At 42.8% G+C, this 57,671-nt stretch carries 40 protein-coding genes (2 of these 40 only partly in view); 31 read left to right on the forward strand and 9 right to left on the reverse strand.

Annotated elements, in window-relative coordinates; all coding sequences use genetic code 11:
- Window positions 1-1,655, reverse strand: the 5' portion of a protein-coding gene (locus IRJ18_RS07275; RefSeq protein ID WP_194105532.1) for an outer membrane protein assembly factor BamB family protein. It extends 193 nt beyond the left edge of the window; only the first 1,655 of its 1,848 coding nucleotides appear in the window; its start codon is at window positions 1,653-1,655; the stop codon falls past the left edge of the window.
- Between the two features lie 222 nt (window positions 1,656-1,877).
- Between IRJ18_RS07275 and IRJ18_RS07280 the strand changes: the two genes are divergently transcribed.
- From IRJ18_RS07280 to IRJ18_RS07330, 11 genes are all read left to right on the forward strand, one after another.
- Window positions 1,878-3,488 carry a glycerol-3-phosphate dehydrogenase/oxidase gene (locus IRJ18_RS07280; protein WP_194105533.1) on the forward strand — a complete coding sequence of 537 codons (1,611 nt, stop codon included), beginning with the start codon at window positions 1,878-1,880 and terminating at the stop codon, window positions 3,486-3,488.
- Between the two features lie 132 nt (window positions 3,489-3,620).
- Window positions 3,621-6,959, forward strand: coding sequence for a SusC/RagA family TonB-linked outer membrane protein (locus IRJ18_RS07285; RefSeq protein ID WP_228072613.1), 3,339 nt, complete (start codon window positions 3,621-3,623; stop codon window positions 6,957-6,959).
- Between the two features lie 13 nt (window positions 6,960-6,972).
- Window positions 6,973-8,505 carry a SusD/RagB family nutrient-binding outer membrane lipoprotein gene (locus IRJ18_RS07290; protein ID WP_194105534.1) on the forward strand — a complete coding sequence of 511 codons (1,533 nt, stop codon included), beginning with the start codon at window positions 6,973-6,975 and terminating at the stop codon, window positions 8,503-8,505.
- Between the two features lie 37 nt (window positions 8,506-8,542).
- A complete protein-coding gene (locus IRJ18_RS07295) occupies window positions 8,543-10,075 on the forward strand; it encodes a DUF5689 domain-containing protein (protein WP_194105535.1) in 1,533 nt (510 codons plus the stop codon).
- A 221-nt stretch (window positions 10,076-10,296) separates the two neighbouring features.
- Window positions 10,297-11,481, forward strand: coding sequence for a hypothetical protein (locus IRJ18_RS07300; RefSeq protein ID WP_194105536.1), 1,185 nt, complete (start codon window positions 10,297-10,299; stop codon window positions 11,479-11,481).
- 111 nt (window positions 11,482-11,592) lie between these two features.
- On the forward strand, window positions 11,593-13,002 hold the full coding sequence (locus tag IRJ18_RS07305; protein WP_194105537.1) for a calcineurin-like phosphoesterase C-terminal domain-containing protein: 1,410 nt from the start codon (window positions 11,593-11,595) through the stop codon (window positions 13,000-13,002).
- A 41-nt stretch (window positions 13,003-13,043) separates the two neighbouring features.
- Complete coding sequence (locus IRJ18_RS07310) at window positions 13,044-14,450, forward strand: sulfatase family protein (protein WP_194105538.1); 1,407 nt, start codon at window positions 13,044-13,046, stop codon at window positions 14,448-14,450.
- A 17-nt stretch (window positions 14,451-14,467) separates the two neighbouring features.
- The gene (locus tag IRJ18_RS07315; protein ID WP_194105539.1) at window positions 14,468-15,370 is read left to right on the forward strand and encodes a glycerophosphodiester phosphodiesterase family protein; all 903 of its coding nucleotides are present in this window, start codon (window positions 14,468-14,470) and stop codon (window positions 15,368-15,370) included.
- A gap of 24 nt (window positions 15,371-15,394) precedes the next feature.
- On the forward strand, window positions 15,395-16,732 hold the full coding sequence (glpT, locus tag IRJ18_RS07320) for a glycerol-3-phosphate transporter (protein ID WP_194105540.1): 1,338 nt from the start codon (window positions 15,395-15,397) through the stop codon (window positions 16,730-16,732).
- A 4-nt stretch (window positions 16,733-16,736) separates the two neighbouring features.
- Window positions 16,737-17,453 (forward strand): GDSL-type esterase/lipase family protein, encoded by a 717-nt coding sequence (locus IRJ18_RS07325; RefSeq protein ID WP_228072615.1) that lies wholly within the window; start codon window positions 16,737-16,739, stop codon window positions 17,451-17,453.
- Window positions 17,453-19,657: an alpha-N-acetylglucosaminidase gene (locus IRJ18_RS07330; protein ID WP_228072618.1), complete on the forward strand. Its 2,205-nt coding sequence runs from the start codon at window positions 17,453-17,455 to the stop codon at window positions 19,655-19,657. Before IRJ18_RS07325 ends, IRJ18_RS07330 begins: the two co-directional genes overlap by 1 nt.
- 71 nt (window positions 19,658-19,728) lie before the next feature.
- Here the strand turns inward: IRJ18_RS07330 and IRJ18_RS07335 are convergent, their stop codons facing one another.
- A complete protein-coding gene (locus tag IRJ18_RS07335; protein ID WP_194105541.1) occupies window positions 19,729-20,460 on the reverse strand; it encodes an MIP/aquaporin family protein in 732 nt (243 codons plus the stop codon).
- Window positions 20,461-20,490: 30 nt separating this feature from the next.
- The gene (glpK, locus tag IRJ18_RS07340) at window positions 20,491-21,981 is read right to left on the reverse strand and encodes a glycerol kinase GlpK (RefSeq protein WP_194105542.1); all 1,491 of its coding nucleotides are present in this window, start codon (window positions 21,979-21,981) and stop codon (window positions 20,491-20,493) included.
- 186 nt (window positions 21,982-22,167) lie between these two features.
- Here glpK and IRJ18_RS07345 point away from each other — a divergent pair, with 186 nt between their 5' ends.
- The gene (locus tag IRJ18_RS07345) at window positions 22,168-22,932 is read left to right on the forward strand and encodes a DeoR/GlpR family DNA-binding transcription regulator (protein WP_194105543.1); all 765 of its coding nucleotides are present in this window, start codon (window positions 22,168-22,170) and stop codon (window positions 22,930-22,932) included.
- Window positions 22,933-22,950: 18 nt separating this feature from the next.
- Here the strand turns inward: IRJ18_RS07345 and IRJ18_RS07350 are convergent, their stop codons facing one another.
- Window positions 22,951-23,841 carry an AraC family transcriptional regulator gene (locus IRJ18_RS07350; RefSeq protein ID WP_194105544.1) on the reverse strand — a complete coding sequence of 297 codons (891 nt, stop codon included), beginning with the start codon at window positions 23,839-23,841 and terminating at the stop codon, window positions 22,951-22,953.
- 430 nt (window positions 23,842-24,271) lie between these two features.
- Here IRJ18_RS07350 and IRJ18_RS07355 point away from each other — a divergent pair, with 430 nt between their 5' ends.
- The 4 genes from IRJ18_RS07355 (at window position 24,272) to IRJ18_RS07370 (ending at window position 33,721) form a co-directional block, all read left to right on the forward strand.
- On the forward strand, window positions 24,272-25,750 hold the full coding sequence (locus IRJ18_RS07355) for a glycoside hydrolase family protein (RefSeq protein ID WP_194105545.1): 1,479 nt from the start codon (window positions 24,272-24,274) through the stop codon (window positions 25,748-25,750).
- Between the two features lie 150 nt (window positions 25,751-25,900).
- Complete coding sequence (locus tag IRJ18_RS07360; protein ID WP_194105546.1) at window positions 25,901-27,829, forward strand: FG-GAP-like repeat-containing protein; 1,929 nt, start codon at window positions 25,901-25,903, stop codon at window positions 27,827-27,829.
- A gap of 151 nt (window positions 27,830-27,980) precedes the next feature.
- Window positions 27,981-30,707, forward strand: a complete 2,727-nt coding sequence (locus IRJ18_RS07365) for a glycoside hydrolase family 78 protein (RefSeq protein WP_194105547.1) — start codon at window positions 27,981-27,983, stop codon at window positions 30,705-30,707.
- A gap of 8 nt (window positions 30,708-30,715) precedes the next feature.
- Window positions 30,716-33,721, forward strand: coding sequence for a glycosyl hydrolase (locus tag IRJ18_RS07370; protein WP_194105548.1), 3,006 nt, complete (start codon window positions 30,716-30,718; stop codon window positions 33,719-33,721).
- A gap of 123 nt (window positions 33,722-33,844) precedes the next feature.
- Here the strand turns inward: IRJ18_RS07370 and IRJ18_RS07375 are convergent, their stop codons facing one another.
- Window positions 33,845-34,732 (reverse strand): helix-turn-helix domain-containing protein, encoded by an 888-nt coding sequence (locus IRJ18_RS07375; RefSeq protein WP_194105549.1) that lies wholly within the window; start codon window positions 34,730-34,732, stop codon window positions 33,845-33,847.
- A gap of 134 nt (window positions 34,733-34,866) precedes the next feature.
- Between IRJ18_RS07375 and IRJ18_RS07380 the strand changes: the two genes are divergently transcribed.
- Together IRJ18_RS07380 and IRJ18_RS07385 are read left to right on the forward strand one after the other, a co-directional pair.
- Window positions 34,867-35,682 carry a phytanoyl-CoA dioxygenase family protein gene (locus IRJ18_RS07380; protein WP_194105550.1) on the forward strand — a complete coding sequence of 272 codons (816 nt, stop codon included), beginning with the start codon at window positions 34,867-34,869 and terminating at the stop codon, window positions 35,680-35,682.
- Window positions 35,683-35,687: 5 nt separating this feature from the next.
- Window positions 35,688-36,521, forward strand: a complete 834-nt coding sequence (locus IRJ18_RS07385) for a sugar phosphate isomerase/epimerase family protein (RefSeq protein ID WP_194105551.1) — start codon at window positions 35,688-35,690, stop codon at window positions 36,519-36,521.
- A 292-nt stretch (window positions 36,522-36,813) separates the two neighbouring features.
- On the opposite strand, the gene IRJ18_RS07390 is transcribed toward IRJ18_RS07385, so the two are convergent.
- A complete protein-coding gene (locus IRJ18_RS07390) occupies window positions 36,814-37,578 on the reverse strand; it encodes a DeoR/GlpR family DNA-binding transcription regulator (protein ID WP_194105552.1) in 765 nt (254 codons plus the stop codon).
- Between the two features lie 247 nt (window positions 37,579-37,825).
- On the opposite strand from IRJ18_RS07390, the gene IRJ18_RS07395 reads away from it, so the two are divergent.
- The 11 genes from IRJ18_RS07395 to IRJ18_RS07445 all read left to right on the forward strand — a co-directional run bounded on the left by IRJ18_RS07395 (window position 37,826) and on the right by IRJ18_RS07445 (window position 52,744).
- Window positions 37,826-39,118 carry an MFS transporter gene (locus IRJ18_RS07395; RefSeq protein ID WP_194105553.1) on the forward strand — a complete coding sequence of 431 codons (1,293 nt, stop codon included), beginning with the start codon at window positions 37,826-37,828 and terminating at the stop codon, window positions 39,116-39,118.
- A gap of 113 nt (window positions 39,119-39,231) precedes the next feature.
- Window positions 39,232-40,206, forward strand: coding sequence for a 2-hydroxyacid dehydrogenase (locus IRJ18_RS07400; RefSeq protein WP_194105554.1), 975 nt, complete (start codon window positions 39,232-39,234; stop codon window positions 40,204-40,206).
- A 2-nt stretch (window positions 40,207-40,208) separates the two neighbouring features.
- On the forward strand, window positions 40,209-41,657 hold the full coding sequence (locus IRJ18_RS07405; RefSeq protein ID WP_194105555.1) for an FGGY-family carbohydrate kinase: 1,449 nt from the start codon (window positions 40,209-40,211) through the stop codon (window positions 41,655-41,657).
- On the forward strand, window positions 41,657-43,111 hold the full coding sequence (locus IRJ18_RS07410) for an FGGY-family carbohydrate kinase (RefSeq protein WP_194105556.1): 1,455 nt from the start codon (window positions 41,657-41,659) through the stop codon (window positions 43,109-43,111). The genes IRJ18_RS07405 and IRJ18_RS07410 overlap by 1 nt, the downstream gene beginning before the upstream one ends.
- Window positions 43,104-43,694, forward strand: coding sequence for a histidine phosphatase family protein (locus tag IRJ18_RS07415; protein WP_194105557.1), 591 nt, complete (start codon window positions 43,104-43,106; stop codon window positions 43,692-43,694). Before IRJ18_RS07410 ends, IRJ18_RS07415 begins: the two co-directional genes overlap by 8 nt.
- A gap of 12 nt (window positions 43,695-43,706) precedes the next feature.
- Window positions 43,707-44,642, forward strand: a complete 936-nt coding sequence (locus IRJ18_RS07420; protein WP_194105558.1) for a glycerophosphodiester phosphodiesterase family protein — start codon at window positions 43,707-43,709, stop codon at window positions 44,640-44,642.
- Window positions 44,643-44,788: 146 nt separating this feature from the next.
- Entirely contained in the window at window positions 44,789-45,796 is a 1,008-nt protein-coding gene (locus IRJ18_RS07425) for a GntR family transcriptional regulator (protein ID WP_194105559.1), read from the forward strand.
- A 165-nt stretch (window positions 45,797-45,961) separates the two neighbouring features.
- Complete coding sequence (locus IRJ18_RS07430) at window positions 45,962-47,236, forward strand: Pycsar system effector family protein (RefSeq protein ID WP_194105560.1); 1,275 nt, start codon at window positions 45,962-45,964, stop codon at window positions 47,234-47,236.
- A 7-nt stretch (window positions 47,237-47,243) separates the two neighbouring features.
- Window positions 47,244-49,286 (forward strand): polyphosphate kinase 1, encoded by a 2,043-nt coding sequence (ppk1, locus tag IRJ18_RS07435; RefSeq protein WP_194105561.1) that lies wholly within the window; start codon window positions 47,244-47,246, stop codon window positions 49,284-49,286.
- Window positions 49,283-50,143 (forward strand): SdiA-regulated domain-containing protein, encoded by an 861-nt coding sequence (locus tag IRJ18_RS07440; RefSeq protein WP_194105562.1) that lies wholly within the window; start codon window positions 49,283-49,285, stop codon window positions 50,141-50,143. Before ppk1 ends, IRJ18_RS07440 begins: the two co-directional genes overlap by 4 nt.
- Before the next feature lie 6 nt (window positions 50,144-50,149).
- Window positions 50,150-52,744: a BamA/TamA family outer membrane protein gene (locus IRJ18_RS07445; protein WP_228072619.1), complete on the forward strand. Its 2,595-nt coding sequence runs from the start codon at window positions 50,150-50,152 to the stop codon at window positions 52,742-52,744.
- Here IRJ18_RS07445 and IRJ18_RS07450 read toward each other — a convergent pair.
- The 3 genes from IRJ18_RS07450 to IRJ18_RS07460 form a co-directional block, all read right to left on the reverse strand.
- Entirely contained in the window at window positions 52,717-55,098 is a 2,382-nt protein-coding gene (locus tag IRJ18_RS07450) for a GAF domain-containing protein (protein ID WP_194105563.1), read from the reverse strand. The two genes, IRJ18_RS07445 and IRJ18_RS07450, sit on opposite strands and share 28 nt — an antisense overlap.
- A gap of 174 nt (window positions 55,099-55,272) precedes the next feature.
- On the reverse strand, window positions 55,273-55,722 hold the full coding sequence (locus IRJ18_RS07455) for a phosphatidylglycerophosphatase A family protein (RefSeq protein ID WP_194105564.1): 450 nt from the start codon (window positions 55,720-55,722) through the stop codon (window positions 55,273-55,275).
- A 160-nt stretch (window positions 55,723-55,882) separates the two neighbouring features.
- A complete protein-coding gene (locus IRJ18_RS07460) occupies window positions 55,883-56,194 on the reverse strand; it encodes a hypothetical protein (protein ID WP_194105565.1) in 312 nt (103 codons plus the stop codon).
- A 174-nt stretch (window positions 56,195-56,368) separates the two neighbouring features.
- On the opposite strand from IRJ18_RS07460, the gene IRJ18_RS07465 reads away from it, so the two are divergent.
- Together IRJ18_RS07465 and IRJ18_RS07470 are read left to right on the forward strand one after the other, a co-directional pair.
- Complete coding sequence (locus IRJ18_RS07465; RefSeq protein ID WP_194105566.1) at window positions 56,369-57,121, forward strand: PI-PLC domain-containing protein; 753 nt, start codon at window positions 56,369-56,371, stop codon at window positions 57,119-57,121.
- Between the two features lie 168 nt (window positions 57,122-57,289).
- On the forward strand, window positions 57,290-57,671 hold the start of the coding sequence (locus IRJ18_RS07470) for a PepSY-like domain-containing protein (RefSeq protein ID WP_194105567.1). 560 nt of this gene lie beyond the right edge of the window; only the first 382 of its 942 coding nucleotides appear in the window; its start codon is at window positions 57,290-57,292; the stop codon falls past the right edge of the window.

Below are 57,671 nucleotides of genomic sequence, written 5' to 3' on the forward strand. Positions count from 1 at the left end.
AGCGTAGGCGAAATATCGTAACCCATGTTTTTGCTGCCCTGCCATTTTACGCTCATGCTATCGGCCTTGGTATCAAAACCAACAACATCGCCTTCCATTGTCTTGGCGTAAACCAAAGTACTGTCGGTTGATATACCCATTGATTCGCGCACGCGGATCTTAGGATCTTGCTTACGCCATAATTGTTTGCCCGTAATGGCATCAATGCAGGTCATGTACCTGTCCGGAGCCACAATAAACAGGCGGTTACCGGTAGCCACAGGCTCGCACGAGGCAGGGGAGAACATGCGGTTAGTTGACCCATTGGTCCAATCCCATAAAACTGCCCCTGTTTTTTGGTTAAGCGCATAAAAGTGATTGCCCCAACTGCCAAAATATACATTACCATTATATAGCAATGGCCGGGTTTCTACAAAGCCCTTCACAGCGGCAAAATCCCAATTTACTTTCCCTGTTTTTAAGTCGTAACATTTAAAATGCCCGTCAGAACTACCGCAAAATACGCGGCCGTCCTTTATTACCGGCGATGCCACAATAGGTTTACCTGATACTGCTTTCCAGTTAATGCGCCCGGTGTTTTTATCCAGGCAATACAGGTAATCATCAGTGCAGGCTACTACAATGAAATTGTCTGCGGCGCATGGCGTACTATAAATTTTCCCGCCTGCTTTGGTTGCCCATACTTGTTTACCTGTTGTTAATGCATAAGCTTTTATCCGGCCCGCGGTGTTAACTACAATAACCTTATCGCCTACTATGGTAGTACCCGCGCCAATATCGCTATCGTCTTGTATGCGCCATAGGGTCTGTACATTGTTGAACTGTTGGTTTACAGCATAGCCTGGTCGCTTATACTTGCTTTCGGGTTTAAAGTGATGATTATATAGACGGTCTTTGGTCCAAACAGGTTTAGTGGCGACACCCGGGGTACGCTCGTTATAATAAACAGAATCGGCAGCAATGGTTACAATGTTATAACCGCCAACAGGGTCCTTAGCGCGTAAATTAGACCGGCCCATAATCCCCGGGATACCCTCAAAATTAAGGTGATGGTTATTATGTCCGTGACCGCAGATCACTAATTGAATATTGTGTGTTTTAAGCCGGTCTACAATCTCATACCAGTTGTTCAGCGATGAATCCTGCGGGTAATGGTTCACAAATATAATTGGGGTTTCTTTTGGCGTGGCTTTTAGTACCGAATCCAGCCAAACCAGGTTTTCCCGTGGTACTTGTCCCGGGCTCATGCGCATATTTGGCCCGCAGTTGATTCCTATAAATAAATAGCCATGTTGCTTGGTAGCGAAAGTTTCGGAGCCAAATATTTTTTTAAAACTATTACCGCCATTTTCCGACCAGTTCATGTCGTGGTTGCCCGGAACAATATACCAGGGTTTATTCAGGCTGTCTAAAATATTTTTAGCCGTTCTTAATTCTTCGTCCGCGCCAAATTCGGTGATATCGCCAGAAATAACTGCAAACTGTATGTCCGGGTTGGCATTGATATCCCGCACTGTCCTTCTTAAGTCTTCAACTGAAGTTTCATTGCCGATGTGGGTGTCGGAAATATGCGCAAATTTCCATGATTTATCCTGCGCATATAATGCGGTGGAAAAAAGCATAAAAACTACCAAAAAGCGACAAGTGTTATACATACTATAAATTATTTGTTAAAAATTAATAATGCGGTTAAACTGATGTTATTTAACAAAACTAACAATATGATAAATAACATACACTTTTATTGAAAAATAACTAATGGTAAGCACCTTTTGGTAAAATGTATTAAATGTTCATTTTTTGTGGAGAAAAAAGTTTCGTTTTGTTTTTTTTATTTACAAAAAAAAGTGCAATAATTGTATACGAAACTAAACGGAATGAGATTTGAACGGGATAGCTTTTTGCAAGCTATAAAAAGTAATACAATTTGGGATGTGATTGTGATAGGCGGAGGGGCAACCGGTTTAGGTACCGCCCTTGATGCAGCCTTACGTGGATATAAAACCTTGTTAGTTGAACAAGCCGATTTTGCTAAAGGTACATCAAGCCGCAGCACTAAACTTGTTCATGGCGGGGTGCGATATTTAGCCCAGGGCGATATTGCTTTGGTTTACGAAGCTTTGCAAGAGCGGGGATTGCTTTTTAAAAATGCACCCCACCTGGTTAAAGAGCAGGAGTTCATCATCCCCTGTTATGGATACAAAGCAAAATTCATGTATTTAATAGGTCTGAAGTTTTACGATCTATTGGCCGGAAACAGGGGGTTCAACCATTCAGCATTTTTATCAAATAAAAAAGTCGCCTCGGCTATACCGCGCTTGCAAATGAAAAATTTGCTGGGCGGGGTGCGCTATAGTGACGGCCAGTTTGATGACGCCCGTTTGGCTATTAATCTTGCACAAACCTGTGCCGAAAATAACGGTGTGCTTATTAATTATATGAAAGTTACCGGCCTGCTAAAAACAGGGGACAAGGTAACCGGTATTAAAGCCCTGGATACGGAAAGCAATAATGAATACGCAATAAATGCGCGCGTGGTTATAAACGCCACCGGGGTTTTTGTTGATGATATATTGCAAATGGACACCCCGCTTACCAAGCCTATTGTAAGACCAAGCCAGGGTGTGCATGTGGTTTTAGATAAATCGTTTTTAGACGGCGAAAGCGCCCTGATGATACCAAAAACCGATGATGGGCGCGTTCTGTTTGCCGTACCATGGCATGGTAGTTTATTATTAGGCACAACAGATACACCCTTAAACCAGCATAGTTTAGAGCCGGTTGCTTTAGAGAAAGAGATCGACTTTATTTTAAATACAGCTTCACAATACCTGACAAAGAAACCTACCCGTGCCGATGTATTATCGGTATTTGCTGGTTTAAGGCCATTGGCGGCTACAGGCAAAGAAACAGGCACAACCAAGGAGATTTCAAGGAGCCATAAGTTAATTGTTAACGCATCGGGACTTATCACTATAACCGGCGGTAAGTGGACAACATATCGTAAAATGGCCGAAGATGTGATAGATAAAGCGATACAAGTGGCTGGTTTGCCGCATGTGAAATGCGCTTCGAAGAATGTTCATATACATGGCTATGTTACTAATATACAGCCAGGGCCATTAGCCAGTTACGGAGCAGATGCAGCGGGGATAAGAAAGCTGGCAGCGGAGGATGCCGGGTTGGCCGTAAAATTATTGGATGGTTACGATATTATAAAAGCTGAGGTATTATGGGTGGTACGGAATGAAATGGCTCGCACTATTGAAGACGTGTTAGCCAGAAGGTTACGCGTACTGTTTTTAGATGCCAAAGCGGCTATATTAATGGCACCCGAAGTAGCTGCTACTATCGCGGCCGAGCTGGGTCATGATAAAAACTGGGAGTTAAAACAAGTGAAAGAATTTACCGAATTGGCCAACCGTTATTTGTTACAGCCTTTTTATCCGGAGTTGATGGATATAAACAGTAACAAAATGGTGATATAGCCAATGTTAAGGGATGATAATATAAACTTAAAACTAAATTTACATACATGAAGCATCTTTGTGCCTTAAACATAAGGAAATGAAATTAACAAACCAAACCAATCAAAACCAATTGTAAAACCCTGAATTACTATGAAGAGAACATTTACTCAATGCTTTAACGTGTTTTTAAAGATGTCGGGCCAAGTGCCGAGGCATGTGAAAACACCGCAGGAAGCACTTACTTACCGGTGGCTTCATAAACGCCTGTATGTAAAAATTTTACCGTTAATGCTAATGGCATTGGTGGTAAGTCCGCATTTAGCGTCTGCGTCATCAAATTTCATTTTGTTTCAGCAACAGGAAACTGTTACTGTTAAAGGTGTGGTTGTTGATGATACCGACGGCAGTCCGTTACCGGGCGTAACTATTGCCGATGCGCAACGCAAAACCTATGGTTTAACCGATATTAATGGTGCGTTTACAGTAAAGGTACCTAAAGGAGTTGTTATACAGTTCAGCTTTTTAGGTTATACCGTACAAAAACAAGCCTTTAATAATAACCAGGAAAAAGTAAGCATCCGTTTAAAATCAACGTCAAGTGATTTGAACGAGGTGCAAGTTACTGCGTTGGGTATTAAAAGGGAAACCAAAGCCCTGGGTTATGCCACGACAGTTATTAAGAGTGAACAACTTAACGATGCACCTGCGGCTAATTGGACAGATGCTTTGTCGGGTAAAGTAGCGGGTTTAAACCTGGTGCGTTCAAATAGCGGCCCTACAGGATCGACCAAAATTATTTTACGTGGAGAAAACAACCTGACGGGCAGTAATGAGGCCCTGATTGTTGTTGATGGTGTGGTAACAAACCGAAGCAGCGGCAGGCGTATAGCTAACGGTGGCGAAGCTGTTTACGGTACCGGCAGCGATAATATGCCCGCAGATTATGGTAGCAGTATAAACGACATTAACCCTCAGGATATTGAGAGTGTAACTGTACTGAAAGGCCCTGCTGCCGCAGCATTATACGGTCAGGATGGCGCAAACGGTGCGGTTATTATTACTACAAAATCAGGTAATCCCAAAAAGAAAGGTGTGGGTATAAGTGTTAATTCAAACGCTAATATGGAGCAGGTTAACCGTTGGCCAGATTATCAGTGGGAATACGGTCAGGGTACTGCAGGCGCTAACTATTATTCGTTTGGCGCCAGCGCTGATGGTGGAAGTACAAGTGGTACCAGTTCTGCTTATGGACCTAAGTTTGACGGCCAGATGTTTTACCAGTTTGACCCGGTAACACAGGCACAGGGTAAAGTACGTACACCATGGGTACCTTATACCAATAAAATACACTCGTTCTTCAACACAGGTAAAACCCTGACAAATAACGTCAGCGTTGATGGGGGTACAGATAAAACGACCGCGAGGTTCAACGTATCTAACGTTACTAACAATTGGATTACGCCGAACACTGGTTATGGCCGAAATACCGTTTCAATGTCAGTTAACTCAAAAATCAATGATAAACTGACTATTGCTGCTAAAGTAAATTATCAAAACAAGTTTAGCGATAATATGCCGGGTGCTGGTTATGGTAACCAATCGTTAATGTATTGGTTTATTTTTTGGCAACCAAATGCTGATATAGATTGGTTGAAAAACTATTGGAAAATTGGGCAAACGGGTAGGGTGATTGAATATCCATATAGTACGTTTCCTGAAAACCCATATGCCATTACTTACGAATTTATAAACAAACAAAACCGTAACGCGGTAACCGGAAACGTACAGGCCACCTATAATATTACCAAAGGTTTAAGCCTGCAATTGCGTACTTCGTTGGACATGAGCTACGATCACCGCGAGCAGGACAGGCCTTATGATGCTGGTACTAAACTTCCAAAAGGATCGTTCCGTTATCAAAATATATACCAGCAGGAAACAAGCGCCGACTTCCTGTTAAGGTATACCAAGCAGATAAGGGATTTCAATATCACTGCTACAGCAGGTGGTAGCATGGTTAAAAATAACTATCGTGAAGATGAACTACGTGCCGACTCGTTAATATACCCTGAAGTTTATACTACGGCCAACAGTGCAGGTGTATTAATTGCGCTGCCAAATTCTACTAAATTTGCTATCAATAGCTTCTACGGTTTGTTATCAACAAGCTACAAAAACTATTTGTACCTGGATATCACCGGTCGCCAGGACTGGAACAGTACGCTGGCAACACCGGAACGTACCGATAAAGTGGGTTTCTTTTACCCGTCAGCAAGTTTAAGTTATGTAGCTTCAGATCATTTAAAACTGCCTGATTATGTAAGCTTTGCCAAACTAAGGTTCTCAGCTGCATCGGTAGGTAGCGGCTCTACTGTTCCTTACCGCACTGCATTTACTTACGAATCAGCCGGAAGTACTTATGCCGGTGGATTGAAAAATCCAAGTATCATTGCCGATCCTAACCTTGAGCCATTAAGAACTGTTACTTATGAGTTAGGTACTGATCTGCGTTTCTTTAAAAGCAGGGTAAATTTAGACTTGGCTGTGTACGAAGGAAACACAACAAATCAGATACTTAACCGTGTAATTGATAACTCTGCAGGCGCCCCCCGCGCGGTAGTAAACTTAGGTACTGTATTTAATAAGGGTATAGAAATTACAGCCGGTGGTACGCCAATTCAGAAGAAAAACTTTAAATGGATGGTGAACTACACTTTCTCGGCTAACCGAAATAAAATTACCGCTTTAGGCGACAGTACTGTAGTACTGCAAACAGGCCCGGTAGCACAAGGCCAGCTAGTAGCTAAAGTAGGCGGCAGTATGGGCGACCTGTATGGTACAGGTTATCAGCGTTCGCCCGACGGTCAGGTTGTTTTCAATGCCGACCCAGCCGTACAAGCCGTTGGTACAGCTTTGATTACACCAAATCCAATTTACCTGGGTAATACTCAGCCGAAATGGAAAATGGGTTTAAGTAATGATTTTACCTACAAAAATTTCCATTTAAGTGTTTTGTTTGACGGACAATACGGCGCGGTAGCCTATTCGTTAACGGCGTATAAATTAGCGGAACAAGGTAAAACAACCAATACTTTGCCAGGCCGCTATAATGGTATTATTGGTAACGGTGTAATAAGAAACGCAGATGGAACCTATCGTCCAAATGATATTATTGCATCCGATATCGATCAGTACTATCAGCATGCCTATGGTTCATACAATGCTGAAGGTGCTACTTATAGTACTAACTTTATTAAATTAAGGGAAGCAACACTTAACTATACATTACCTGCACGCCTAACCAGTAAAATAGGTGTACAACGTGCAACTATCGGTGTGTATGGCCGTGATTTGTTTATCTGGACAAAATGGCCCGGATTTGATCCTGAATTTGGTACCCTTGCAGGTGCTGACATAACACAGGGCTTTGAAATTGGTCAATTCCCATCTAGCAGGACTTTGGGTGTTAGTGTAGCTATAACCCTCTAATTATAAGATTACGATGAAAAGGAATATATATAAAATTATGGGTGCTATAATGCTGTTTGCTATAGCGCAACCATCTTGTAAAAAAGATTTCCAGCAAATTAATACCAACCCAAATACTTCGCCTACGGCATTGCCTCAGCAATTACTGGCGCCGGCATTGGTTAATACCATGACCGCCAATATGCTGAAAGCACGTACGTTTAGTAACGAGTTGGTACAGATAACAGTTGCAGAAACTGACGGTGAAGGTGCAGTGTTCAGATATGATATCAGGCCCAACCAGGCAGATTATATGTGGAATAACCTGTATCAGCAGCTTTCAAATTTTAAGGATGTTTATAGCACTGCCGCTGACCCGTTGGTGGCTAATAAAGGCTATCAGGGCATCTCATTAATTTGCCAGGCCTGGGTTTATTCTATTTTAACAGATACTTACGGCGATATACCTTACTTCCAGTCTAACATGGGCAGGGATGGTATATTTGAACCAGCATTTGATAAGCAAAAAGATATCTACCTGGATATTTTCAAGCAGTTAGAAAATGCTAATACTCTGTTAAATGGTGCACCAAATGTTGTAGCCGCCAGTGATCCTGTTTATGCAGGTAACTGCGCGCAATGGCGCAAGTTTGGTAACTCGTTATATTTAAGACTTTTACTAAGATTATCAGGTAAGGCGGAGGTAGCTAATGATGTAATAGCCAAAATACATGATATAGTTGATGTTAATAAGGCAAATTATCCAATTATGACCAGTAATACGGATGCCGCTGTTTTAAGATGGACAGGTGTGGGTTATTTAACATCACCATTTATTAACGGTGTACGCGAACAGGATTGGAGGGCGCCGGCTTTATCATCCTTTTTTATTAATAACTTAACAAAATGGCAGGACCCACGTTTGTATACGCTGTTTAATGGTGCACCAGGCGGTGTATGGTCTATTGCGCCATCAAGTGGTAACTTTGTGGGTGTGCCAAGCGGTTATGCAGCAGGTACAGCACCTACTACCAAATCATACTTTTATTCAACTGCCAATGGTCCGGGTGGCAAAAGTTATGAAAGCGAACCCCTTGGCGGTAATATTATGAACTATGGCGAGTTGCAATTTATTTTAGCAGAAGCTTCGTTAAAAGGATATATTACCACTGGTATACCAAAAACATATTATGATGCCGGCGTTCAAAATGCTATCACATTTTGGTTACCTACCTATTTTACAGCGCCGATTACTGTAGCATCATATGAGACCGCTGCGGATATTACCTGGAATGATGCATTATCATTGGATGATAAAATGGAGATAATCCATGTACAAAAGTATTATACCCTGTTCTGGACAGATTTCCAGGAGTGGTTTGAAAATCGCCGTACAGGCCATCCGGTTTTGCCTAAAGGCCCCGGCGTATTAAACAATAAGATTATGCCGGCACGATTAAATTATCCTGTATATGTACAATCGGCTAACCCTGCAAATTATACCGCAGCAGTTGCTAACCAGGGCCCGGATGTTATCAGCACACAAGTATGGTGGCAAAAACCATAAGGTTATTACTTTAAATTTATATCATATAAATTAAGACATGAAAAAGATATTATTCTATTCACTTCTCCTTATTGCATCAGCCGGTATTTGGTCTGGCTGTCAAAAGGGGAACAATTATCCGGATGGCGTACTTAGCCCGATAATTGCAATTACCGACCTTCGGCAAATTTATAAAGGCACAGATGTAACGCTTGATACTAAGAATATGGCTGGTGCCCATGAGATTATAGGCACTGTTGTGTCTGATTTTACAGGTGGTAATATGCGCCCCGGTTTATTAGTGATGCAAAATAACCGTCGCACAAGGTTAAGAGGGATCGCTATTAATTTAGGTGCCGATGCAGCAAAATATGCACCGGGCGACTCGTTAATGGTTGATGTGACAGGTGCAGTGCTTACCCGCTCAAGCGGCGTGTTGCAGCTTACCGGTTTATCAACCGCGAATATTACTAAAGTATCATCCGGAAACACAGTTATAGGTACACGGGCAACCAGCGCGGCTATCCTGGCAAATCCCGATAACTATGAAAGTACCTTAGTAGCAGTTGTTAAAGGTGGTTTCGATCCGTTGCCGGCACCAACAGAAACATTTTCTGGTGACAAGGTGATTAATGATGGGTTTGGGAATATTAATATGCATACCGAGGCTGCAGCTACATTTGCAAGTACTGTTTTACCGGTAAGTGCAAATTTTACAGGTATTATATATGGCACTACTGCCACAGATGGTACCATTGTCCCTCAGTTACGCATGCGTAGTGGTAGCGATGTGAAAATATTAAGTTCTGTAATATCTATAGCACCAATAATAATTTGCGGCTTTTATGCCGACCCTCCGGGCACTGATTATCCTTATGAATATGTGCAATTATTAGCTACGCGTGATATTAACTTCGCTACCGAGCCTTTTAGCGTAGTATTTACTAACAACGCAGGTGCATCAACCCCAACAGGTTTCCCTACCAAAGGCTGGGCCACCGGCGATTTGCGTACCTTTAAGTTTGAACTAAAAACAGGATCGGTTACCAAAGGTCAGTATTTTTATACCGGCGGCAGCGGTAAACGCATTGCGGGTTCTACCTCGGCAGATATATCTTCGTCAACATGGATAGGGGCGTTCAATTATCAAACAACCAACAGCCCTAACTTTTCTACAGCTACACCAGCTACATTTGGTACTAAAACTACCAACCTGCTGGCCAATAGCGGTAATGCAGCAGGGATAGCGGTTCTTCCCGGGTTAAATATTACACTGGCCAGTGTACCCGTTGATGTGATATTCTATGGTACGGGCGGTACATTGTTCGATCCGGTTGCTAACGTGGGTTATCCTATTACAAACACCGATTTATATGACCTTAAAGACGTGATCTCATTAACGCCTCAGCCTTACAACAGGCAGGGTAGTAATACCTTAGCTTATATCCTTCCGCTTGCAAATTCATGGGATATGTTAGGAGGGGTATATAATGTGAGTTTAGGCAAATGGGTAGCCGCACGATCCACAACTAATATTTTACCTGTTGCTTTAGCCGATATTGAAGGTGACGGAGCAACAAAGCTTAAATAAGCTTCGTAAAATATAACGTACGAAGGTGATTAAAGGAGGCAGGGTTACCCTGCCTCCTTATAACCATATAAGTAATTATTTTTTTCTAATCATTTATTTAATGTAGATTAAAGTAATTCTTTACAAATAATCCATAGGACGAGTCGATATAAATAACCTCCAAAGAAAACGATGTAGCCCTGCGATATTTAAAACTTATAATTCCATCTAACTTAATCACTATGAGGACCTTAAAGATCACAATAGTTATAATTTTATTTTTTGCGGCAAATTTTGCTTGCAAAAAAAATCAGTCAAAGGAGACAAGTGTGTCAGAAAAATTGACCGTAGTTGTTGCTGAAGCTTATTACAATTCTCTTGATACAAAGTATGGAAATTATGACACAATTAACATTGCTGGAAAGACCGAAAAAATCCTTAAGAAAGTAGACTTTTCAAAAGCTTATGTCGGTGAAAACAAAACATCATTTTTTGTTGAAGTTCCTATCACCTACACGCGACGTAGTATAATATTGAAAGGTGCTTCGGGTATAACTTCTGTACTCAAAGAGATGGCTGAAAACTCCTTTGACCGACTTGTGATTTATAAAGATAAAGTAAGCGGTATGGTTACTGAGAAAATCATGACAATCATGCCAACTGCGGAATATTTAACAAAAGGATATAAAGGTTTACATGACAATCATTTCCTAAATATGAGTAAGGACTTTAGTGGATATGTAACCTATAAAAGCTGGAAAGGGAAATTCTTATCTACACAATCATACAATTTGGGTGGAGTTAGCGATAATAACAGAGGTCTGATTATAAATAAATTAAAAATACAAACGACCGACTCATATGAGTCTTGCGTAGCAGGAGTATATTATTTTATGTACTGGAATTGCGATTATGATCAAAATGGCGACCCTGTCAATTGTGAACAAGTTGTAGAGGAAGTTCCGGCACAAATTTGCACGATAAATCCCCCTAATTTTTCTAATGGTGAATCTCCTATACCAACTACTACAAGTGATTTTTGGACTGGCTGGCCCGAACCCCAAGATACTACTACGGGAGAATGCCCCGGGGCTCGTTATCCTGAATCACCGATAATGTGGGCGGCTGCTTCTGGCTCTAACTTCTCCATGACATTATATCAAGCATGTACTTGCTATGGCTATTCCTGGGTTATATTTGAAGATACGACCACAGGCGATGAATATTCGGTGCCGATAAGTAATCAGCAGTTCCTTTTGGCCGGGTGTACTGTAGAATGGGAAACACATTTTCAAATTCCCACCACTATTCCGAATGGCCAATATTATGTTAAAGTGAATCTTGACGGGGATGTGTTCTACTTTCAATTACAGAGTTATACGGATGGAACTATTTTAAAACGGTATGTGGTTCCAATATCTCGCTAATTTGAATATAAGAGAGTAATATCCTAATGGTTTTACTTGTTCAAATGTTATAACGTGGAAGCAGGATACCCTGCTTCCACTATTTTGACTATAATTTATACGCTTATTGCAATGAAACGCAGATCATTTATTCAACAATCATTAATCACAGCCGGTGGTTTAGCGCTAACCTTTAAATCTAACTTCTTATACGCGCTTTCAAAAAACGATGCAATTGCCGGTAAGGTAACTGCGGGAGGCAAGCCCCTGGCCAATGTAATGGTAACTGATGGCTTTAGTGTTGTTAAGACGGATGCCAATGGTAATTATAAAATAAACCCGGCCGATAATGCCCAATTTGTTTATGTCAGTATCCCGGCCGGATATGAGATACCTCACGAAAAGAACCTGGCTAAGTTTTATTACGCCATAAAAAATAGTTCGTATTTCGATTTTGAATTAGTGCCGCTGAAGAAAAATGACGATAAGCACGCCTTCATTTTATGGGCTGATCCGCAGGTAAAGAATGATAAGGATGTGCAGCAAATGATGGATACCTCGGTACCCGACGTGAAAAAGCTGCTAAAAAGCATGCCGGGCGAATTAGTCCACGGTATTTGTGTAGGCGACTTGGTTTGGGACAACCATGCTTTGTTTTATGATTATAATAAAGCTGTGAACGATATGGGTATCCCGTTCTTCCAGGCTTTAGGTAACCATGATGAAGATTATCGTGAAGGCGGCGATGAAACATCAGACCATACCTTTAAAAGCCACTACGGGCCAACTTATTATTCTTTTAACAGGGGCAAAGCGCATTATGTAGTAATAGATAATGTTCGCTATTTAGGTGTCGACCGCAACTATGACGGCTGGATCACCGACCAGCAATTAAGCTGGTTGAAAAAAGACCTGGAGCTGGTTGATAAAGATGCCTTGCTGATTGTTTCCCTGCATATGCCTGTACATAACGAGGTGAAGAACAATAAAGAATTATATGCGTTGATGGCTAACTTCAAAAACGCGCACATCATGTCGGGCCATACGCATTACCACCGTAATGTGATAACCGACCACATATTTGAGCATAACCACGGTACCGTTTGCGGCGCCTGGTGGACAGGCCCCATTTGCGAAGATGGTACACCACGTGGCTATGGCGTTTACCATGTAGACGGTAACCAGTTGAAATGGTATTACAAATCAACCGGCGAGGACAAATCGTACCAGATGGCCTTGTTTACTGATAAATTAACTAACCAAAACAGGGTAATTGCCAACGTTTGGAACTGGGATCCTGAATGGAAAGTAGAGTACTGGGCAGATGGACAGCCAAAAGGCGAAATGGAAAATCAAAAAGCCTTTGATCCTTTAGCGGTTCAATTATATCTGGGCGACCAGCTACCTGCGAAACGAACCTTTGCCGAACCACGTAAAACCGACCACATTTTTGTAGCCCATGTTGAGCCAGGGGTAAAGAAAGTTAAAGTAGTGGCTACAGATAGATTTGGTGATAAGTACGAAAGCGAAGTAAAAGTTTAATTATTCAGCTACCGATACCAGTTATAATGAGGGGAAACTTTATGAGAATAGCGGCATTTGTGACTTTTTTGCTATTGGTAAATACTTTCGTATTTGCTAAAAATGGACCACGGAACCCGCCAATATCGCATAAAGGTAAATACCGGGTGCAAACACCGGGTAAACCCAATATTATCTTTGTGTTAACCGACGATCATCGCTGGGACGCGTTAGGCGTAATGGGTAATAAAATCATCCAAACGCCCAACCTCGACGCGTTGGCTAATAAAGGCATCCTGTTTAAAAATGCCTATGTAACTACCTCTATCTGTTGTGTAAGCAGGGCCAGTATACTTTCAGGACAATATGAGTCCCGCCATAAGATAAATAACTTTAAAACTGATTTCAGCACCGAAGCGCTGATGAATACCTACCCGCTGCTATTGAAAAATGCAGGCTATAAAATTGGCTGTGTGGGCAAGTATGGCGTGGGAGTGAACAATCAACCCATCAGCTATTATGATTACTGGTCGGCCACAAAAAAAGAACAGCCTGATTATATCATGACCAGCACCGATGGGCGCACTGTGCATAACACCGATAGCGTGTCCAGCGATATCAGCATTTTCCTGGATAAATACGCTGGCAAGGCACCGTTTTGCCTGTCAATTGGCTTTAAAGCCCCGCACGAGCAGGATGGCATGCCGCCGCGTTTCATAGGACAGGAAAGGTTTAAAGATCTGTATAAAAACGTAACCATCCCGCAACCCGAAACTGCTGACCCGAAGTATTGGGATAGTTTCCCTGATTTTTTTAAAACAGATGTAAACGTAGCGCGCGTACGCTGGAAACCACTGTTTTCAACCCCTGAATTATATCAGGAAACTGTGAAGGATTATTACCGTTTGATTACCGGCGCTGATGAGGCCGTAGGTAAAATGATGGCCAAGCTGAAAAGCCTGGGCGTAGATAAAAATACTATCATCATTTTTATGGGTGATAACGGCTTTTACCTTGGCGAACATGGTATGGAAGGTAAATGGTATGGACATGAAGAATCCATCCGTGTGCCGATGATTATTTACGATCCGCGTTTACCGCAAAACAAAACCGGTATTAAATCAACCCAGATAGCTTTGAATATTGATGTGGCGCCAACCATCTTAAAAATGGCTGGGGTACCGATGCCAGCAACTATGCAGGGTATAGACCTGGAAAATCCGGCGAAAGCCCGCGATTATTTCTTTTATGAGCATACATATGGTAAGAGCCCCAAAATCCCACAATCAGAAGGTATTGTTACTAAAGATTTTAAGTACCTGAACTATATTGAACATAACTATGAGGAGCTGTATAATGTAAAAACAGATCCGCACGAAACTAAAAACCTGGCTGCCGACCCGAAATACAAACAGAAGTTAAACGAGCTGCGCGAGTTGTATAAAAAGGAAAAACAAGCCGTATTATAAACACTAAATTACTATACATGAAAAGAACCATTTGTTTGGCATTGCTAAGCGGATTTATCTTATCTGGCTGTTTTGCCCAAAAAAGTAAACAAGTTAAAAATATGCCTTATCCGGCATTTGACAGGGAGGCCCACAGGGGCGGTCGTGGCTTGATGCCAGAGAATACCATTCCGGCAATGATCAACACCGTAAACCTTGGGATGGAGACACTGGAAATGGATCTGCACATCACAGCTGATAACAAAGTGATCGTATCGCACGATGAATATATTAACCCCTTGTTTTCGCTTACACCAGATGGTAAAGAAATACCTAAAGAAGACAATCGGAAGTACATCCTGTACAAAATGAACTATGCCGAGATCGCAAAGTTTGACGTAGGTTCAAAACCCTATAGCAAATTTCCCGATCAGAAAAAAATGAAGGTGAGCATACCTTTGCTGGCCGATTTGATTGACAGTGTGCAGCATTATATTAAAACCAGCGGAAAACGCCAGGTATTCTATAATATTGAAACCAAAAGCAGCGAAAAAGGCGATGGTACGGTAAACCCTGACCCGGAAACTTTTGTGAAACTGATGATGGATGTGCTGGAAGAAAAGAAGATATTGCCATGGGTAGTGATCCAGTCGTTTGATAAGCGCACCTTGCAGATATTGAATAAAAAGTATCCAACTGTACGCACCTCGTGGCTGGTGGATAATAAGAAATCGACAGCCGAAAACCTGGCCGACCTGGGCTTTAAGCCATTTATTTACAGTCCTAACTTTAAAATGGTTACTGCCGATGTGGTGAAAGACTGCCATGCGCAAGGCATTAAAGTATTGCCCTGGACACCTGACACTAAAGAAGAAATTGACGCTATGAAAGCCTTAGGCGTAGATGGTATTATTACCGATTATCCAAACCTGTTACAGTAAACCTGAACCATTAACCATAATTTGATGAAGCAAATATTCACTCCTGCGACGCATAAAAAAAGGCTACCTGCCGAACAGATAGATTCAAAATTTACGGCACTGCGCTGGCAATCATTTGTAGGTATATTTCTCGGTTATGCAGGCTATTACCTGGTGCGTAATAATTTTTCCCTGGCTACCCCCGATTTAATTAAACAAGGTTATTCCAAAGCCGACCTTGGTTACGCTTTTTCGGCTGTGGCTATTGCCTACGGTATAAGCAAATTTATTATGGGTAACGTTTCCGATAGGAGTAATGCCCGGTTGTTTTTGAGCATCGGCTTGGTATTGTCTGCTTGTACTATGATATTTATGGGGCTAGTGCCATGGGCAACATCGTCGGTAGTAATTATGTTCATCTTGCTGTTCATTAACGGTTGGTTCTCGGGCATGGGGTGGCCACCTTGCGGGAGGGTAGTGGTGCATTGGTTTTCGGTGAAAGAGCGTGGCCGTGTAATGTCTGTATGGAACTTGGCACACAATACAGGAGGGGCGCTTATGCCTCAGGTTGTAGCACTGGGTTTCTTGTTATTTGCCACTTGGCAAAGCCGTCTGTATTTTCCTGGTTTGGTTGCTTTAGGTTTCGCGCTGATCGCTTATCTGCTGGTAAGGGATACACCTCAATCATGCGGTTTGCCACCAGTTGAAGAGCATAAAAATGACTATCCCAAAAATTACACCGAAGAACAAGAAAAGGAATTAAGCGCCAAGGATATATTTTTTAAATACATCTTTAACAACCGGTTACTTTGGTACGCGGCCTTTGCCAATGTATTTGTTTACATGATTCGTAAAGGGGTGCAGGATTGGTCACCGATTTATCTTACCCAAATAAAGCATTTTTCACGTGATCAGATAGGTTGGTCATATACGTGGTTTGAAATCGCTGGCATCCCGGGAACTTTGCTATGCGGTTGGATAAGCGACAAAGTATTTAAAGGAAGGCGGGCACCGGCAACTATAATTTATATGTTACTGATTATGGTGGCGGTAGTAGGTTATTGGCAAAGCCCAAGCGGTAATGTATGGATGACCAATGCTTCGTTAATCTCTATTGGATTCCTTATTTATGGCCCGGTAATGCTTATAGGCGTTCAGGCTTTAGATTTGGTGCCAAAAAAAGCCGCAGGTACTGCCGCAGGCCTGACAGGTTTGTTTGGCTATTTATTAGGCGCAGTGTTGGCCAATGCGCTCCTTGGTGTAGTGATACAGCACATCAGTTGGAGTGCTTCGTTTTATTTATTAATCGCTGCCTGTTTTTTATCTATATTTTTCACAGCTTTAACCTGGAACAGGGAGAAAGCTAATTTACTTACACGTTAAACCTATGAAAAGATCATTGTTTTTTATTGCGGGTGCGTTAATGCTGGTTAATGCCTGCTTTGCACAAACTACGCCGCCGGTTGCTAAACCGCCTGCTGTGTACCCTAAAGGATTTGTAGACTCATCTTACCGCCCTAAAATTACAGCCGATAGTTTGGCCAGCTTTAAAGCGCATCCTATTACATCAAACGACCTTGTGTTTTTGGGCAACAGTATTACCGCGCATTGCAACTGGGCTAAGCTGTTTAATGATAACCGTTTAAGGAATAGGGGTATATCCGGCGACCTTACTTTTGGTGTGCTGGAGCGTTTGGACGATGTAATCTCAGGCCATCCTAAAAAGGTATTTATCCTGATAGGTATTAATGATATGTCGCGCAATGTGGCAGATAGTATCATTATCCGTAACCATAAAAAAATTATTAAGCGTATCCGTGAAGGTTCACCTTCAACTATTATTTATTTCTGTACCCTGCTGCCGGTAAACGCATCATTCGCTAAGTTCCCTAACCACTATGGTAAAGATGAACACCTGCTGGCTATTAATGACGCGATAAGAAAATATAAAGCTAAAAATGTGAAGATAATTGATCTTTATCCCAATTTCCTCGATGCTGAAAACCGCTTGAAAGCAGAATATACTACGGACGGACTTCATCCCAATGCTGCGGGTTACCAGGTTTGGGTTAATGTGTTCTCAAAAGGCAACTACTTAAAATAATGAAAAAAAAATTAGCCATACTGCTGCTTGTTTCCTTAATGGGAGGCAAGCAGTTTTTTTTATACGCGCAAACCAGAGCTGACGTCCGGACTACTGCAGCCTACGCGCTGATCAAACGAATTATCCCGGCACACGCGCAAAGTTTTGAAGTTGCATTTATCCCCCAGGAAAATGGTAAAGATGTGTTTGAAGTGGATGGCAAAGGCAATAAGATCATCCTGAGGGGAACCAATGGTGTTTCGGTTGCAAGTGCGCTGAATTACTATTTAAAAACTTACGGACATTGCGATATCAGCTGGAATGGCAGTAACCTTAAGTTGCCTGCCATATTACCAAAGGTTACTACAAAGGTGCACAAAGTAACGCCTTATACTTACCGCTATTATTTGAACTATTGCACCTTCAACTATACCATGAGCTGGTGGGATTGGAAACGCTGGCAGCAGGAAATTGACTGGATGGCGCTGAACGGTATCAACATGCCGCTGGCTATAACCGGACAAAACATCATTTGGCAGCGGGTTTATAAAAGTTTAGGTTTCACCGATAAGGATTTGTCGACCTTCTTTAGCGGCCCGGCTTACTTTAATTGGTTTTGGATGGGCAACCTTGATGGCTGGGGAGGCCCTTTGCCGCAAAGTTTTATGGACAGCCAGGAAGTGCTGGAAAAACAAATACTAAAGCGCGAACGCGAACTGGGCATGACACCGATACTTCCGGCCTTCACCGGGCATGTACCGCCGGCATTTAAAACCAAGTTCCCGAAAGCTAAATTAAAACAAACTAACTGGCAGGGCTTCCCGGATGTTTATATCCTCGATCCCGATGATGCCATGTTTACCACCATTGGCAAGCAGTTTATTAAGGAAGAAGTAAAGACATTCGGCACCGATCACCTGTATTCGGCAGATACATTCAACGAAAATACACCGCCGACCAATGATTCAACTTATTTGGATGCGGTAAGCAAGAAGGTATACCAATCGATGGCTGCTGCCGATCCTAAAGCTACCTGGATAATGCAGGGATGGATGTTCTCGTATTCGGCTAAATTCTGGCAGCCTACGCAGATCAAGGCGCTGCTAAATGGCATACCGAATGAGCACATGATCATCCTTGACCTGTACAGCGAAAATAAGCCTATGTGGGACAAAACCGACGCTTATTATGGCAAGCCCTGGATTTGGTGTATGCTGCACAACTTCGGCGGAAACATCAGCATGTATGGCCGTATGGATAACGTAGCTGCCGATCCGGCCAACGCCTTGAATAACCCAAAATCAGGCAAGTTACTGGGTATCGGTTTAACACCCGAAGCTATTGAGCAAAATCCTGTGATGTATGAATTGATGATGGAAAATGTTTGGCGCAATACACCGATTGAACTGGATACCTGGTTAAAGGATTACGCTTACCGCAGGTACGGTAAAAAAGAACCGCATGTCGAAAAAGCCTGGGAAGTTTTAAAAAATACTGTATATACCGGCGGTATCAGGAGTGGCGGTAACGAATCGATTATTACCGGACGTCCGACTTTTGCAAAAGCAACACGGTGGGCAAATCCGCAGAAGTTTTATCAGTCTAAGGATTTGGTACCTGCCTGGGAGCAAATGATACAAGCGGCAGATAACCTTAAAAATAGCAGCGGTTTCCGTTATGACCTGATTGATGTGACCCGGCAGATATTAGCAAACTACGCCGATACCTTACAACGCCAGTTTGCCGCCGCTGCAAAAAAACACGATCAGCAAAACTTTAGCAGACTGAGCAAAGAGTTTTTAGGTGTAATTGACGATATGGATAAACTGCTTTCAACCCGTAAGGATTTCCTTTTGGGCCCATGGCTGGAAGCTGCCAAAGCCAACGGAACAACCGATGCCGAAAAGAAACTATACGAGTTTAACGCCCGCGACCAAATAACCCTTTGGGGCGATAAAAACAATACGCTGAATGACTACGCCTGCAAACAGTGGGCAGGTATGCTCTCTGGCTTTTATAAACCCCGCTGGCAGCAGTTTTTTGATTTTGTGAACACAAGCTACCGCCAGGGCAAGGAAATTGATCAGGCAGCTTTTGAGAAGCAAATTAAGGACTGGGAGTGGGCCTGGGTTAACAAGCGCGATAGCTATACCACTGTGCCTAAAGGTGATGAGATAGTTGTGGCGAAGGAAATGTTTGGGAAGTATTATGATAAGGTGAAATAAGCTATGACGACTGGAAAATAAAAAGCGGGGCTGTAATTAACAGCCCCGCTTTTTATTTTAGTAAACTCTCGTTATATCTTCAACCACAAAAATGCCAAAGCGGCTAGTGTAGCACCAATGAGCGGCCCAACTACCGGTATCCATGAATACCCCCATTCACTGCTGCCTTTGTTGCTTACGGGTAAAATAGCATGCATAATACGTGGGCCTAAGTCGCGCACGGGGTTAATGGCATAACCTGTGGTACCACCAAGGGATAGGCCAATTACCCAAACCAGGAAAGCTACCGGCATAGCGCCTAACGATCCTAACCCTATCACTACCTTATCTTTTTTGATCTCGGCATCGGTAAAATAAAAGATCACAAATATCAGCACAAATGTGCCGATGATCTCACTAATTAAATTTGATGATACTTTTTTAATAGCCGGCGAAGTACAAAAGGTAGCCAGCTTCAGGCCTTTGTCTTCGGTAATTGCATAGTGGTCTTTGTAAAACAGCCATACCAGAAACTGACCGGCCATAGCGCCTAATAATTGCGCGCCTACATATGCTGGTACTTTTGCCCAGCTAAACTTTTGTGCAATGGCAAGGCCAAGCGTTACTGCCGGGTTTAGGTGTGCGCCGCTAAATGGCGCGGCTATCACCACACCTACAAACACAGCCATTGCCCAGGCGGTAGTTATTACTATCCAGCCGCCATTATTGCCTTTTGTGCCGGTAAGTACAACGTTGGCAACAACCCCGTTCCCTAACAGGATCAGGAACATAGTGCCGATGAATTCGGCGGTAATTTCATTCATATAATTTTAGATTTTTATTTGGTTTATCAATTAGTTTTCGGCGTAAGCTTTAGCGGCTTTAACAGCGCGGTTCCAGCCTTTAATGCGGTTTTCAATATCAGGGGTAATACCCGGTTCAAAGCTCTTTTCAATTTTCCATTGGCCGCTAATATCCTCCATGCTGCCCCAGAAACCGGTTGCCAGTCCGGCTAAATAAGCGGCGCCGATAGCGGTAACCTCGGTAACCTGCGGACGGATAACTTTAGTATGCAGCAGATCGGCCTGAAACTGCATTAACAGATTGTTTGCTGTAGCGCCGCCATCAACCCGTAGTTGCTTAATGCTTAAGCCCGAATCGGCCTCCATAGCTTTCAGTACTTCCATGGTTTGGAATGCGATGCTTTCCAGCGCGGCCCGGGCAATATGCGCCTGGTTAGTGCCCCGGGTTATGCCGGTAATGGTACCACGTGCATCCTGGTTCCAGTGCGGGGCACCCAGGCCTGCAAAGGCTGGTACTACATATACGCCGCCGGTATCTTCAACTTTCTTAGCCAGCTCCTCAACCTCGGCCGATGAGCTGATCAGCTTTAATTCATCGCGCAGCCATTGTACTACAGCGCCTGCTATAAAAATACTGCCTTCCAGCGCGTATTGCACTTTGCCGTTTATCTTCCAGGCAATGGTGGTTACCAGGTTATTTTGCGAGGTGATGGGCTTATCGCCAATATTCATCAGCATAAAGCAACCCGTACCATAGGTATTTTTAACCATGCCATTTTCGGTACACATTTGGCCGAATAGCGCGGCTTGCTGATCACCGGCTATACCTGCAATAGGTATTTGTGCCGCTAATACCGAACCTGCTGTTTGGCCGTATACCTCGCTTGATGATTTTACCTCGGGGAGTACCGAGCGGGGAATATCAAACAGATTCAATAACTCCTCGTCCCATTGCAGGGTGTGGATGTTATAGATCATGGTGCGCGAAGCATTGCTGACATCGGTTATATGTACTTTGCCAGCAGTTAATTTCCAAACCAGCCACGAGTCTATAGTTCCGAAAGCGATATGCCCGGCAGCAGCCTTTTCACGCGCGCCCGCTACATTATCCAGTATCCATTTTATTTTAGTGGCCGAAAAATAAGCATCCAGCACCAGGCCTGTTTTTTCTTGTATCAGTTTGGCCTTGCCCTGCGCCTTCAATTCGTCACAATAGCCTGATGTGCGCCTGTCCTGCCAAACAATGGCGTTGTGCAGGGGTTCGCCGGTGCGTTTATCCCACAATACAGTAGTTTCACGTTGATTGGTAATACCAATGGCGGCAATATCTTTAGCGGTAAGCCGGGCGTTTAAAATTGCTTCGGCAGCAACGCCAATTTGCGATGACCATATCTCTACAGCGTCATGCTCAACCCAGCCGGGTTTAGGGTATATCTGGGTAAATTCTTTTTGGGCGATAGATACAATACCTCCGGCTTTATTAAATACAATAGCCCTGGAGCTGGTTGTGCCCTGGTCAAACGATAAGATGTATTTTTCCATTAGGAATAGAATTGATTTATAGTGATCCGGGTTACGAATCTTTTTGGTTTATACTTTTAAAAGTAACTAATTGAAATAATATGTAAGTATAAAAATTGTAATCGAAATATGAAAATATAACGTAAAAATTATAATGTTGTAGCATATATTTTATTACTTTGCATAAGCTAAAGCTTACACACATATATGATTAACCTGGCAGAGAGACATCAATTTATCCTAAACAAGCTTCAGGCCGAAGGTAATTTGAACGTTGTTGAACTATGTAAAGAGTTAAAGGTATCATCGGTTACTATACGTAAGGACTTGAAGGTACTGGAAGATAAAAACCTGCTGTTCCGTACCCACGGGGGCGCTACCCTGAACAACCCTTATATTGTTGATCGCCCGGTAAACGAAAAAGAGAAATTCCAGTCGGTTGAGAAAATGAATATTGGTGCTGCTGCCGCGGCCATGGTGCAGGATAACGATTCCATCATTATCGCCTCGGGTACTACTATGCTGGCTTTTGCAAAAAATATACCGCCTAAAGTGGGTTTAACGGTAATTACTTCGGCGCTTAACGTGGCTTTGGAATTAATGAAATACCCAACCGTGGAAGTATTGCAATTAGGTGGGTTACTGCGCAAAAGTTCCTCATCGGTAATGGGTACTTATGCCGAGCATATCCTGGCCGATTTCTTTTGTAGCAAACTGTTTTTAGGGGTTGATGGGATAGACCTTGATTTTGGCCTGACCACCACCAATGCCATGGAAGCTCACCTGAACCGTCAGATGATCAGCGTTTCCCAAAAAACCATTGTGCTGTGCGATTCTACAAAATTCGGCCGCCGCGGCTTTGGCAAAATATGCGGACTGGATGAAATAGACCAGATCATCACCGATAGCGGCGTATCTGAACATATTGTAAAAACACTGGAAGGGTTGGGGATTACGGTGACGATAGTGTAACTACCGCAATCGGGTAGCTTAAAACTTATGCTTCTTTAATACCTGGTTACGATATTCCTGCGGGGTTAAACCAACTTTCTCCTTAAATAATTTTGAAAAGTGCAGCGACGATTCGATGTGCAACTCGTAAGCTATTTCTTTAATTAGTTTATTAGGGTCGGATAACAATTCTTTTGCCTTCTGGATCTTTAACTGAATAAGGTATTGGCCGGGAGCTAATCCTGTATATTTTTTAAATATCTTACGGAATAACGAATAGCCTATCTGTAATTCATCGGCCACCTGTTCGGGTGATATTTTTTCGTATACTTTTTCCCTGAAAAGTACTCGCGCTTTACTCACCGTTTGCTCGGTCATGTCGGTTTCCTTCAGGCTTTTCTGCTGATGTTCGGAATGGAGCAGGCCCAGCAAATAAATAATTGCGCCCGAGATCATAGGCTGGTAACCCGGCTTTTCTTCTTTTGAATACTTAACAATATCGTTAAACAGGTTTACAATAGTCTCATTAAACCCGATATGAAAAACAGCATCTGCCGGATTGAAATAGCTTTTTTCGATAATATTATCTATAAAATCCCCTTTAAAACCAACCCACATTTCGTCCCAGCCGGTTTGTTGGTGCGGTTTATAACGATGCCTTTCCTGGGGATAGAGCAATATTACCGACCCGGCAGTTATTTCGGCCTTGCAGCTTTCCGACTCGAAGATGCCTCCGCCTTTGGTAATGTAGATCAATTGATATTCCTGCAAAACTCTTCCTGTATCCCAGTCAAAATTATGATGGGAGGGGTGTTGGGCTGGCGGATAGCAGGTGAATTTTTCAATTTTAGTGCTGCCCGCATTCAATACAGTTAACCCCCAGGACTCATCCTTCTCGCTTACCGGAAAGTACAGGAAATAATTATTCATATAGGCTATTCAAAAATTGGGAGTACTAATTTAATGCAAATTTGTACTTAACCACGTTTAATGACAGGAAATGTCAAATTCCACAACAGAGATATCATATCATACTATCCTTGTTAATGCCGTAAACTTAAGTTTGTTTAACCAATTACCATAACCAATAATAAAGCTTTCTTTTTTAGCAGATGTATGTGTTTTTGTTTTAACAATTAAATAAGCAAATGATAACCTGCAACATTTAATTTATAAATAGCTATGTATTATAATTGTTTAATTTTATTACATAATCTTTCATAATTGTATTTCAAACAATTATTAAATGTTCCGTAAATCATAACAGTGCATGACAGTTTATAAAACATATCGAAATAATTTAGTATAACCAATTTTTACTTACAGGGACAAAAATGCCCTTCCAACCTATCGGATCTTTATGAAAAAAAACATCACCAAAAAATTATTTGGAGTAATATTACCCGCGCTGGCTTTATTACCGGCAGCGCTGCATGCGCAAAAAAAGGTAAATATTAACTGGGATAAAACCCTTATCGTTTCTAAAACCACGCCCACTTTGCAAGTGGTTTATAATCCATATATCAAATCAAGCTCACCAATATACAAGGGGACCTTTCAGGCGCTGAAGGATCTGGGGGCTGATTACGTGCGCTATGTGCCCTGGTTCCCATACCCTAACGCGGCGGTGGCCGAACTGGAACCACCCACAAAAGATAAAACCTTTTGGGATTTTACCCATGCCGATCCGGCTATGGAAGATTTTATGAAAGCGCAGGAAGGCCATAGCGTGGTAATAAACTATAGTACTATACCCGTATGGATGTGGAAAACCAAAACCCGCGTAGATTATCCTAAAGACGCGGACGGCCTGATGTGGGATTATAACCAGGGTACCGAATTGCGTGACCCATCGGGTAAAGAGGTTGGTGAGTATTTTGCCCGACTTTTAAGCTACTATACTAAAGGTGGCTTCACCGATGAATTGGGTAAATTCCACAAATCAAAATACCACTATAATATCCCTTATTGGGAAGTGCTGAACGAGCCTGATCTGGAACATAAAATATCGCCGCAGCTTTACACCAAACTGTACGATGCGATTGTTACCGAAATGAAAAAGGTATCACCGCAAACCAAATTTGTCGGCCTGTCGTTAGCACATGAAACTAACCCGGAATATTTCGAATACTTTTTGAATGCTAAAAATCATAAACCGGGCGTGCCGCTTGAAGGGATCTCTTATCACTTTTATGGCCGCCCATCTACTAACGATCATGTTACCGATAGCTACCAGTTCTCGTTTTTTGATCAGGCCAACGGTTTTCTTGATCGGGTAAGATACATTGAAAATATCCGCAAAAGATTAGCGCCGAACGTCTTCACTCAAATAAACGAACTGGGTAATATCCTTTTAGACCATGACTATAAAGATCCCATTGAGGACCGTTATTGGAATTTATCGGGTGCGATGTATGCCTATTTGTTTATTGAATTGAATAAATTGGGTATTGATGTAGTAGGTGAATCGCAATTAGTTGGATATCCAACCCAGTTCCCGGATGTAAGTATGATGAACTGGAAAAACGGGAAGCCTAACGCCCGTTATTGGGTACTGAGACTGATAAAAACAAATTTTGGCCCGGGCGATAAACTGGTTACTACCAGTATTTCAAATCAGAATTTAATGGGGCAAGCCTTTGTAACCACTAAAGGAAAAAAACTGCTGCTGGTAAACAGGAGCGAAAAAGAACAATCACTTGAATTACCTGATGCCACCGGCGCGACAGTTAATTATGTTGACCTTACCACAGGCGATAACCCTATAGGACAAACCCAATTAAACAGTAATACCATAACATTAAAACCATTTGCAGTAACTGTAGTAAGCTGGAAATAACCAGTCCGGCAAACTAATTATAAAATTAAACCTCCAAATAGCAGCCCTGAATCTGCTTTAGAATTTCGTGTTCCAATAATGTGTTAAAACTATAGTGAATGGTTTAAGGCCAGCGCTATAACAAATTCATCACTTAAAAAAACAGTATACATGAAACCTATTTCAAAAGCAAAATTGCTCAGGGCTACCGGGAGTGGCGGCACCTGGCTAAGCGGTCGCCATTATGGGGCGACAAAAAAAACCATTGCCGGGCTATTGGCATTTTCAATGCTGATAACCAATTGTAAAAAGATTGCCCCACAAGAATCGGATGCCGATAAGCAGGATGTAAGTACCGCATCAAATTTAAAAACAAACACAGCAGGTGCCGATTTTACCATAGCAGTGATACCCGATACACAGGTGTATGTAGAAACCGGGCATAATACCTATCCAGACCATTGGATGGAGTATTTTACAGCCCAAACCCAATACATTGCCGACCATAAAACAACCGACAATATAGTTTATGCCATACACGTGGGCGATATTGTTAACGACGGCGATTTATATACACAACCCTGGCTGCGCGCCGATACGGCCATGAAAATATTAGACGCGTCGGGTGTTGCCTATGGTACAGCTTGCGGTAATCACGAACAGACCCCAAATGGCATCCCATTTAGCGGATCGACAAATGATGGCAGTACTACCGTAAAATATAATCAATACATGGGCACTAGCCGTGTAGGCAGCAAACCCTGGTATGGCGGTACTTACCTGGCTGGTAATAACGATAGTCATTATGACCTGTTCAGTGCCGGCGGTTTGAATTTTGTGGTGGTATTTATTGAGTACGATGAATCGTTAATGGACAATGTTAACCTCGGTGCCTGGGCTAATTCAGTGCTGACCACTTATGCATCGCGCAAAGCAATAATCGTTACGCATTATGTGGGCGGGCCAACTACGCCATCTACCTTTGGTAACCAGGCTGCCGACCTATATAGCCGCATTAAAGCACATTCTAACGTGTTCTTATTTGTAGGCGGCCACGTAAATGGCGAGGGCTTTCGCCAGGATACTTACAGCGGGCGTACCATTAAATCTTACATCTCCGATTACCAGTTCCGTACCAACGGCGGCGATGGCTATATGCGCCTGATGAAATTCTCGGTTGCTAACGATCTGATCAGCGTGCAAACTTATTCGCCATATCGTCAAAACCATGGCCAGAGCCCGTATTTTGAAACTGACAGCGATAGCCAGTTCACTAAGCCTTTGTTTCACGAAGAAACTGCCACCCGCAAATGCGACTTTAACCAGGATGGTAAAACCGAATTGTCGTTCTTTAACGCTGGTGTGTGGAAGGTTGATGGCATGACTAACGTAACTTACGGCAGTGCTACTCAAGGCGATATCCCTGTACCAATGGATTACAATGCCGATGGCAAAACCGACCTGGCTGTATGGAGGCCAACAAACTTTAACTGGTATGTTCAGGGTGTATATGAGGCGGTAACTTACGGTACAACAGGCGATATCCCAGTTCCGGCCGATTATGATGGCGATGGTAAAGCAGATATTGCGATGTACAGGCCAAGCAGTCCTTATCATTGGTATATTAAAGGGCAAACCGGTTATGATTATGGCGTGGCAGGGGCTATCCCCGTACCAGGAGATTATAATGGCGATGGCAAGGTTGATGAAGCCTACTATGTACCTTCAACCGGTATGTGGAATGTAAGGGGACAGATAACCAATAAACATTATGGAGATGTAGGCTATATTCCTGTACCGGGAGATTATGACGGCGATGGTGTTACAGATGTAGCCATTTTTAACCCGGCCGATGGCATATGGCACTTGAATAGTGTAGTGCCAAACGTAACGGTGTTAACTCCGGCCACAGGGGATATTCCCGCACCGGGCGACTATTTTGGCGATGGCAAAACGCATCCGGCAATTTATCGCCCAAGTAACCATACGCTTTACATGTATAACAACGGCACGGTTACTACTAAGGTATATAGCAGCAGCGCCACCGGCGATAAATTTTTGATATTGCCGTATCACATCCGTAAATTCTTCTTCCCATGAGAAATTAAAAAAGCGGAGCAATAATTTTCTAAACAAATTCCCGGTATGTTTTGCCGGGAATTTGCTATTTTATTAAAAAACAGTAAAATTTATTAAAACAACCCAAAAAATTATAAAAACATCTAAAAATCCTGAAAACTCTAAAACTAAAATGAAACGTAATTTACTACTTATCGCCATGTGTATGCTGGCACAAATGGCATGGGCGCAAAGCTTGTCTGTGCAAAACCTAACCTGCAATTATAAGATCAACCCCATAGGGACAGATGTTACCGAACCAACCTTTGCCTGGAAATTAATATCGGGCACCCGCGGCACTATGCAGGAGGCTTATGAAGTGCGTGTTGCGCTGAATAACAAGGATTTAATTGCAGGCAAAAACCTGGTATGGAATAGTGGTAAAGTAAGTTCAGATGAGTCGGCGCATGTAAATTATGCCGGTGCTAAACTCGTTTCAAAACAGCGATATTACTGGCAGGTACGCGTGTGGGATAACCACAAGAACGCCTCGGCCTGGAGCGCGGTAAACTACTTTGAAATGGGTATGCTATCCACTTCAGATTGGTCGGCAAAATGGATACAGGCCCCCATTATCACTAATGGCAAAATTGGCCCTGCGCCTATGTTCGCCAATAACTTTCAGGTTACAAAACCTGTAAAACAAGCAAGGTTATATATAACATCGCACGGGTTGTATGAAGCACGTTTGAACGGCGAAAAAATTGGTCAGTACTACTTTACCCCCGGCTGGACCAGCTACAAAAAACGTCTGCAATATCAAACTTACGATGTTACAGCTATGCTTAAACAAGGTAAGAATGCTACACTGGTAACGGTAGGCGATGGTTGGTATCGGGGCAATCTTGAATTTAAACTAAACCGCAATGTATACGGTAAAGAAGTTGCCTTATTGTATCAGCTGGAAATAGAATATGCTGATGGCCAAAAACAAACGTTCGCATCAGGCGATGGCTGGAAAGCTTCAATAAACGGGCCGGTGCGCACATCAGATATTTATAACGGCGAAACCTATGATGCCCGTCTGGAAGCTAACGCTAAGGCATTAAATTATACCGGTAAAGATTGGTCGCCCGTAAAGGTGATGGATTTTGGCTACGATAACCTGGTTGCGCCGTTAGGGCCGCCGGTTGTAAAGCACGAACGCTTTGCACCGCTTAAAGTAATAAAAACCCCTAAGGGCGAAACAGTTGTAGATTTTGGTCAAAATCTGGTGGGTTGGGTGCAATTGAAATTAAAAGGGAAAGCAGGAGACACCGTTACCATCAACCACGCGGAGGTGCTGGATAAGCCCGGTAACTTTTATACCGAAAACCTGCGCGAAGCGAAAGAAGAAAATAAATATGTTTTCACCGGAACCAAAGTTGATATGTTTGAACCTCATTTCACCTTCCAGGGGTTCCGTTACATAAAAATTACCGGTTATACCGGGAAACTGGATAGCACCAATGTTACCGCTATTGCCATTTACTCGGATATGAAGCCTACCGGAACGCTGGTGACGTCAAATCCCATGTTAAACCAATTGCAACATAATATACAATGGGGGCAAAAAGGCAATTTTGTTGATGTACCTACCGATTGCCCTCAGCGCGATGAACGCTTAGGTTGGACAGGGGATGCTGAAGTGTTTTTTAACACCGCAGCCTATAATATGGATGTAGCCGGTTTTTTCACCAAATGGTTGCAAGATCTGAAAGCCGATCAGCATGCCGATGGAAATGTGCCGGTGGTTATACCAGATGTGCGTAAACCGCAAAATGCTGGCTCAGCTGGCTGGGGCGATGTAGCCACTATTATTCCGTGGAATTTTTATCAGGTTTATGGTGATAAAAAGCTATTAGCCGGACAATACGCCAGCATGAAGGCCTGGGTAGAATATATTCGCAGCGTTAGCAAAAATAACTTATGGAATAGCGGCCCGCACTATGGCGACTGGCTGTTTTACACCATGGCTGATGACCGGGATGGGAAAGCAGCTATCACTGATAAATTTCTTATCGCACAAGCATTTTACGCTTATTCAACCCAAAACTTAATCAATGCGGCTAAAGTTTTGGAGCGTGAGAATGATGTGATAGCCTATACAGCATTATTGGGGGACATTAAGAAAGCTTTCTTAAACGAATACGTTACACCCTCAGGCCGTATGGTATCTAATTCGCAAACCGCCTATGTGTTGGCCTTGCAGTTTGATCTGCTGCCCGAAAAGTTGCGTGAGCAAGCAGCAGCGCGTTTGGTGGAAAATGTAAAATCGTATGATAATCACCTTACTACAGGCTTTTTAGGTACGCCACATTTATGCCATGTGCTTAGTCGTTTTGGCTATACAGACGTTGCTTATAAGTTGCTATTACAGGATACCTATCCATCTTGGCTTTACCCCATAAAAATGGGTGCTACAACCATTTGGGAACGCTGGGATGGTATTAAGCCCGATGGTAGTTTTCAAAACGTTACCATGAATTCATTCAATCATTATTCGTACGGCGCCATTGGCGATTGGATGTATAAAACAATGGCTGGCTTAAACCCTGATGCAGACGCACCTGGTTATAAAAAGATCATCATCGCGCCAAAACCGGGCGGCGGCCTTACCAGCGCCAATGCTGAATTAGAGACCCAATATGGCAAGGCAAAATCAGCCTGGAAGGTTGAAGGTGGTAAGTTAATGGTCGATGTAATTATTCCGCCAAATACATCGGCTAAAATTGTGTTGCCAAACACTGGTAATGGCACTGTGACCGAAGGAAACGCCCCGTTAGATAAATCAGCCTCAATTAAAAATATCAACAAAAAGGATGGTAATACAGAAATGATTGCCGGCTCGGGCACGTATCATTTTGAATATCAGCAATAATATATCTGATGAATATTAACAGGCGTAAATTTTTAGAAGTAAGTGCGATAGGGGCAACCGGTGCTACGCTTTTAAATTCAAAAGCGGTATCGGCCGCTATTCAAGGTGTTGCGGTAATTGGGGTGAACGATCTGCGCAAAAATTTCCTAACCCCGCCAGACGATACTAAATCATCATGCTACTGGTGGTGGTTTAATGGGCTGGTTGATAAAGAAGGCATTACCCGCGACCTGGAAGAATACCGCACCAAAGGTATGGGCGAAGTGCTTTTGGTAAACTCAGCCGGTGGCCTGGGCGGAGTGCCGTATCCGCAAGGCTTTAAATTATTTAGTGAGGAGTGGAAAGAATTATACCGCCACGCCATGAAAGAGGCCAAACGGTTAAGTATTGGTGTTGGCGTTAACCTGTGTTCGGGCTGGTGTATGGGCGGCCCCTGGATAAAGCCCGAAAACTCGGGGCGATGGTATCTGCAATCAGAAATGACTGTGAACGGGCCGCAAAAATTTTCGGGCAAGCTACCGTTGCCGGGAAACAGGGCTGGTTATGATAATGTTTTTAATCCACCGGGATTTAAAGAATACATCGATTTGCCGTTGGAAAAGCTGGATTACAGGGACACAGCCATTGTGGCTATCCCCGATAACGTGAGAAAGATAAACGGAGAGCGGGCGGCTGTATTGGCCGCTAAAACCAACCATAAAGATGCCAGTAACTTTACGCTGGCTACAGATGTAATGGGTCCTGTACTGTACCAATGGCACAATGAACCACAGGATAAGGTAGTGGCAGCAGAGCAGGTAATAGACCTGACTAATAAAATTGATAAAGATGGCCAGCTGGATTGGGAAGTACCAGCTGGTAAATGGAAGATCATACGTACGGGACACCGTATGACGGGTTCGCGCCTGATGATTGCCCAGCCCGAGGCTGATGGTTTATCTGTAGATTGGTTTGACCATAGAGGGGTTGAATTGCAATTTGAGAATTGGGGCAGGATGTTGATTGATGAAGCCGCTAAGGTAGGCAACAAGCCTAAATACTTTTGCGATGACAGTTTTGAAGACGGTTTCCCCAACTGGACAGAGCGCATCATCCCACAGTTTAAAAAGTATCGCGGTTACGACCCAACACCATATCTACCGGTACTATCTGGTTACATTATCGGCAGCGCAGATATTGCTGACAGGTTTTTAAATGATTACCGTAAAACCCTGGGCGATTGTATGGCCGATGAGCATTATAAACGCTTCGCTGAATTATGCCATAAAGAGGGTTTACTGGTACAAAATGAATCGGCTGGGCCAAGCCGGTCGGCAACTATCTGTATGGATGGTTTAAAGAACCTGGGCCGCAGCGATTTCCCGATGAGCGAGTTTTGGCTGGGGCCAAATCATCAGGATGAAAGTACCTTAACTGACGATAAACCCTATGGCACCTCACGGCTGGACAAAGGGCAGAATAAGGTGACAAAAATGGCCGCCTCTGCTGCGCATATTTATGGTAAAGAAACGGTATCGGCAGAGGCCTTTACAACCATGCGGCATTGGGTAGATTATCCCGGTTCGTTAAAGCAAGCGTTGGACAGGGCTTATTGCGAAGGCATTAATCGTATTGCTATACACACCTCAACGGCATCGCGGCCACGCGATGGGAAGCCGGGATATGAATATGGGGCCGGTACACATTTTAACCCCAACGTAACCTGGTGGGAAAAAACCAACGCCTTTTTTGATTATGTAGCACGCTGCCAGTACCTGCTGCGCTCAGGCAGGTTTGTGGCCGATGTATTGTTTTACAATGGCGACGTAGCTCCAAACCTTGTCGCGCAAAAACATACTGACCCATCACTCGGCAAAGGGTACGATTATGATGTTTGTAACGAGGAGGTTTTGCTTACCCGCGTATCTACCAAATATGGGCGTATAGTATTGCCGGACGGAATGAGCTATGCGATGCTGGTATTACCTGATACTACCCGCATGCCGGTTAAGGTGTTGCACAAAATAAGTGAATTGATAAAAGCAGGCGCGACCGTTATTGGCCCAAAGCCTTTACAGGATTCGGGGCTTAAAAACTTTCCGCATTGCGATGAGGAGATTAAAGCCTTAACAAAGCAGGTGTGGGGGAACATTGATGGTAAACGTATTAAGCAAAACCATTACGGTAACGGCCGGATGATATTTGGCGATACCATCAGACAGGTATTGTTAAGCGCTAACATACAACCTGATTTTGAATATACCGGCAATGAAGGCGATTGGCTGGATTTTATTCACCGTAGCACGCCCGAAGCGGAAATATATTTTGTTATTAACCGACATGGCAAGCCATGTACATCAACCTGTACGTTCAGGGTTAGTAAACATGTACCTGAACTATGGGACGCCGTTACTGCCAAAGTGACCAGGAACGTCAATTATAAAGTAGTGAACGGCAGGATAGCGGTTACCATGCAATTTGATGCCTTCCAGTCATTCTTCGTAGTGTTCCCTAAAGCTAATGGGTTAACACCATCATCAAATCAACCCAACTTTCCTGAACTGAAGGTTGCTAAGGAATTAACCGGTACATGGCATGTGGCTTTTGATACCAAATGGGGCGGGCCTGAATCGGTTGCATTTGATACGCTGCAGGATTGGTCGAAGAATAGTGATGAGCGTATCAAATACTTCTCGGGCAAAGCCATCTACCATAAAAAGTTTGAGTTTGCAGGCGCATCCCGGCAGCCCGTTTACCTTGACTTAGGGGTAGTTAAAAATATAGCCGATGTGACCCTGAACGGCAAGCATTTAGGTATAGTATGGACAGCGCCCTGGCGTATAGATATTTCGCAGGCGTTAAAAAAGGGTGAAAACGTGCTGGAGATAGAAGTGATAAACGTGTGGAATAACCGCCTGGTAGGCGACGCGGGTTTACCCGCTGACAAGCGGTTAACCAACACCAATATAGTGTACAAACCTAATGCGCCGTTAACTGCTTCGGGATTGCTTGGACCGGTAACTATACTGGTTTAAATCATGGTTTACATGGTTTACAAAATTCGTGAATTATTTTGAGTTAAATAATTAACAATCAATTATTTAAATGGTTTTATGCTTTAAAATGTGTAAACCATAAATTCAGCGAAATAGTGGTTGTTATTTGTATGATGACATAAATTGCTGCCGGTAAGTTTTTGGGGATGCGCCGGTTTTTATCTTAAATATTTTTGATAGGTAAGATGCCGATTCGAACCCGGTTTGATAAGCGATCTCGCTGATGCTAAGGCTGGTATTAGCCAATAGCTCCTTTACCTTATCAAGGCGCAGGTTTAACTGGTATTGGTTGGGCGATAAGCCTGTGGTAGCTTTAAAATCCTTACGCAACTTGGAATAGCTAACAGGGAGCCTTTTTAGGATATGCTCAATTTTATCAGGCTCCTGTATACTTTCCCTGAAAAGGAATTTAGCTTCCTCAACCAGGCGGTCAGTATTTGATGTATTGACGGCTTTATTCATGGCCATCGCATGCATCAGCCCAAGCATTTGCAATGTAATACCGGCAATAACCTGGTGATAACCGACGGGGGCTTGTTGTATCAAGTCCAATAATTCGTGGAATAGTCTGGACAGGTTGTTGTTAAGCCCTGTGTTAATGAAAGGATCGTCGGGGTTAAATGCCTTTTGCATCAAGTCATTGGCGTAGGTGCCTTTAAAGCCAACCCAATATTCTTCCCAGCCGCTATTGGTATCGGGCTTGTAACGGTGCCAAACACCCGGGAAAAGCAGAAAGCAACAGCCTTCTTTAATATGCTTGATGCTGGTATTGGCCGATTCAAACAGTCCTGAACCGCTGGAGATGAATACAATGTAATAACCGTCAAGTATCCTGCCCGAATCCCAGTTAAAGGCGTGGCTTTCGGGGTGATGGTTGTTTGGCGGATAGTTTTGGTTAATATCAATTTTGGTATAACCGGCAGTTGTGATATATAAACCCCATTGTTCCTCTAATGCACTTGATATTAAATATTTACTATAGTTTTTCATCGATATAAATATAAATCCCTGTTTGTAAATTAAGACTAATATGTCAAAAAGTACAAATTTTAAATCAATAAAGCTACATCATCAACAAACGGCCTAACTAATTTTAGTCTATCAATTATTAAAATCTAATTAGTATGAATTCACAACTTTTGGGAAGTCAGATAGACTTCTACAAGGAAAATGGTTATGTAGTTATTGAATATTTTTTGAACGCCGAAGAGTTAGAGGTTTGGCGCTCGGCCGTCACTGAGGCTATAGCACAGCGTAACGGGCAGAAAATGCCGGGCAAGGATATCAAGATAGGCGAAGATGACGGTATAAATAAAGATGCTGACTACTATAATAATGTGTTCGATCAGCTGCTGAACCTATGGCAAACCAACGATAAGGTGCGGGAACTAATGCTGGACGAGCGCATCGGCAAAATGGCTGCTGATTTATCTGGAGCGGACGGTATCCGTATCTGGCACGATCAGGCGCTGATCAAGAAACCATGGGCCAATCCCACATCGTGGCATTTAGATACGCCGTTCTGGTCGTTTTCTGACAGGCGTGCCTTATCCATTTGGGTGGCCTTGGACGATGCTACTTTAGAGAACGGTTGCCTGTTCTTTATTCCAGGTTCGCACAAGCAAACCACGTTTGAAAACCCCGGTATCGGTAAAAACATGGGAGCGGTATTTAATTTTTATCCGCAGTTTAAAGGTGCAAAATCAGCAGCGGCCCCTATGAAGGCCGGTAGCTGCTCGTTCCATTGCGGGCTGACTATTCACGGCGCGCACGCCAACATGACACCGGGTTTCCGCCGGGCTATGACCTGCGCTTATATGCCGGATGGTAATACCTTTAATGGCGAACCGAACATATTGCCCGATGACTACCTGGCAAAAATTAAAGTGGGCGATCTGTTAAATGATGATGAGCAAAACCCGCTAATATATAAACGCTAACAGCTGTGGATATCAAATTCTATGCACCCCGTTGGGGATCGGAAGCTATCAGTTGGCCGGATTTTGCCGAAAAAGTAAAGGTCGCGGGTTTTGATGGGGTAGAGGTTTACCCATTGGAATCGTTACACGAAAAAGACGTGATGCTACAGGCCATTACCGATAACGGGCTTGATTTAGCTTTGATCCATTCCGAAGTGATAGAAGGTCGGAATTTCGGGAATTATAAGAATGCACTGATCAAAAATTTGTACATCTTAGCGGGTTATCAAACCAATCAAATTAAGCCCAAATTTATAAATTCACATACCGGTAAGGATTATTATACGCAAGAACAAATGGCCGAATGCTTTGCCATTTGCGATATAAGCAAAGAGATAGATATACCAATTATCCATGAAACACACCGTAATAAATGGTCGTTCGCTGCGCATGTTACTAAGGCTTACCTGCAACAGTTCCCGGATGTGCGCCTGGCGTTAGACCTTTCGCATTGGGTATGCGTGGCGGAAACCTATCTGCAGGATCAGGATGAAGCTGTCGAACTGGCTTTGCAGCATGCCGACCATATCCATGCAAGGGTTGGCCATATAGAAGGCCCGCAAGTAACAGACCCGCGTTCGCCCGAAAATGCAGAAGCTTTGCAGCATCATCTGCAATGGTGGGATAGGTGGATAGCATTGCAAAAGGAAAAGGGGAGAGATGTTTGCACCATCACACCTGAATTTGGGCCATACCCTTACATGAGTTACCAATGTAATACCAATAACCCGGTGGCCGACCAATGGGCCATTAACTGTTATATGAAAGACTTACTAAAAAACCGATATCAAACAACTTAATTATGAGCCTGGATAAAAACAGCAGCGTATAAATTTGAGGCTAAAGCCATCTTGAAAGTAGGCTTATCCGTTGGCTGAAGCCAACGGTAATAAAAAACAGGTAAAAACTTCATTGCCGTCCATTTATGGGACGGTTAAGGCGTTGACTGAAGCCAACGGTAATGAAAAATAGGTAAAAGTTTCATTGCCGTCCCATTTATGGGACGGTTAAGGCAAAGTAAAAGAGGCTTTAGCCTAAGAAATAGGGTTGAAGGTTAAGCAATTTCACTACCCAATTTGAAGTTTTGTTGTTTTAAGTAACAATTACCTTTATGCCCCGTTCTTCAATTGATTTTATAGTGCTTTTAGATACTTTGTCGTCGGTAATAATATATTGTATCTGCTCAAGGCTGCAAATACGGCCCAAGCCACGGCGGTCAAACTTGGTACTATCGGCCACAACTACAACAGTCTGAGCGGTTTCAATCATTTTTTGATTTACAGTGGCCTCGGCCAGGTTAGATATGGTTACACCAAAATCCAGGTCGATACCATCCACCCCAATAAATAGCACACTGCATGAAATATCTTTCAAAACCTGTAAAGCATGCGCGCCGGCAACGGATGACGATTTAGGCCTTATAATACCGCCAAGCTGTAATACCTCTATATTATTTCTGCTGCTTAATTCTAAACCAACTTTTAAAGCCGGGGTAATCACCGTAAGGTTATGCGATGGGTTTAAAGCGCGTGCTACTTCAAAAGCCGTCGTGCCCGAACCTATCATAATAGAATCTGTTTGTCCTATTAACTCAACCGCCGCTTTGGCTATCCTTTTCTTTTCATCCGAATTGATAAACTCTTTTTCGTATATCGGCCTGTCTACAGCGTAGGGGTTATTAATTGATCCCCCGCCACGCGTGCGGAAAAGTAAACTTTTGTCCTCCAGTAGTTTCAGATCCTTTCGGATTGTTACGCCAGAAACTGACATTTCTTCTACCAGGTCAATAATATTCACCTTACCCTCGTTTTTTAGTTTTTCAAGGATATAGCGGTGTCTGTCGGTGATATTCTTCATTTATTTAGGATTATTGGATAAAAATATAAAAATATTGTGAATACAAAATTTTCAATAAATATAGTGTGGATAATTTCATAACATTTATTTTAATTAAATTTTGTTTTATTACGTTTTATATAGTTTATTTGTTTAAATGATTTGTTGTGTAACAAACCGTAAGTGAAACCAATTAAACTTAGCAGTATATAACCATTCAGCTGCAAAAAATCTTAAACCAAATTGTAAACAAATTAAAACGAGAGAAATGACCAATTCAGAAAATTCTTTGCTGGATAAAGCAGGTATCCCCAGGCACCTGGCATGGGGCTATTTAGGTATTATGATATTTATGATGGGCGACGGCCTGGAAGGCGCATGGTTAAGTCCGTATTTAATAGGGCGTGGGTTAACCATGCAGGAATCAGCATCGCTGTTTACTGTTTATGGGGTTACTATTGCTATCTCGTCATGGTTCTCGGGCGTCCTGGCCGAGGGTTTTGGCCCTAAAAAAGTAATGCTGATGGGGGTATTGCTGTATATTTTAGGTACGCTTGGCTTTGTGGGTTATGGCATCCCTAATTTAAATTACCCGGTGATGTTGCTTACCTATGCCTTGCGTGGTTTCGGGTATCCATTATTCGCTTACTCATTCCTGGTTTGGATTACCTATCGCAGTCCGCAGCAAAAGCTGGGTACGGCAGTTGGTTGGTTCTGGTTTGTGTTTACGGGCGGACTGAACGTGTTTGGCGCTTACTATTCAAGCTGGGCTATTGTGCATTTGGGTAACAGCGCAAATGAAAGATATATCAATACACTCTGGAGCTCGATATTATGGGTAACCATAGGTGCGTTTTTTGCACTGGTACTTAACCGTGATAAGTTTAAAACCAGCGCTATTGCCAATCATGTAAGCAAATCGCAGGAATTGATGAAAGGGCTTACTATTATGAAAGAAGAACCCAAGGTTTTGATAGGGGGCATTATCCGCATTATCAACACCACGGCTCAGTTTGCATTCCCGGTATTTATTCCAACTTATATGGCATCGCACGGTTTTTCCACTACCGAGTGGTTGCAAATTTGGGGCACCATATTTACAGCTAATATAGCCTTCAACCTAATCTTCGGCTTTGTTGGCGATGGTTTTGGTTGGAAGAATACAGTAATGTGGTTTGGCGGAGTGGGCTGTGCGTTAACTACGCTGCTGTTTTTTTATTCCCCGGTATTATTCCATGGTAGTTTTTGGATGGTAATGCTTTGCGGCATTTTATGGGGCGCGCTGCTGGCAGGCTATGTGCCGCTTTCAGCACTTGTACCATCGTTGGTTAAAAAAGATAAAGGTGCCGCTATGGCCGTGCTAAACTTGGGCGCCGGCTTAGCCGTGTTTGTTGGGCCGGCTATAGTAGGCATTTTTATTGGCAGCGTGGGTAACACCGGCGTAGTGTGGATACTGGCTGGTTTATATTTAGTAAGTGCTATACTAACCAAATTTATAGCCTTACCAAATAATGCAAAAACCGCAAATTCCGAAGCGCCAATAGCGGCGGTGGCGGTGTAAGCCCCCTAACCCCCTGAAGGGGGAATGGTACTTTGATAATGATATAGAATAACTAAATAAAACCCACCCCGGGATAAATTCCCCCTTTAGGGGGTTAGGGGGTATACATATATATGAGAATACTGATAACCGCCCCGTATAATCAAAAAGGGCAGGACGCGCTCTCCGCTAAGTTTGGAGAAGTTATTTACAAAGAATGGAAAGGGAATGGCCGCGCTTTTAACGAAGCCGAGCTGAACCAGTTGTTGGATGAGACCGGGGCCGATGCTTTGATTACCGAACACGACCTGGTGACAGCTAATGTAATAAACGCTCACCCCGATTTGAAATTTATTGGGGTTTGCCGTGGCACACCATCAAATGTGGATCTGAAAGCGGCTGCTGCTAATGGCATTCCCGTGTTTCATACACCGGCACGTAATGCGCAGGCCGTAGCCGAAATGTTTATAGCCAACGTAATTAACCTTATGCGCAATACTATTCCAAGCTGGCAGTGGCTTACCGGCAAAAATTGGGGCGAGGGTGCGCATACCTCATACCTGCAATTTAAAGGGAACGAACTGGCGGGTAAAACCGTTGGTATGGTAGGGTTTGGCGCGGTTGGGCAGCGTATTGCCGAAATGCTGGCGTGTTTTCCATGTCCTATAAAGTTCTACGATCCGTATATGGAGTCAGCCAATCCTAATTATCAAAAAACAACCCTTGAAGATGTTTTTGAAAGCAGCGACATCGTATCTATCCACCTGCCGGTAAACGAACAGACCATTGGTATGATTAACAAAAGCTTAATATCTAAAATGAAACCCGGTGCTATATTTGTGAACACCGCCCGGGCCAGTGTGGTAAAGCGCGACGACCTGCTTTATGCTTTGGAAAACAACCTGATAGGCGGCGCGATACTGGATGTGTTTGATTTTGAACCACCTGATGAAACAGATTATAAACTGATCAATCACCCGCGCGTATTGGCTACGCCGCATACAGCCGGTGCCACGCACGAAGTGGAAGACCACCATGTAGACATCCTGAACAAAAGGATATTTGAATGGGCGGCGGCAAATAAAATTGATACCACAGCAAAAGCATAACGATGGCGGCTAAAGAAGCATATATAGTTATTGATATTGGCACGGGCAACGTGCGCGTAGCAGTTGCCGCAACCGATGGTAAAATATTAGGAATTGACAGGTGCGATATTATCTATCATAAAGATACCAATTACCCCGAAGCCCTTTATTTTGACCCGGCACAGTTGTGGGAACAAGTGAGCGGACTGACAAAAAATGCCTTAAAGCAAGCAGGTGACGTTATCGTGCTGGCTTTAACCGCTACCAGTCAGCGGGAAGGGATTGTGCTGTTGGATAAGGACGGTAATTCGCTGATAGGTTTGCCAAATATCGACCATCGCGGGCGCGAATGGGAGCATATTATTAAAGACAAAAGCTATGTGTACGGTTTAACCGGGCGCTATCCAACATCGCTGTTTTCGGCGATGAAACTGGTGGGGATCCGCGAAAAGCGTAAGGAAATATGGGCCGCTTTCACCACTTTTTTAAGTATTAGCGATTGGGTAGAATATATGCTGAGCGGCGTAGTACATTACGAACATTCGCAAGCTTCAGAAACTTTGTTTTATGATGTGGCGAAGAAAGATTGGTCGGCTGATTTGTGCGCTGTATTTGATATGGATACCGCCATTTTACCAAAGCTGACACATTCGGGAACTATTTTAGGCACCATAACAAAATCTCAAGCTGCAAACCTGGATATTAGTACCGATGCAAAAGTGATAGTTGGTGGTGGCGACACACAATTAGCTATTATGAGTACCCGCCCCGAAACAAACGATGTGGTGATCGTATCGGGTACTACTACACCAATTATTAAACTAACCGGCACCTATGTAACCGACGTGCAGGAACGCACCTGGACAGGCAGGCATACCGACGAAAACAGCTTTATGTTTGAAGCTAACGCGGGGGTGACCGGCTTAAACTACCAGCGACTGAAAGAGGTTTTTTATCCTAATGAGGGGTACGATGTAATAGAAAAAGAACTTGGGGAACTAAAAAGCCAGCAATGTGTAGCATCGTTGGGTAGTATGCTGGCCGATGAAAAGTCGGCTTTAACCCTGGGCGGGTTTATTTTCGACGCGCCGGTATCGCATACACTTACCCGTGCCGATTTTGTTTGGGCAACCCTTTGGGACATTGCCTGCAGTATAGCAGAGAATTACAATACTTTAAACTCGGTTAGTGCGCATCAACAGGATTACGTTTGGGCTTGCGGCGGCGGTGTGCAAAGTTATACGCTAAGAAAGCTGATCGCATCGTTACTAAACAAAAAAGTAATGATCCGCGATAGCTATCGTCAGTCGTCGGTAGTAGGCGGGGTGCTCATTTGCAATAATGCATTGGGTAAACAACAGCCGCCGCCAGTCACTCTGGAGGTCGTTGAACCCGCACCGCAGGATGATTACAAAACCTTATATGCTGATTGGAAAAATACCCGTTCACACTTTAAAAAGATGCTGAGCTAATGGCGCCATATTTTATTGGAATAGATATAGGGACACAGGGCGCACGTGTGGTGTTGATAGATGTCAAAGGTAATATCATAGCATCCGAAGAACAGGTTTTCCCCTTGAACGATCAATCACGCGAAGAACAATCGCCTGATGAGTGGTGGGATGCCTGTTACCAATCGTTAACCCGTATGCTGCAAAGTAAAGCGGTAAAAGGTATCGCTATTGATGTTAAGGCCATTGCCGTAACTTCCACGTCGGGTACTGTAATTCCCCTGGATAAAAATAATAGGCCGCTGCATAATGCCATTATGTATAGCGATAAACGGTCGGGCAAGCAAGCAACTGAATGTACAGAAGTGGCATTGAAGTATCATAATAGCGGTTATACGGCATTCAGTATTTCAAGCGGGTTGGCCAAAATGGTTTGGTTTGTAGAAACCTATCCGGAAAAGACTAAACAAATAGCACGCTGGATACATGCTGCCGATTATATAACAGGCATGCTCAGCAATGTTTGGGGGGTGACGGATTATACCAACGCCTTTAAATCGGGTTACGACGTAAGTAATTACACCTGGCCGGAATACTTGTATAAACACCTGCCACTGAAAAAAGAGTGGCTGCCAATGGTTGTACCCTCGGGCACAGTTATAGGGACTATTTCGGCAGAGATAGCCCGGCACCTGGGTTTAACTGAAGCTGTTAAAGTTACGGCCGGTATTACCGATGGTTGCGCTTCGCAGATCGCGTCGGGGGCAATTAATCCGGGTGAGTGGAATACCACTATAGGCACCACCATGGTTATAAAAGGTGTCACCAAAAACGAAGTGCTCGACCCTTTAGGGCGATTATACAGTCACCGGCACCCCGCAGGCTATTGGATGCCCGGTGGGGCCAGCAATACCGGCGCCGATTGGGTAACCAATGAATTTGGCGATGACCTGGTAAATTTGAACGGACAAGCCGAAACACTGATCCCGACAAACCATATAGCCTACCCGTTAAGACAGGAAGGCGAGCGCTTTCCATTCATTGCTTCACAAGCGCGTGGTTTCGAGCCGGAAGGACTAACCAAAGCCGAGCGTTTCACCGCAAACATGGAGGGCGTGGCCTATATGGAACGTTATTCGTATGAATTGATAGAACATCTATCAGGGGAAAAAGTAAGTGCGGTTTATACCGCCGGCGGGGCAAGTAATAGCGATACCTGGCTTACCATTCGCAGCAATGTAATGAACAAGCCGGTTTATAAAATGAAGCATGTATCGGGTGCGGTAGGCGCTGCTGTTTTAGCAGCCTCAAAAACGTATTATAACTCGATTATTGACGCAGTAAAGGCATTGGTGGTGATTGATAAGGAAATTCACCCGGAAGAACAGCTTGCAAAACGTTATGAAGCTAACTATCAACAATTTTTAAAAGTAATGCAGGACAAAGGATATATAAAAGGAGGTTTTGATGCTTAGTGTTTATTTGCTAAGGCACGGCGAAACCAGCTACAATGCCGATGGTAACCGCTATTGCGGCCGCACGGATATTGGCCTGACCCTAAAAGGTATTAAACAGGCCGAAACCGTTAACGGACAGCTGAATGGAAAGCATATCGATGCGGTATATTCATCGCCGTTAAGCAGGGCACGTATCACTGCAGAAATAGCGACCGATAAGCAGGTTATAACCGATGACCGGATTATTGAGGTGGATTTTGGTCAGTGGGAGGGAAAAACCAAAGAAGAGTTTTACAAGGAAGACCCGCAATCGTGGAATGATTGGGCCGTAAACCCGGGTACTGCAAAAGCTGGCAGAACAGGTGAATCCGGCGATGAAATAGTAAACCGTGTTGATGCCTTTTTCACCGAAATGCTGGAAAAGCACGCTGGCGAAACCATTGTTGTGGTAGGGCATAATGGCATCAACAGGTTATATATGGCCCATAAATTAGGTATGCCGCTAAAAAACTATCGCCGCATATTCCAGGAAAACTCAGCCATCACCTTTTTTGAACTGGATGACAAGGGAGAATTCACATTAAAAAAATTAAACGCATAACATCATCATACCATGAAAAAGCTATCAACCCTATTTAGCTGCATATTATTAGTTGGCGCCGGTAAAATGGCCATTGCGCAAACTGAGATGAATATTTTAAAATTCAATAATATACCAGAGTTTCAGTCATATTTTAAGCATACCGGCAAGGATATGCCCTTAATCAGCGGTCACCGTGGCGGCACTACACCGGGTTACCCAGAAAATTGTATTGCTACCTTTGAGAATACGCTGAAACATACTCCGGCTATATTTGAAATGGACCCGAGGTTAACTAAGGATAGCGTAGTTGTGGTATTGCACGATGATTCACTTGGCCGCACTATAACAGGCAAAGGCAAATTAAATAGCTATACCTATGCCGAATTGCAGCAGTTTCGTTTAAAAGACCCGCAAGGGAATGTTACCAATTATAAAATACCAACGCTGAAGGAAATGATTTTGTGGAGCAAGGGCAAAACCATTTTAAACCTTGACCATAAAGACGTACCGCTTGCCATGACCGCTAAAATATTACGCGAGTGCAAAAACGATATGATTATGCTTACCGTGCATAAAGCAAGTGAAGCCAAATTTTATGTGGACGATAACCCTAACCACATGTTATCGGCTTTTGTGCTTACCAAAAAAGCATTTTACGAATATGAAAAAGCCGGCGTGCCATGGAAAAACATGATAGCCTATATTGGCCCTAAAAACCAGCCCGAAAACAAAGAAATAATGGAACTGCTGCATGCCAAAGGCGTAATGTGTATGATATCGGCAGCGCCAAGTTACGATAAGTTAAAAAGTCCCGCCGAGCGGGCCGAGCATTATCGCGAAACCTTTACGATGGGCGCAGATATACTGGAATCGGACCTGCCGATAGAGGTAGCTGAAGCCATTAAGCCGATAATGCCATCAACCGGTTATCAACAGAAATTCTGGAGTAAGGTGAAAGTGAAATAAGTTGAAATTAATTTCATAGCTGTTGATATTTATAGTTTAATATTTCTATATTTAATTTCAACTTATCTCTTTTTTATTTCAGATGCCTGAATCTCTGGAATATAAAGGCTAAGTGAACTTATCTGATCTAAATTATCAGGCAGCAAATGGACATCAAGTATTCAACCGACCACACACGTTTTAAATTTCAGCAGATCATTGATTCCGTAATTAATGATATCCAAACCGGCGTTCTGAAAAACAATGACCGCCTGCCATCCATGAATGTGGTATGCGAACAGGAGGGCCTGTCTAAGGTAACCGTGCAGCGGGCGTATATGCACCTTAAAAAGAAGGGCTATATCACAAAGGTTGCAGGTAAAGGTTTTTGCGTGGTTGATAAAGACAAGCAGAAATTAAAGGTATTGCTTATCTTCAATAAGATCAGCTATTACAAAAAGCTTATCTATTATGGTATACTGGAAATACTGGCCGAGAACGCGCGTGTAGATTTACAGATACACCATTACGACGTTAAAATATTGAATGATATTATAGCCGAAAGCGCCGGTAAGTATGATTATTATGTGGTTATGCCGCATTTTTTTTATGAAACACCCGACAAAAACTACCTGAACGCGTTAAAAAAGATCCCACAGCAAAAGTTACTGATGCTGGATAAAGATGTAAACGGTTTGAATGGTAGTTACATGGCTGTATATCAGGATTTTGAGAACGATACTTACAACGCCCTTGTATCTGTAGCAGATATGTTTGTGAAGTATGACAGGCTGGTAATTATAATACCGGCATACAGCAACCATCCGCTTGAAATTATTGACGGCGTGCGAAAGTTTGCAGGCCTGATCAATAAAAAGTTCGATGTCAGCGAAAATGCCGAAGATGAAACTTTGCAGGCAGGTACGGCTTACATAGCTATCGAAGAAACCGAACTGGCGGAATTAATAAAGAAAATACGTCAAACCAACCTTAAACTGGGTCAGGATATCGGCATCATCTCGTTTAATGAAACTGTGCTGAAGGAGTTGATGGACATTACCGTGTTTACAACCGATTTTACCGAAATGGGGCGTACTGTGGGCAACCTGCTTATTAAAGACCAATGCCAAAAGGTGAAAATGCCTTTTAGGGTATTGCGCAGAGGCTCGTTATAACTTAGCCTCTTTTTGCGCGCTAAAAGTATGTTTAACCCATAAAAACATTAGTAGTTTTATTTCGTTCATTTGAATGCCTGGTTATCATAAGTAGCACTCTTTTTTATCCCCAAATAAGTAATTGTGGATTTTTAAGGTAAATTTGGATGACCGACATCGAAACTTATGGACTTTCAACAATTATTGGAAGAGGTTAAGCAATATGTGCTGACGTATTTTGATACTCACCACGATGATGAATTGCTTTATCACGACCTGAAACATACCAAAAATGTAGTAGCAACCGCTACACGCATTGCCAACCATTACCAGCTTAGCGACGAGGATTTTTTTATTGTAATAACAGCCGCCTGGTTTCATGATACCGGTTATTTTACCGATAAAGCAAATCACGAAGCGCGCAGTGCCGAACTGGCTGCCGAATTCCTGAAAGAAAAGACGGGGCAGGAGGTAATAGATAAAATTACCGGCTGTATTATTGCCACAACCATGCCGCAAAAACCTAATGGCTTGTTGCAGGAAATTTTATGCGATGCCGATCTTTTTCATTTAGGTACTGATAAATTTATTGGGCGCAGCAAGCAATTACGAAAGGAATTTGAAAAATTTAAGCATGCTGATATTGATAGGCAGCAATGGCGCCAGAAAAATATAGAACTACTTGAAAACCACCGCTATTTTACCGATTACGCCCAGCTATTGCTAAGCGACCAGCAGGAAAAGAACCTGCAAAAGCTGAAAGAAAAACAAGCAGAAACATTGGAAGATAAGCAGCAGGAAGGTGGGAAAAAGGACGATGTAAAAGATGAGGTTTCAATGTTTAAGCCTGAAGATGAAAAAAACGGGCCTAAGCTTGAAAAAGTTAAGAAAAAGCCAAAAGGCGAACGGCCTGAAAAAGGGATAGAAACCATGTTCAGGATCACGTCGGGTAATAACCAGCGCTTAAGCGATATGGCCGATCAGAAAGCACATATATTGATTACAGTAAACTCCATTATCCTGTCGGCTATTATCAGTTTGGTTTTGAAAAAACTAGATGAGAATGCTTTTTTGGCTATTCCAAGCTTTATATTATTAAGCATTAGTTTGGTATCTATGATATTCTCTATCCTGGCAACACGCCCCCATATCCCTAATGGTACTTACACCCAGCAGGATATGGATAATAAAACGGTAAACCTGCTTTTCTTCGGCAACTTTTACAGAATGAACCTGGAAGATTATACCCATGGTATGATAAAAGTGATGAACGATTCGGATTTTCTATATGGCACACTAATAAAGGATGTTTATTCGCAAGGCGTGGTATTGGGCCGTAAATACCGCCTGTTAAGGGCTGCTTATAATATATTTATGTTTGGGTTAATAGTGGCTGTTGTTGCATTCATTATTTCTTCCATAATTCATAATAGCGCTGTACCGGCATTGCCGGCTCATTAAATCTGCAATGGCTGAATATTCTTATTTCGACCGTGATTTAAGCTGGCTATCCTTTAACGGGCGCATTTTATTAGAGGCCGCCAACGATAGCGTACCTTTAATGGAGCGGGTGAATTTCCTGGCTATCTTTTCATCAAACCTGGATGAGTTTTACCGGGTGCGTATGCCGGTGCTTTCGGCCCTGGATAACTTAGGCAGGCTAAAGGACACAAGCGCGGGAAACAACCCATTGCTTATTGCAAAACAGACTATTCAAAGGCAACAGGAAAAATACGGCGAGATACTGAGGGGTGGCATTATCCCCGGGCTGCTGCAAAATAAGATCCATTTACTTTTTAATGAGGTTATACCTGAGGAAATTGTTCCGGCAATAGAGGACTACTTTTTTAGCCAGATCATGGCATTTTTGCAGCCAATTGAATTATCAGATAAAAAGAAGCTGTTCCCACAAAATAACCAATTGTACCTGCTGGTTACGTTGGAATACGGTGGTAAGCTGGAAAAAACCATCATACTTAACATTCCATCGGGCGAGTTACCGCGTTTTTTTAAGGTAGCATCTAAAGGCAAAACATATATCCTTTTTATTGATGATATCATCAGGCATAACCTGGGTCAGCTATTTAAAAACGAAAAAGTTACCGGCTGCTATTCCTTCAAAATTACCCGCGATGCTGAGCTCGACCTAAAAGATGAATATTCTGGCGATCTATCAGACCAAATAGAAGAACAGCTACAGAAGCGGGATTCGGGTATCGCCACACGGTTTTTGCACCAGCCGGGCATACCTTTACGCATATTACAATTAGTGAACGAGAACTGGGATATACCCACATCAAGCAACGTGCAAGGCGGTAATTACCATAATCTTAAAGACCTGTTCAGCTTCCCGGTAAGCATCCCCGCGTTGTATTACGAAAAATGGCCTGCTATTATTTACAACCCGGCCGACGAGCGGGAATCCATCTTTGACCGTATAGCCATCAAAGATCAATTGATCAGCACGCCGTATCAATCCTACGGTACCATATTACGGTTTTTTAACGAGGCCGCGCTCGATGAATCAGTTGAAGAAATATATGTAACGCTATACCGGGTGGCCAGCGATTCAAGGATAGTTAACGCGTTAATAAACGCTGCTGCCACCGGCAAAAAAGTGACTGTACTTATTGAACTGAAAGCCCGGTTTGATGAAGCTAACAACCTGAAATGGGCCAAAAAAATGAAAGCAGCCGGGGTGGATATTGTTTATAGCGTAACAGCCCTGAAAGTACACGCCAAAGTAGCGTTGGTAAAACGTAGGGTGAACGATAGGGTTAAATATTACGGACTGCTGGCCACAGGGAATTTTAACGAAAGCACGGCCGCGTTTTATACCGATCATATCCTGATGACTGCCAATGGGGCAATATTGCGCGAAGTGGAGTTGTTGTTTATTTTCCTGGCTAAACGCGAAAAGCCTAAAGCGCCCGACCAGATCAAATTCCGGCATTTGCTGGTTGCCCAATTTAATTTGCAGGACAGGTTTCTGGCCATGATTGACAGAGAGAAAAATAATGCTGCTAAAGGATTGCCGGCCGCCATCACTGTTAAATTGAATAATCTGGAAGAGAAGGTACTAATAGCTAAACTATACGAAGCATCAAATGCCGGTGTTAAGATCAGCATGATCGTGCGCAGTATTTGCTGTTTGGTGCCCGGTGTAAAAGGCATGAGCGAAAACATTACTATTAAACGCATTGTTGATCGTTATTTAGAGCATGGGCGCGTATTTATATTTCATAACAATAACCAGCCCGAAGTATATATGGGGTCGGCCGATTGGATGAACCGGAATGTGCACCGCAGGATAGAAGTTTGTTTCCCCGTTTATGATGAACAGGTAAAAGCGGAAATAACCAGTATTATAAACCTGCAGCTACAAGATAACCAACAGGCGGTAATGCTGAATGAAAAAATAGAAAATGTGCCTATAGCTGCAGAAACCGCTTCAGTCCGTTCGCAAGAACAGATATATAAATTGTTAAAGCTAAAGCAAACAGTGGTATGAAGAAAATAAGGGTGTTTTTAACTACTTTCTTTGCTTTGTTCAGCGTGCTGGTTATATCCTGTACAGATAAAAAAAATTATGCTTCGCCGCCGGGATATGATTTGAATAAGCCGGTGAAATATAACATGCCCGAGAGGCTGACCGAAATATCGGGCATTGCATTTCACAATGGCAATGCCGATACATTATATGCCGAGGATGATGAAGAGGGCCGCGTTTATTATTTTAAACCGGGTGACAAAGAGGTTTCACATTCGGAGCTTGGCAAGGGGGGCGATTATGAAGATATAGCCGTATTGGGTAACCAGGTTATTATATTGCGCAGTGACGGAGTACTCTTTGTATGTCCGCTTGCTCGGTTAAAAACCGGTATGACAGGTAGTGTTCAAAAATGGGATAATATTTTACCGCAAGGAGAATACGAAGGTTTGTATGCCGACGAGAAAACAAACCAGCTTTATGCATTATGCAAACATTGTAGCAATGAAAAAACAAGCAAGGAATGCAGTATTTACAGTTTCACATTAACAGCTAACGGCGCAATTAAAAGTACGGGGAAATCCGCTATTGATGTTCAGGATATTGCAGCGAAGCTGGGGCAGGGTAAAATAAGCTTTCATCCGTCGGCCTTAGCAAAAAATCAACAAACAAACGAATGGTATGTGCTATCGTCGGTAAATAAAATATTAGTAATTACTGATAGCAGCTGGAAAGTTAAAGCGGTTTATCCGCTAAACCCCGGAGTTTTCATGCAACCCGAAGGTATAGCGTTTGACGGTAATAACACCCTGTATATTTCAAACGAAGGCGATAAAATAGCATCAGGCAACGTATTAAGGTTTAGCTATAAAAAATAAATGGCTATGATGGCTTTATGGAAAAGACTGGGCATTGCCAACATCATTATGACCTTGCTTTTATTATTAGCGACGGGGCTGGCATCTGCCCAGTCCGCGGTGAAAAACGACAGCATTACAGTTGCCATAGAACCTTTATTTAACACTGTAAGCCAAACCCACCGCGCTATTTTTGGCGAAAGCTACCGGAAATTATGGGCGGCCCCGGTTAAGTTAAGGGTGTTTCATTTATCGCAGGAAAATGGTGGGTTGAAGATTTTGCAAAAAGGCGGGGGCATGCAAACTAAATCTATACGTTTGCAGGATTCCAGTGGGCAGGAGTGGGTTTTGCGCACCATTCAAAAATACCCCGAACGGATATTGCCGCCAACTTTACGTAAAAGTGTGGCTGCCACTATCGTAGCCGACCAAATATCTGCCGAACACCCTTTTTCAGCTGTTGTTGTACCACCAATGGCCCAGGCACTGGGTGTACCGCATGCTCATCCCGAAATTGTTTATGTACCCGATGATCCGGCGTTTGGCAAGTATCAAAAAGATTTTGCCAACCAGGTATTTCTTTTTGAAGAGCGCGAACCCCTGGACGCCAGTAAAACCGATAATACCGATAAGGCACAGGGAAAGTTACAGGAAGATAATGATAACCGGGTCGATCAGAAAACTGTGCTTAAAGCCCGTTTACTGGATATGCTGCTGGGCGATTGGGACCGCCATAGCGACCAATGGCGCTGGCAGCGCAATAAGGACAACGAAGGCAATATAGTTTATGAACCCGTTCCACGCGATAGGGACCAGGTGTTTTATAGTACATCAGGGGTATTGCCGTGGTTAGTTTCGCGACACTTGCTGATGTCAAAATTCCAAAGCTATCAGGACCATATCCGTTCTATCAACCGCTGGAATTTAAATGCACGGTATTTTGACCGCTATTTTCTAAATAGTTTAGACCAGAAGCAGTGGGAAGAAACCATTACCGAAGTACAAAGCAAGCTTACCGATAAGGTGATCGGCGATGCCATGAGACAGATGCCCGACACTATTTACAAACTTTGCGGGGCTGATATCTCGCATAAATTGATCGTCCGCAGGAATACGATGAAGCAATGGGCTTTAAAATACTACCGTTTTATATCAAAAAGTGTAGATGTCCCGGGCACAAACAAACGCGAACATATTGATATTACTAACGGTACCGCAGGCCAGGTAACAGTAAAAATAAACAAGCTTAAAAAAGACGGCACACAAGACCAGGTGATCTATCAGCGCATATTTGATCCGGCTGTTACCAAAGAAGTTAGGTTGTATGGCATGGGGGGCGAAGATGTATTCGCGGTGCATGGCGATCATTCATCGCCTATAACTGTACGCATGGTGGGTGGGGATGATGAAGACACTTTTGCTATTGATAGCAACATCACTGGTAAAGGTAACAGGTATGTATACGACCGCTCGGATGAGAAAAATAAGTTACCTGATGTAAGCCAGGCGCGCTTGCGCACTGCCGCAGATACGTTGGTAAATAATTATAACAAAAAAAGTTTTGCTTATGATTTTTTGCAGCCATTGATGTTGGTAAGCTATAGCCGCGATTACGGGTTAGAGTTTATTGGCGATTTTATTTATCAGAAACAGGGTTTCCGAAAGGACCCTTATGCGTTCAGGCAAAGCCTGATGGTTAATTATGGTTTTGGGGCAAACGCGCTTTTGCTAAACTATAAAGGTAAGTTTAAACAGGTAGCCGGTAAAAGCGACCTGTTAATAAACGTGTTAAGCAAAGGCCCTAATTATACCAGCTATTTTTTTGGTGTAGGTAATAACAGCGCGTTTATTAATGAAGGTGAGCAAAAAAGCAGGTATTATCGTAATATTTATAATTACTTGAAAGCAGACATAAAGCTGGAGCATAACTATGATAATTGGCGGGTTAGTGCCGGTGTTGCCGGGCAGTATTATAATGGCGATGGCGGCGATAACCAGCACAAATATTTAAAAATATACGATACGCAGCACCCGGATGAAAAAGTGTTTGCAGGGCAGGGGTTTGCGGGTGTGGTAGCCGGGTTTACCCTGGATACCCGGAATAAAAGCGTTATCCCTCACAAAGGCATCTACTGGGATACTGATATAACGGGAATGAAAGGCCTTAACGGCAATGCGCATAGTTACGGGCAGATACAGTCGGAATTTAGCTTTTACCTTAACCCTGGCAACGATTCAACTTTTATTGTGGCGGATCGTATTGGCGCAGGCACAACGTTGGGTAATGCAGCCTTTTACCAGCAGCTAAAATTAGGAGGCAGCCAAAATTTGCGTGGCTATTATAGCTGGCGTTTCACGGGCAAAACTATGGTCTTTAATAACCTGGAGGTGCGTATGAAAATTGCTGACGTTACTTCTTATTTATTACCCGGCACATTGGGGTTGATAGGCTTTAACGATGTAGGAAGGGTATGGGCACCGGGCGAAACATCATCGCAACTACATATGGGTTATGGCGGCGGCTTGTTCTTTTTACCGGGTGAATTGTTCCTGGTACAATGTGTAATGGGGTTCTCAAAGGAAGGGGCTTATCCTTATATTTCAGCAGGTTTCAGGTTTTGATCTAACTGACGGTATAAGGTATGATAAGAGAAAGCCGGTAACACCGCAAGGTTATGTTTGTGCATTACACCTATCCGCAATGCCTTTAAGCCCGATACACCTTGAAGGTCTTCTACATCAAAATGTTCAATATGATCGGCCAGTATGCCGCGCGCTTGTAAGATATTGATATAATGGGTGTATTCCGCAGCTTCTTCAACTTTTGAATATACAATGGTGATTTTACCTTGCCTGGTAATGCGTTCTTCGGTACCCAGTATACAAGCCTTATCAATCCGTTTTTTAATTACTTCATAACGTACATTATAAGCGCCATCAATATCAAAGTGCTTTTCATCCATCCGGAAACGGATAGCAATTGGTGTACTGAAAACAAGGATAAGTGATGTTACATCTAAATGGAAAGGCAGTGCTTCTTTTAAATGGAAATGTTCTATCTCCATTTCAGCTGTTACCATTAATTGCCATAAACGCAGGCGTTTAAGATCGTTATGAGAAAATGCTTGTGTGGGGGCAATTGAAGCGCCGATGTACATGGTATGTTCTACGCCATCAGTTTTGAATCTTTCGAAATAATGCGGGAAATACTGCTGTATTTCGCTTTGTCTTTCGTCCAATATGCCGGTTAGTTTATCATTTATCAGCGATAGCGTTTTTTCGTAGCTGCGCCTGTTGTTATAAAATTCGCCGCCGTGCTGATCCACCTGTTCAAAGTAATTATTTATCAGTGCCTTCAGATGATCGTTTAAATGATTATCTGCTTTAAGCAATGGATACACATTGGCTTCAATATAACTTTGTATAGATTGTTCTGTATCCGCTTTAATATCACCCGACAGGTCATCTACAAAGTTCCTTATCTCAATCAAATGAGTTTCGACCGATTGATATTTGCCCAATTGTTCAAGTATCAATATCAATTGGTTAAGCTGAAGCAATAAATCAGTTTTAACACTCAGGTTGCGGGTAATAGAAGAGTCTTTAATATCAACCTGCCCATATAATGGGTAAACATCCTTAAACGCAATTTCTTTTAGGCTATAGGTTAAACCAGCCATGGTATGGTGAATGTAATTCTGCGCTTCGCGTTTAAATTTCCAATCAACACTGGGATGCAGGGTGGTGTAATTGTTTTGGATAACAGCTTGTATCTGGTTCTGTAGTTCGGATACTTTCCTGTCAATCGTATCCGTAATAAACGGCATCACAATTTCCAGCTTATGTGCATTAACGCTGTTAAACTCTCTGGGCCGCGGCGAAACCAGTTCAAGCACACCCAGTAACGCATCATTCTTTACTACCGGCGCCAAAATAAAGCTGCGGATATTCTGTTCTTTAAAACGCAGGCCCATGTCGCTGCCGGGTGTTTTAGCTATAAAATCGTCCACATCCGCTACGGCGAAATAATCGTGCTCTTTAATAAGTTTATCATACGGGTCGGCACATAAAAGCGTCCGGCAATCATCATCCTTGCCGTTGGGAAGCAGGTAGCTGTTAACGCGCTGGCCAAAAGGCTTACTGCTAAAACGCCACTCGTCGCGGTCAAACGATGTAAAACCTATTTTTAGGTCGGGTATTTTAAATATCGATTTAAAAATGCCTGCCAGGCTGTGCTGCAAATCGGGACCCGAGGCAATGCCCAATAAATTTGTTTTTAGGTTTGAAACGGCATTTTCTACAGTAACGTCAACCAAGGTCATTAAGGCAAAACCTTTTAATACCCATGCACCAATGGGAAAGGTTTTTTTCCATAGTTCCAGGTCATCGTAATTATCAACCAGCAGGTCGATATCGGATTTTGATAACGTCGGCGCACTTTCTGTAGGGATGATATCTATAAAATCGGCGTTGTATAATATCCGGTAATGCCTGATAATGCCATCAGCTGATGGAATATCATAAAAAAGCGGTTTTGTAAAATCCAGATTGGTGCCGTAAAACCTGTTCAATATTAAACAGCAGCTTGCTATATAAAATTGATGGTAATCAAAATCGCGGATATTAATATCAAAATCATCGCCGGCGTCTTTAAGTATTTGGCTAAACCTTTCCGAATAATTAAATATCAGGCTTAGATAGGGGATACTGACGGCTTTTATCTCGTTTTTAGTAAGTGCAGTTGGAAATAACTCCGCTAACAGTTTCGAAATTACTACGGCATTATCTTTTACCTGTTCAACTTTAGTAATACCATCACGTAATTCAGGGTGGGGTTCAATTTCTTTTAAAATTGCCTGCGCGTTTTTGCCAGGGTAGCCGGAATCGCTAACCGCAATCTCTTCATACCTTTCAATCAGTTTGTGGAATGAAAGTTTGATCTGAAAAGGATTATCTGAAAATTGGGGCAGGATCATAGTAATGCTAATACCTGCAAATTTAGTAAATTATTATCCGGTGTTTTTACTTACCTGGTGGTTTCTGACAAATGGATGAGCAGATTAGGTAATTGCAATGTAATTAACTGAATTACAGGGTTTGTACGTCATCATGATATAGGCAGGTATAATTCAGCTACCGCTTTCCAAATATTAGATGTGAAGGAACAATATTGCTATCTGTAAAACTATATTGCCGTAAATACCGGCCAAAATATCATCCATCATTACCCCGGTACCGCCGGGCAAGGCTTCCAACCGGCGTATAAACAAGGGTTTTACAATATCAAACAAACGAAATAGTACTAAGCCTGCCAGCAGCAGCCACCCATTATGCGGAATAAAAAGCATAGTAACCAACATGCCAGCTACTTCATCAATCACTACGCGGAAACTGTCCTTACCCCAAAAAGGTTCAACCTTGTTACCAACGTAAATACCTATTAGCGTTATAGCGAAGGTAATAAGGAGCAATATCCAGTCGTTTTTCCCCACTTGCGTAAGCCATAGCAGCCATATCAGGCCACAGGTAACGGCCGCAGCAATAGTGCCGCCTCCTTTTATATAACCAATGCCAAACCAACTGGCAATAAATTTACTCATGCGCTGTATATGGATTTTTTGGTAAAGATATAGGTTTGTATGATATCATGCGACTATGGGGATCCTTTAAATACATCTATGTGCATAGCTATATCAAGGTGTTTATAAAAACAAAAAGCCCGGCATAGCCGGGCAGTTGTTGTAAAATATTGTACCTGTATTATTTAACCACTTTGGTTTTGCTGGCAGCAGGTTTAGCTACGGGTGCTTTACGTGCTGCGACGGCGGGCTTAACGGCCGGTGTTACAGGGGCCGGGGCCGATTCAACCGATGTTGGTTTAAGCAATACAATTTCTTTAGCAATTTTTTTGGCCAGTTTCTGCGATCCTTTGTCAATTACTTTAGTTAGTTTTTTGGAAACCGGGCCAATTTTAGCAGTAAGCTCTTTAAGGTGTGCGACAATTCCTGCTTCAATATTTTTTCTGACAGTTTTGCGAGCCGTTTTAATTATTTCGGATTTGTGTTTTTTCATAGGGTTTGTTGCATTTGGCGCAAAGTTAGATAGTCGACGTGTTAATTCAATATTATCATTATGTTAAATGTATAGCCCGACTTAACATAGTGATATTTATATGGCTAAATAACAGTGTGTTGTAAAATTTGTTTTGCTTTTAGTATACTGTATTAAAAAGCTATAATTGTAACTATGAAATTTTTAAGATTGTCAGTAATTCTATTGGTTGCCGCTAAACTGTGTAGTGCCCAGCAAATAATCCCGGCCACACATTCGCATAACGATTATGAGCAAACTGTGCCCTTTTTTCATGCATACAATGCTGGCTTTAACGCTATAGAAGCCGACATTTTTATGGTGAATAGCACACTGCTGGTAGCGCATGATTATAAGCATTTGCAAGCGACCCGCACATTGAAAAAATTATATCTCGACCCCATAAAAGAAGCTTTGAAGAAAGATACCAGCCGACATTTAACTTTACTGATAGACTTAAAGCAGGATTACTGGTACCTGATGCCCGAACTGATACTGGAATTAAAGTCGGTGCGTAAATTTTGCGTAGGCCATAAACCAAATGGCAGGTTATTAATTCTTATCAGTGGTAACAGGCCGGCACCAAGCCTGTTTAATACCTATCCCGATTTTATTTTCTTTGATGAAGACCTGCGGCATACTTATAATGCCGAACAATTAAAGCGGGTAGGACAGATAAGCCTGCAATATTCCCTGTATTCGAAATGGAAGGGCGTAGGTACTATACCACCTGCACAAGAGCAAAGATTAAAGCACATTATAGATAGTGTGCACAGCATTGGCAAAACTATCCGTTTTTGGGATGCGCCTGATAACAAAGCCGGCTGGACACAATTAATGAAACTACATGCCGATGTAATTGGTACTGATAATATTGATGGATTGACCGCATTTTTAAAGCAGAACTGATCTCATTTTATCGTCCTTTACGGTAAACAAGTCACATAGGCTCCCGAACTTGAACCCAAACACGCCATTAATCCATTCATTTTGCCCATTCGCCGATACATTGCTGAGCTATAAAAGGTAACTCGTTAATTTCATCCTAAATAAATACCCCAACTTAAATTTAGAGACATGAAAAAATTAGTTAACATTTACCTCACCACTGCAGCAGTCGCGATATTTGCTTTCGCACTGACATCATGTAACAAAAGCAGTTCGCTTATTGATCCGGCTACCAAGGACGCATCGTCCGCATCGGTTGCTACAACAACAACGGGCGATATTTTGATAGCTGCATCTACTACCACAAGCGGAAGTTTAACTACATCTGCAACAAAAGATTCTGTATTCCTGATGCATGCCTGTGCCCCGGGGCTACATACTGATACGGTGGCATTAAGCGCTTTATCAACTACTATCACTACTTATTTAACTACAAACTATTCTGGCTATACATTCCAGAAAGCTTTTAAAATTATCAACCCGGCTGGTACAGTTATTGGCTACGTGGTTG

The sequence above is a fragment of the Mucilaginibacter boryungensis genome (assembly GCF_015221995.1).
Lineage (GTDB): Bacteria > Bacteroidota > Bacteroidia > Sphingobacteriales > Sphingobacteriaceae > Mucilaginibacter > Mucilaginibacter boryungensis.

Coding starts and splice junctions, on each gene's coding strand:
- IRJ18_RS07280 (WP_194105533.1), top strand. CDS start 1,878: ATGAGATTTGAACGGGATAGCTTTTTGCAAGCTATAAAAAGTAATACA.
- IRJ18_RS07285 (WP_228072613.1), top strand. CDS start 3,621: ATGAAGAGAACATTTACTCAATGCTTTAACGTGTTTTTAAAGATGTCG.
- IRJ18_RS07290 (WP_194105534.1), top strand. CDS start 6,973: ATGAAAAGGAATATATATAAAATTATGGGTGCTATAATGCTGTTTGCT.
- IRJ18_RS07295 (WP_194105535.1), top strand. CDS start 8,543: ATGAAAAAGATATTATTCTATTCACTTCTCCTTATTGCATCAGCCGGT.
- IRJ18_RS07300 (WP_194105536.1), top strand. CDS start 10,297: ATGAGGACCTTAAAGATCACAATAGTTATAATTTTATTTTTTGCGGCA.
- IRJ18_RS07305 (WP_194105537.1), top strand. CDS start 11,593: ATGAAACGCAGATCATTTATTCAACAATCATTAATCACAGCCGGTGGT.
- IRJ18_RS07310 (WP_194105538.1), top strand. CDS start 13,044: ATGAGAATAGCGGCATTTGTGACTTTTTTGCTATTGGTAAATACTTTC.
- IRJ18_RS07315 (WP_194105539.1), top strand. CDS start 14,468: ATGAAAAGAACCATTTGTTTGGCATTGCTAAGCGGATTTATCTTATCT.
- glpT (WP_194105540.1), top strand. CDS start 15,395: ATGAAGCAAATATTCACTCCTGCGACGCATAAAAAAAGGCTACCTGCC.
- IRJ18_RS07325 (WP_228072615.1), top strand. CDS start 16,737: ATGAAAAGATCATTGTTTTTTATTGCGGGTGCGTTAATGCTGGTTAAT.
- IRJ18_RS07330 (WP_228072618.1), top strand. CDS start 17,453: ATGAAAAAAAAATTAGCCATACTGCTGCTTGTTTCCTTAATGGGAGGC.
- IRJ18_RS07335 (WP_194105541.1), bottom strand. CDS start 20,460: ATGAATGAAATTACCGCCGAATTCATCGGCACTATGTTCCTGATCCTG.
- glpK (WP_194105542.1), bottom strand. CDS start 21,981: ATGGAAAAATACATCTTATCGTTTGACCAGGGCACAACCAGCTCCAGG.
- IRJ18_RS07345 (WP_194105543.1), top strand. CDS start 22,168: ATGATTAACCTGGCAGAGAGACATCAATTTATCCTAAACAAGCTTCAG.
- IRJ18_RS07350 (WP_194105544.1), bottom strand. CDS start 23,841: ATGAATAATTATTTCCTGTACTTTCCGGTAAGCGAGAAGGATGAGTCC.
- IRJ18_RS07355 (WP_194105545.1), top strand. CDS start 24,272: ATGAAAAAAAACATCACCAAAAAATTATTTGGAGTAATATTACCCGCG.
- IRJ18_RS07360 (WP_194105546.1), top strand. CDS start 25,901: ATGAAACCTATTTCAAAAGCAAAATTGCTCAGGGCTACCGGGAGTGGC.
- IRJ18_RS07365 (WP_194105547.1), top strand. CDS start 27,981: ATGAAACGTAATTTACTACTTATCGCCATGTGTATGCTGGCACAAATG.
- IRJ18_RS07370 (WP_194105548.1), top strand. CDS start 30,716: ATGAATATTAACAGGCGTAAATTTTTAGAAGTAAGTGCGATAGGGGCA.
- IRJ18_RS07375 (WP_194105549.1), bottom strand. CDS start 34,732: ATGAAAAACTATAGTAAATATTTAATATCAAGTGCATTAGAGGAACAA.
- IRJ18_RS07380 (WP_194105550.1), top strand. CDS start 34,867: ATGAATTCACAACTTTTGGGAAGTCAGATAGACTTCTACAAGGAAAAT.
- IRJ18_RS07390 (WP_194105552.1), bottom strand. CDS start 37,578: ATGAAGAATATCACCGACAGACACCGCTATATCCTTGAAAAACTAAAA.
- IRJ18_RS07395 (WP_194105553.1), top strand. CDS start 37,826: ATGACCAATTCAGAAAATTCTTTGCTGGATAAAGCAGGTATCCCCAGG.
- IRJ18_RS07400 (WP_194105554.1), top strand. CDS start 39,232: ATGAGAATACTGATAACCGCCCCGTATAATCAAAAAGGGCAGGACGCG.
- IRJ18_RS07405 (WP_194105555.1), top strand. CDS start 40,209: ATGGCGGCTAAAGAAGCATATATAGTTATTGATATTGGCACGGGCAAC.
- IRJ18_RS07410 (WP_194105556.1), top strand. CDS start 41,657: ATGGCGCCATATTTTATTGGAATAGATATAGGGACACAGGGCGCACGT.
- IRJ18_RS07415 (WP_194105557.1), top strand. CDS start 43,104: ATGCTTAGTGTTTATTTGCTAAGGCACGGCGAAACCAGCTACAATGCC.
- IRJ18_RS07420 (WP_194105558.1), top strand. CDS start 43,707: ATGAAAAAGCTATCAACCCTATTTAGCTGCATATTATTAGTTGGCGCC.
- IRJ18_RS07425 (WP_194105559.1), top strand. CDS start 44,789: ATGGACATCAAGTATTCAACCGACCACACACGTTTTAAATTTCAGCAG.
- IRJ18_RS07430 (WP_194105560.1), top strand. CDS start 45,962: ATGGACTTTCAACAATTATTGGAAGAGGTTAAGCAATATGTGCTGACG.
- ppk1 (WP_194105561.1), top strand. CDS start 47,244: ATGGCTGAATATTCTTATTTCGACCGTGATTTAAGCTGGCTATCCTTT.
- IRJ18_RS07440 (WP_194105562.1), top strand. CDS start 49,283: ATGAAGAAAATAAGGGTGTTTTTAACTACTTTCTTTGCTTTGTTCAGC.
- IRJ18_RS07445 (WP_228072619.1), top strand. CDS start 50,150: ATGATGGCTTTATGGAAAAGACTGGGCATTGCCAACATCATTATGACC.
- IRJ18_RS07450 (WP_194105563.1), bottom strand. CDS start 55,098: ATGATCCTGCCCCAATTTTCAGATAATCCTTTTCAGATCAAACTTTCA.
- IRJ18_RS07455 (WP_194105564.1), bottom strand. CDS start 55,722: ATGAGTAAATTTATTGCCAGTTGGTTTGGCATTGGTTATATAAAAGGA.
- IRJ18_RS07460 (WP_194105565.1), bottom strand. CDS start 56,194: ATGAAAAAACACAAATCCGAAATAATTAAAACGGCTCGCAAAACTGTC.
- IRJ18_RS07465 (WP_194105566.1), top strand. CDS start 56,369: ATGAAATTTTTAAGATTGTCAGTAATTCTATTGGTTGCCGCTAAACTG.